The organism is Ligilactobacillus pabuli (genome assembly GCF_022836475.1).
GTDB lineage: Bacteria > Bacillota > Bacilli > Lactobacillales > Lactobacillaceae > Ligilactobacillus > Ligilactobacillus pabuli.
Genome location: NZ_BQXH01000007.1, coordinates 59561 through 109846 on the forward strand (window position 1 = coordinate 59561; position 50286 = coordinate 109846).

At 39.8% G+C, this 50286-nt stretch carries 45 protein-coding genes, 2 pseudogenes and 1 riboswitch; of the genes and pseudogenes, 10 read left to right on the forward strand and 37 right to left on the reverse strand.

Annotated features, from left to right (window positions below):
- Positions 1 to 380: 380 nt before the first annotated feature.
- Both LPAF129_RS04865 and LPAF129_RS04870 read right to left on the reverse strand, forming a co-directional pair.
- On the reverse strand, positions 381 to 2333 hold the full coding sequence (locus LPAF129_RS04865) for an elongation factor G (protein WP_244055038.1): 1953 nt from the start codon (positions 2331 to 2333) through the stop codon (positions 381 to 383).
- A gap of 87 nt (positions 2334 to 2420) precedes the next feature.
- The gene (locus tag LPAF129_RS04870) at positions 2421 to 2912 is read right to left on the reverse strand and encodes a QueT transporter family protein (protein ID WP_244055039.1); all 492 of its coding nucleotides are present in this window, start codon (positions 2910 to 2912) and stop codon (positions 2421 to 2423) included.
- Between the two features lie 8 nt (positions 2913 to 2920).
- A riboswitch (PreQ1 riboswitch) is annotated at positions 2921 to 2965 on the reverse strand.
- Between the two features lie 158 nt (positions 2966 to 3123).
- Here LPAF129_RS04870 and LPAF129_RS04875 point away from each other — a divergent pair.
- Positions 3124 to 3972 carry a DegV family protein gene (locus LPAF129_RS04875; protein WP_244055040.1) on the forward strand — a complete coding sequence of 283 codons (849 nt, stop codon included), beginning with the start codon at positions 3124 to 3126 and terminating at the stop codon, positions 3970 to 3972.
- 397 nt (positions 3973 to 4369) lie between these two features.
- Here LPAF129_RS04875 and LPAF129_RS04880 read toward each other — a convergent pair whose 3' ends face one another.
- Positions 4370 to 4627 carry a hypothetical protein gene (locus LPAF129_RS04880; RefSeq protein ID WP_244055041.1) on the reverse strand — a complete coding sequence of 86 codons (258 nt, stop codon included), beginning with the start codon at positions 4625 to 4627 and terminating at the stop codon, positions 4370 to 4372.
- 207 nt (positions 4628 to 4834) lie between these two features.
- Here LPAF129_RS04880 and LPAF129_RS04885 point away from each other — a divergent pair, with 207 nt between their 5' ends.
- On the forward strand, positions 4835 to 5824 hold the full coding sequence (locus LPAF129_RS04885) for an aldo/keto reductase (protein WP_244055042.1): 990 nt from the start codon (positions 4835 to 4837) through the stop codon (positions 5822 to 5824).
- Positions 5825 to 5944: 120 nt separating this feature from the next.
- On the opposite strand, the gene LPAF129_RS04890 is transcribed toward LPAF129_RS04885, so the two are convergent.
- The 3 genes from LPAF129_RS04890 to LPAF129_RS04900 all read right to left on the reverse strand — a co-directional run bounded on the left by LPAF129_RS04890 (position 5945) and on the right by LPAF129_RS04900 (position 8941).
- Positions 5945 to 6463: a DUF805 domain-containing protein gene (locus tag LPAF129_RS04890; protein WP_244055043.1), complete on the reverse strand. Its 519-nt coding sequence runs from the start codon at positions 6461 to 6463 to the stop codon at positions 5945 to 5947.
- Between the two features lie 185 nt (positions 6464 to 6648).
- Positions 6649 to 8583 carry an acyltransferase family protein gene (locus LPAF129_RS04895; protein WP_244055044.1) on the reverse strand — a complete coding sequence of 645 codons (1935 nt, stop codon included), beginning with the start codon at positions 8581 to 8583 and terminating at the stop codon, positions 6649 to 6651.
- On the reverse strand, positions 8558 to 8941 hold the full coding sequence (locus LPAF129_RS04900; protein ID WP_244055045.1) for an MORN repeat-containing protein: 384 nt from the start codon (positions 8939 to 8941) through the stop codon (positions 8558 to 8560). Before LPAF129_RS04900 ends, LPAF129_RS04895 begins: the two co-directional genes overlap by 26 nt.
- A gap of 646 nt (positions 8942 to 9587) precedes the next feature.
- Here LPAF129_RS04900 and LPAF129_RS04905 point away from each other — a divergent pair.
- Entirely contained in the window at positions 9588 to 11639 is a 2052-nt protein-coding gene (locus LPAF129_RS04905; protein WP_244055046.1) for a glycosyltransferase family protein, read from the forward strand.
- A gap of 215 nt (positions 11640 to 11854) precedes the next feature.
- On the opposite strand, the gene LPAF129_RS04910 is transcribed toward LPAF129_RS04905, so the two are convergent.
- The 12 genes and pseudogenes from LPAF129_RS04910 to LPAF129_RS04960 all read right to left on the reverse strand — a co-directional run bounded on the left by LPAF129_RS04910 (position 11855) and on the right by LPAF129_RS04960 (position 20363).
- Complete coding sequence (locus LPAF129_RS04910; RefSeq protein WP_244055047.1) at positions 11855 to 12118, reverse strand: hypothetical protein; 264 nt, start codon at positions 12116 to 12118, stop codon at positions 11855 to 11857.
- A gap of 120 nt (positions 12119 to 12238) precedes the next feature.
- Entirely contained in the window at positions 12239 to 12451 is a 213-nt protein-coding gene (locus tag LPAF129_RS04915; RefSeq protein WP_244055048.1) for an integrase core domain-containing protein, read from the reverse strand.
- Positions 12443 to 12550 (reverse strand): annotated as a pseudogene (locus LPAF129_RS11275) (IS3 family transposase); the annotation flags it as partial. The gene LPAF129_RS04915 and the pseudogene LPAF129_RS11275, both read right to left, overlap by 9 nt.
- Positions 12551 to 12565: 15 nt before the next feature.
- On the reverse strand, positions 12566 to 12904 hold the full coding sequence (locus LPAF129_RS04920; protein ID WP_244055049.1) for a hypothetical protein: 339 nt from the start codon (positions 12902 to 12904) through the stop codon (positions 12566 to 12568).
- A gap of 314 nt (positions 12905 to 13218) precedes the next feature.
- Positions 13219 to 14280, reverse strand: a complete 1062-nt coding sequence (locus LPAF129_RS04925; protein ID WP_244055050.1) for an acyltransferase family protein — start codon at positions 14278 to 14280, stop codon at positions 13219 to 13221.
- Between the two features lie 204 nt (positions 14281 to 14484).
- Positions 14485 to 15579 (reverse strand): PrsW family glutamic-type intramembrane protease, encoded by a 1095-nt coding sequence (locus LPAF129_RS04930; protein ID WP_244055051.1) that lies wholly within the window; start codon positions 15577 to 15579, stop codon positions 14485 to 14487.
- Positions 15580 to 15948: 369 nt separating this feature from the next.
- Complete coding sequence (gene trxA, locus LPAF129_RS04935) at positions 15949 to 16272, reverse strand: thioredoxin (protein ID WP_244055052.1); 324 nt, start codon at positions 16270 to 16272, stop codon at positions 15949 to 15951.
- A gap of 8 nt (positions 16273 to 16280) precedes the next feature.
- Positions 16281 to 17105 carry a Cof-type HAD-IIB family hydrolase gene (locus LPAF129_RS04940; protein ID WP_244055053.1) on the reverse strand — a complete coding sequence of 275 codons (825 nt, stop codon included), beginning with the start codon at positions 17103 to 17105 and terminating at the stop codon, positions 16281 to 16283.
- Positions 17106 to 17390: 285 nt separating this feature from the next.
- A complete protein-coding gene (locus LPAF129_RS04945; protein WP_244055054.1) occupies positions 17391 to 18137 on the reverse strand; it encodes a TerC family protein in 747 nt (248 codons plus the stop codon).
- Between the two features lie 241 nt (positions 18138 to 18378).
- Complete coding sequence (locus LPAF129_RS04950) at positions 18379 to 18789, reverse strand: helix-turn-helix domain-containing protein (protein WP_244055055.1); 411 nt, start codon at positions 18787 to 18789, stop codon at positions 18379 to 18381.
- 44 nt (positions 18790 to 18833) lie between these two features.
- A complete protein-coding gene (locus tag LPAF129_RS04955; RefSeq protein WP_244055056.1) occupies positions 18834 to 19562 on the reverse strand; it encodes a L,D-transpeptidase in 729 nt (242 codons plus the stop codon).
- A gap of 24 nt (positions 19563 to 19586) precedes the next feature.
- Entirely contained in the window at positions 19587 to 20363 is a 777-nt protein-coding gene (locus LPAF129_RS04960) for a tyrosine-protein phosphatase (RefSeq protein ID WP_244055057.1), read from the reverse strand.
- Between the two features lie 175 nt (positions 20364 to 20538).
- Between LPAF129_RS04960 and LPAF129_RS04965 the strand changes: the two genes are divergently transcribed.
- Together LPAF129_RS04965 and LPAF129_RS04970 are read left to right on the forward strand one after the other, a co-directional pair.
- Positions 20539 to 21555 (forward strand): nuclease-related domain-containing protein, encoded by a 1017-nt coding sequence (locus LPAF129_RS04965; RefSeq protein ID WP_244055058.1) that lies wholly within the window; start codon positions 20539 to 20541, stop codon positions 21553 to 21555.
- A 338-nt stretch (positions 21556 to 21893) separates the two neighbouring features.
- Positions 21894 to 22724 carry a hypothetical protein gene (locus LPAF129_RS04970; RefSeq protein ID WP_244055059.1) on the forward strand — a complete coding sequence of 277 codons (831 nt, stop codon included), beginning with the start codon at positions 21894 to 21896 and terminating at the stop codon, positions 22722 to 22724.
- 23 nt (positions 22725 to 22747) lie between these two features.
- Here the strand turns inward: LPAF129_RS04970 and LPAF129_RS04975 are convergent, their stop codons facing one another.
- The 3 genes from LPAF129_RS04975 to LPAF129_RS04985 form a co-directional block, all read right to left on the reverse strand.
- Complete coding sequence (locus tag LPAF129_RS04975; protein WP_244055060.1) at positions 22748 to 23917, reverse strand: MFS transporter; 1170 nt, start codon at positions 23915 to 23917, stop codon at positions 22748 to 22750.
- A 106-nt stretch (positions 23918 to 24023) separates the two neighbouring features.
- On the reverse strand, positions 24024 to 25787 hold the full coding sequence (locus tag LPAF129_RS04980; RefSeq protein ID WP_244055061.1) for a putative glycosyltransferase family protein: 1764 nt from the start codon (positions 25785 to 25787) through the stop codon (positions 24024 to 24026).
- A 556-nt stretch (positions 25788 to 26343) separates the two neighbouring features.
- Positions 26344 to 26817 (reverse strand): hypothetical protein, encoded by a 474-nt coding sequence (locus tag LPAF129_RS04985; protein ID WP_244055062.1) that lies wholly within the window; start codon positions 26815 to 26817, stop codon positions 26344 to 26346.
- Positions 26818 to 27165: 348 nt separating this feature from the next.
- On the opposite strand from LPAF129_RS04985, the gene asnB reads away from it, so the two are divergent.
- On the forward strand, positions 27166 to 29124 hold the full coding sequence (gene asnB / locus LPAF129_RS04990; protein WP_244055063.1) for an asparagine synthase (glutamine-hydrolyzing): 1959 nt from the start codon (positions 27166 to 27168) through the stop codon (positions 29122 to 29124).
- 329 nt (positions 29125 to 29453) lie between these two features.
- Here the strand turns inward: asnB and LPAF129_RS04995 are convergent, their stop codons facing one another.
- From LPAF129_RS04995 to LPAF129_RS05020, 6 genes are read right to left on the reverse strand one after another with little or no spacing between them, the layout of a single operon-like run.
- On the reverse strand, positions 29454 to 31103 hold the full coding sequence (locus LPAF129_RS04995; RefSeq protein WP_244055064.1) for a gamma-glutamyltransferase: 1650 nt from the start codon (positions 31101 to 31103) through the stop codon (positions 29454 to 29456).
- Positions 31104 to 31113: 10 nt separating this feature from the next.
- A complete protein-coding gene (locus tag LPAF129_RS05000; RefSeq protein WP_244055065.1) occupies positions 31114 to 32367 on the reverse strand; it encodes a CapA family protein in 1254 nt (417 codons plus the stop codon).
- 28 nt (positions 32368 to 32395) lie between these two features.
- Positions 32396 to 32848 (reverse strand): poly-gamma-glutamate biosynthesis protein PgsC, encoded by a 453-nt coding sequence (gene pgsC / locus LPAF129_RS05005; protein WP_244055066.1) that lies wholly within the window; start codon positions 32846 to 32848, stop codon positions 32396 to 32398.
- 10 nt (positions 32849 to 32858) lie between these two features.
- Positions 32859 to 34043 (reverse strand): poly-gamma-glutamate synthase PgsB, encoded by a 1185-nt coding sequence (gene pgsB, locus LPAF129_RS05010; protein WP_244055067.1) that lies wholly within the window; start codon positions 34041 to 34043, stop codon positions 32859 to 32861.
- A gap of 14 nt (positions 34044 to 34057) precedes the next feature.
- On the reverse strand, positions 34058 to 35236 hold the full coding sequence (locus LPAF129_RS05015; RefSeq protein WP_244055068.1) for a hypothetical protein: 1179 nt from the start codon (positions 35234 to 35236) through the stop codon (positions 34058 to 34060).
- Positions 35237 to 35252: 16 nt separating this feature from the next.
- On the reverse strand, positions 35253 to 35834 hold the full coding sequence (locus tag LPAF129_RS05020) for a hypothetical protein (protein ID WP_244055069.1): 582 nt from the start codon (positions 35832 to 35834) through the stop codon (positions 35253 to 35255).
- Between the two features lie 456 nt (positions 35835 to 36290).
- Here LPAF129_RS05020 and LPAF129_RS05025 point away from each other — a divergent pair, with 456 nt between their 5' ends.
- Entirely contained in the window at positions 36291 to 37820 is a 1530-nt protein-coding gene (locus LPAF129_RS05025; protein WP_244055070.1) for a gluconokinase, read from the forward strand.
- A gap of 239 nt (positions 37821 to 38059) precedes the next feature.
- Here LPAF129_RS05025 and LPAF129_RS05030 read toward each other — a convergent pair whose 3' ends face one another.
- The 4 genes from LPAF129_RS05030 to galU all read right to left on the reverse strand — a co-directional run bounded on the left by LPAF129_RS05030 (position 38060) and on the right by galU (position 40574).
- Positions 38060 to 38473: a protein-export chaperone SecB gene (locus LPAF129_RS05030; protein WP_244055071.1), complete on the reverse strand. Its 414-nt coding sequence runs from the start codon at positions 38471 to 38473 to the stop codon at positions 38060 to 38062.
- On the reverse strand, positions 38473 to 39030 hold the full coding sequence (locus LPAF129_RS05035) for a helix-turn-helix domain-containing protein (RefSeq protein WP_244055072.1): 558 nt from the start codon (positions 39028 to 39030) through the stop codon (positions 38473 to 38475). The genes LPAF129_RS05030 and LPAF129_RS05035 overlap by 1 nt, the downstream gene beginning before the upstream one ends.
- A gap of 19 nt (positions 39031 to 39049) precedes the next feature.
- Positions 39050 to 39394, reverse strand: a complete 345-nt coding sequence (locus LPAF129_RS05040) for a hypothetical protein (RefSeq protein ID WP_244055073.1) — start codon at positions 39392 to 39394, stop codon at positions 39050 to 39052.
- Positions 39395 to 39698: 304 nt separating this feature from the next.
- A complete protein-coding gene (galU, locus tag LPAF129_RS05045) occupies positions 39699 to 40574 on the reverse strand; it encodes a UTP--glucose-1-phosphate uridylyltransferase GalU (RefSeq protein ID WP_244055074.1) in 876 nt (291 codons plus the stop codon).
- A 177-nt stretch (positions 40575 to 40751) separates the two neighbouring features.
- Between galU and LPAF129_RS05050 the strand changes: the two genes are divergently transcribed.
- The gene (locus LPAF129_RS05050) at positions 40752 to 41693 is read left to right on the forward strand and encodes an LCP family glycopolymer transferase (RefSeq protein WP_244055075.1); all 942 of its coding nucleotides are present in this window, start codon (positions 40752 to 40754) and stop codon (positions 41691 to 41693) included.
- A gap of 172 nt (positions 41694 to 41865) precedes the next feature.
- On the opposite strand, the gene gnd is transcribed toward LPAF129_RS05050, so the two are convergent.
- Both gnd and LPAF129_RS05060 read right to left on the reverse strand, forming a co-directional pair.
- Positions 41866 to 42786, reverse strand: a complete 921-nt coding sequence (gnd, locus tag LPAF129_RS05055) for a phosphogluconate dehydrogenase (NAD(+)-dependent, decarboxylating) (RefSeq protein WP_373875033.1) — start codon at positions 42784 to 42786, stop codon at positions 41866 to 41868.
- A gap of 54 nt (positions 42787 to 42840) precedes the next feature.
- Positions 42841 to 44385, reverse strand: coding sequence for a gluconokinase (locus tag LPAF129_RS05060; RefSeq protein ID WP_244055077.1), 1545 nt, complete (start codon positions 44383 to 44385; stop codon positions 42841 to 42843).
- Between the two features lie 307 nt (positions 44386 to 44692).
- On the opposite strand from LPAF129_RS05060, the pseudogene LPAF129_RS05065 reads away from it, so the two are divergent.
- Positions 44693 to 45782 (forward strand): annotated as a pseudogene (locus LPAF129_RS05065) (IS30 family transposase).
- Positions 45783 to 46008: 226 nt separating this feature from the next.
- Here LPAF129_RS05065 and nagA read toward each other — a convergent pair.
- From nagA to LPAF129_RS05085, 4 genes are read right to left on the reverse strand one after another with little or no spacing between them, the layout of a single operon-like run.
- Positions 46009 to 47136, reverse strand: coding sequence for an N-acetylglucosamine-6-phosphate deacetylase (gene nagA, locus LPAF129_RS05070; RefSeq protein ID WP_244055078.1), 1128 nt, complete (start codon positions 47134 to 47136; stop codon positions 46009 to 46011).
- A gap of 20 nt (positions 47137 to 47156) precedes the next feature.
- Positions 47157 to 48659, reverse strand: coding sequence for a PTS transporter subunit EIIC (locus LPAF129_RS05075; RefSeq protein ID WP_244055079.1), 1503 nt, complete (start codon positions 48657 to 48659; stop codon positions 47157 to 47159).
- Positions 48619 to 49464 (reverse strand): PRD domain-containing protein, encoded by an 846-nt coding sequence (locus LPAF129_RS05080; RefSeq protein ID WP_244055080.1) that lies wholly within the window; start codon positions 49462 to 49464, stop codon positions 48619 to 48621. Before LPAF129_RS05080 ends, LPAF129_RS05075 begins: the two co-directional genes overlap by 41 nt.
- A 26-nt stretch (positions 49465 to 49490) precedes the next feature.
- The gene (locus tag LPAF129_RS05085) at positions 49491 to 49997 is read right to left on the reverse strand and encodes a PTS sugar transporter subunit IIA (RefSeq protein WP_309296500.1); all 507 of its coding nucleotides are present in this window, start codon (positions 49995 to 49997) and stop codon (positions 49491 to 49493) included.
- A gap of 92 nt (positions 49998 to 50089) precedes the next feature.
- Here LPAF129_RS05085 and LPAF129_RS05090 point away from each other — a divergent pair.
- Positions 50090 to 50286, forward strand: a 197-nt coding sequence (locus tag LPAF129_RS05090) for a helix-turn-helix domain-containing protein (RefSeq protein WP_244055081.1), incomplete at its 3' end; no start/stop codon positions are given.

A 50286-nucleotide genomic window follows, 5' to 3' on the forward strand; every position in this document is an offset into this window, starting at 1 on the left:
CTAATTCCGTTTGGCCCCTTCTTTCCATATAATAAAAAAAGGAAACTTCACCTAAACTGCATGAAAGTTTCCTTTGTTCATTTCTCTCTGCTCTTTTTAGTCGAATTCCTCAAAGCAACCCCCACTACTTTGATCCGCTCTGTATTCTTAGTCGAGCTCCGTGAGGTAAGAGATTCCGCTTATCCAACTAAACCAGCACATCACTGAGAAACGTGATTTTCTGGTTTAGTCCGATAATGCTCGTCTCTTAAGCGCCTCACTCCACTCTGTTTTTTTTAGTCGAGCTCCGTGAAACAGAAAGTTCCGGCCATCCAAACCCAGGAACCAATGCCTAAAACGCATTAGTCTCTAGGTTCCGATGGCGCTCGCTTTCTCCCGTTTTACTCCGCTCTGTATTCGACATGCGCCATCGCCGGGACCTCATCCCACGCCACCGGATAACCGGCACCATGCGCACAAAAGACCGAATCCGGCGTATTTTCTAAATCACCTACCGGATCATACGCTCCAGCCTCGACCACTGCTGCTTGATCCTGACACGGTCGGTATCCGGCGAAGATGCATTCCAATTGTCCTTTGCCATGCGTATAAGCTCGTACTTCTTCCGTATAATCGCGCATTTTTGCCACCGGTGCCTGGCCCGTGATCGTGACTAGTTCCTGAACATCCTGCCCCATTTCAGGCGCGGTAAAAGTACCATGCATGCGTTCGATATCAGTCAACGCCCGACCGACTTGATCTGCTTGCACCTGCAAATTAAACTCATACCAGGGCTCTAGCACTTGACACTGATCTTGTTGTCGTAACTCCATCAAGCCCTGGCGTAATGCCCGCCACGTTGCCTGCCGAAAGTCACCGCCAACCGTGTGCACGTTGCTAGCCTTCCCACTGATCAACGTCACCTTGACATCCGTCAGCGGCATCCCCAACAAAACGCCTAGTTGTGGTTTAGCTGCCAAATTAGCCAAAACTTGGTGCTGCCAGTTACTGCTCAAAACTTCTAAGGAACAATCACTAGTGAAACTCAAGCCACTGCCCCGTGGTGCTGGTTCTAACAATAAATGAACTTCGGCATAATGACGCAACGGTTCAAAGTGCCCGACCCCTTCGACTGGTGCCGTAATAGTTTCTTGGTACAAAATCCGTCCTTGCGTCAAGGAAATCGTCAGTCCAAACCGGTCCGCCATAATTTTGGTCAAGACCTCTAATTGAATTTGTCCCATCAGCTGAACCTGAATTTCTTGCAGCCGTTCTGACCAAGTGACGTGAAGCTGAGGATCTTCATCTTCCAATTCGCGCAGTGCACCTAAACACGTTTGTAAGTCTTGTCCCTGCAAATCGACGGCATAGTTTAGCACGGGCGTCAGTTGGGGGCGAGCTGCATCTGCTTGTTCTCCTAAGCCTTGCCCCGGAAATGTGCCTGTCAAATTCGGGATCGCACAAACTTGCCCACTCAAAACTTCGGGCACTGTCGTAAATTTGATGCCATTATAGACGCGCAATTGATTGACCTTTTGCTCGTCAACCAGCAATTCCTTCGGCTGCAAACTACCGCTTGTAACCCGCAACCAAGTTAGACGCTCATTTTTTTCGGTATGTGAAATTTTAAAAACTTGGGCGCCAAACTCAGTCGTCTGGCTCGTCCGTTCTTGACTCCAGGTTGTAATTCCGGCCAGCAACTCCGCAGTTCCTGCCATTTTCAACGCTGACCCAAAGTAGCACGGAAAGACTTGGCGGTTCGCAATCAACTGTTGAATTTGCCCAACTGACAGCTGGTCATTTGCCATGTAGTCATCCAAAGCAGCTTCATCATTGAGTGCGACTGCTTCATAAAAATCAGCGGTTAACTGCCCGGCAGCTGTGCCCGTAAAATCAACACAGCCTTCTCCCAGCGTCTGCTGTAATTGAGCCAAGACGTCTGCCTGGGTGAGTTCGGTTGTATCCATTTTATTGATAAAAATAAAGACCGGAACGTGGTAACGCGCCAGTAAGCGCCAGAGCGTCAAGGTATAACCCTGAATGCCTGAACTGGCGGAAATCACCAAAATCGCATAATCTAAAACGCTTAAGACTTGTTCCGTTTGCGCGGCAAAATCGACGTGTCCTGGAGTATCCAACAAAGTCATCTTCAACTCATCCGTTTGCAGCTGCGCCTGGTGAGAGAAAATGGTAATTCCCCGCTGTTTCTCTAATTCTTCCGGATCAAGAAACGTATCTTGCTTGTCAACCCTTCCCAGGTGACGCACACTGCCTGTTTGGTATAACAAGGCCTCAGACAAGGTTGTTTTGCCAACATCCACATGGGCGACAATGCCTGTCACAATTTCCTTCATTCCACGTTTCCTCCTTTAATTCTGAAAAAAGCGCGATCCTCTGTTTGGGCAGAAAATCACGCTTCAGTTTCTGGTACGAAATTGGTTTTATAAACTTAAGTCAATTTTTTTGTTTAACAACCAGGTTACCACGGCACCTAATGTCACGGTCGTAAATTCACCGATACCAACTGTTAGATAGGTTAGCCAAAATGGTGCATCACCGACTAAGTTGAGCTCTAAGGCTACAGCCCATGACATTAGGGTACAAACCACGATCACGACTCCTAATTTGGCAGGCAGCGACTTTAAACGTTGACTGATCAGCCAGCTCAACCAAGTCATCACTAAAGTTTGAGCAGTCCCAAAAATCATGTCGATTGGGCCCATTGATGACCATAAATTAGCAATCAAACAACCAATGGTCACGCCCCAGATGTAACGTTTGTTAAAAATTGCCATATTATTGAGCATTTCCGAAAAGCGAAATTGAATCGGGCCATAACTTAAGGGGATAAAAGCCACAGTCAACACCACGTATAGTGCAGCGACTAGGGCCGTCTTCGTCAGTTCGGCAACCCGATGATTAGCGTGTGTCATTATTAAAAAACCTCCTAGTTTTTTTAGGTGGGATGGTTACGAACCACCGAATCTATCAGTTTTGATAACTGCACTCTCCAGTATAGAAAAAAGCGAATTTTTTATCAAGGTCCAAAGCATGGTATAATTTAACCATTCGAGCTTTTTAGCTAAATCTCTCGAGTCAGGTTCCTTTAAACTCGTGAAATACTGAATGAAATGGATATTATCAATGAAAACTACAATTTTAACTGACAGTGCTGCGCTCTTACCAACAAGGCTCAGTACTGCGACCAATCTGAAAATTTTACAAATTCCGTTCACTTTGGCGGACCAAACGTACTACCCAGACCAAGACGCTAGTGTGGCACAACTCGCTAATTTGCAAGAACAAGCTGCCGACTCTTTAACAGAGGCGCCAATTTCCTTGCCAAAAATTACTGCCTTATTGACTGACCTCCAAGCTGAGGGCTACACGGACGTTATTTGTATCCACTTAGCTGAAGCACTGAGCGGTTTAGGAGCAAATCTGCGTCAAGCTGTCAAAAAAGCGAGTGTTCCGCTCAACTTACATCTACTAGATAGCTATAGCCTCGGGGCTGCAGAAGGTAACTTAGTAGTTGCTGCAGCGCAACTAATTGATCAAGGCCAAGAACCAGCCGACATTGTCGCCCACTTAAAGAAACTGCGTCACCGCCAACATACTCTTTTGATCATGGACGATTTAAAGAATTTGCGCAAAACCGGCTCCATCGCCCGGACTTCCCGGCACCTTGAAAATACGCTGTTACACCGGAAAAGTCTGTTGCATTTTACCAAAAACGGCGACTTGGAGGTGCTCTTAACTAGTTCACGAACTAAGAAGATCTTGCAAAATGTTCAACAGCGTCTAAGTGACTTAACAGCTTATGCCCGTCCACAACACTTGAGCCTTGTTACCGAAGACCCAGAAGCACTAGCCGATTATACAGCTGAGCTGCAAGCAGTCTTGCCTAGCGCTCAGCTCAACAGTCAGCTTAGTTCTCCCACTATTTTTGCATTTATGGGGCCACAGACACTGTTGTTGTCGTGGAGTGAATAACACAGAAGACTGTTACTAGTGCTATAAAAGCCTAATTTTCTGCACGAGATTAGGAAAAAATCATTAAAAAAAGATAGCGACCAAATAGCAACTGGAAATTGCCCTTTGGTCGCTATCTTTATCTTTATGATAGGTAACAAAACTATTTTGCTCAGAAAAAAATTCGATTATATTCAGCTCAGCACGAAACACAACCAAAATTAGTTCATTTTCATTGTACGTTCTAACTCCCCCTCTTTGAACCTAAAAAATAGGCTAGTCCACAAATAAATCTTTGCTAACTAGTCTACTCTAAGTCCTGTTCAATTTTAACTTGCCAAACTGCCTGAAGCACAACCGACTGCTGACAGTTAATGATCTCATTTATCATTATTTTATCCTACAAATTTAGTTATTTTTAATTAACCAGTTCTGGTGTAATAGTCACAAAACTAGTAAATTGTCCTTCTCTGGCAAAAGGTAAGACCTGACTTGGTTCTGGTAAATCGCCTGCTAAAAGCTGCTCTTGCAAAAATTCTTTAGCTACTGTAAACGAATCAGAAAAACTCTCGGCCTCAATTGATTCATCCAAGTCTGGAAAATAAACCAGAAACGGTTCATCCAAATCTCTTGGTTTAGTAATTTTAATCGGAAACTTTAACGGTCCATCATTCATTCAACCAACTCCTTATTTTTTATTTTCACTATTTAGTTTACATAATTTTGTGAGATTTGTACAATGAAACGACTTATCATTTTCCTCAAGTCTCTTAAGTTCAGTTTTTAGGTAATAAACGGTATACTAGACTTATCAGGAATCATATACCGAGTCACTGTCAGTTAACTGGCACAGGCTCAAACCATCAGAGAGGGGTATTATTTTATGTACGTAGCAGATGACGATAGATATAACAAATTACCACACCGCCGAGTGGGTGCCACTGGGTTACGCTTACCATTGATTTCCTTAGGTTTATGGCATAGTTTTAGTAGTGCAGATCCTTTATATGATCGCAAAAAGGTCTTGTTAAAAGCTTTCGATACTGGTGTCTTTAGTTTCGATTGTGCCGACCACTATGGTTCACCTGAAATTGGGACAGCGGAAGCACTTTTAGGCCAAGTTTTGTCGCAAGAATTAAAACCTTACCGCGATGAACTGATCATTACTTCCAAAGTTGGCTACCGTACCATTCCTGGACCATATGGTCATTTCTTATCTCGCAAAACGATTTTACAATCGATCGACCGGACATTGGAACGCCTGCAAACAGACTACGTTGATGTTTATTATGCTCACCGGTTTGATCCAAACACGGACCTCTGGGAATCAGTCCAAGCTTTAGACGATGTTGTCCGTTCTGGTAAAGCAATGTACATCGGAATCTCTAATTTTGATACCGAACAAGCAAAAACTGCCGCCAAAATGTTTGACGACTTGGGAACTCCATACACAGTCAACCAGATTTCTTACAACATGTTAAACCGTCGTCCAGAACGAATTGGTTTAGTTGACGAAATGAAACGTCAAAACCGCGGGATCGTGGCTTATGGTCCTCTAGCTGAAGGATTGTTAAGTGACCGTTACTTAGACGGTGTGCCGCAAGACTTCGCCATTCATCCAACCAGCAAGTACGTCATGCAAGCTGGTGCCGAAAAAGTGACTGAAGACTTGAACCAGTTAAATGAAATCGCTAAGAAACGTGGTCAATCTCTCTCTCAAATGGCCTTAGCTTGGTTGCTGCGTGATCCAGTAGTTTCCTCTGTGATTATTGGTACTACTAGTCTTGATCATCTACAAGACAACCTGCAAGCAGCTAAAAACATCAAATTCGACCAAGAAGAACTTGATGCCATCGACGCTATCACTAAATAAATGATTTTACCAAAATAAACAGCCCTGTGACTTTCAAATTTAGTCACAGGGCTGTTTATTTTGGCACAACTATGGTAGCTTATTGTCTCCTTGATGAGCAGATCTAGATCATTCCTTAAATCAATGATGTTCTTTTTCTGATTTGCTTCTAAACATAAACCGCAAGAAGACATTCGGACTGTTAGAAAGCAAGCTATCTGAAGGAAGTGAAAATGACATTCCCCACAAGGCAAGTAAAGCAATCAAGTAATAACTTGGATAAAACAAAAAGTCTGGGTCATACATTTCAGAAAGCAATATTTGAGCCAAAAATATGGTAATCAATAAGACGAAAAAACCTCGTCCGTGAAGCCCAATGTCTCTAAATCTTCGGGTGACCAGACTTATTAGTGGAAGAAAAAAGATCAAAAAAATTCCCACAAAAATTAGTATAATTGACTCACTATTTCCACCTCTAGTCTCTTTCGAGGCGATTAACAGTGAGATTAACGTCACGAAAGATAGAAAGAGAATAGCAATGAGCATGAACAAGACATAGAGAGAGGTGCGTCTGAACTCATCTCGATTAGTTTTTCCCAGAAAGTTAAACGAATTTTTATAAAAAGTAGCAACGAGCGGTGATTTTTTTTCGTTAGTCATCGTCATACTCCTTTATTGAAAATGAATTTAGCGACAATATCAAACTGTTTTTTCTTCCCTTTTAGCCACCAAATAACCTTGCTCCTCTACCCTACGATCAAAATCAAAAGTCAAAAGAAAAAATCTAAAAGACTAGGCTCCGATAGTGCTCAGAAACTAATTACTTTACTTTGCTCCGCTCTGTTTTACTTAGCTGGCTTTCCTGGCTTCTTAGCTGCCACAATCAATCCATCGTTGACTGTTTCAGCGTATAACTTATCACCACTGGCCCGACCCGCAAAGTGCACGCCATCGGTGCCATCAAAGACCTCTGGATGCGCTGCAGCGTTTTTGCCCCAATCAGCAATTGTGATCCACTCATATTTGGCAGGCAGCTTCCGTTCTAACACACCCAATTTGGTCGAGTTCCACGATGCCGTTGCCGACCGATCATAAGGTGTCATAATCACCAACTTGTGCCCCGGCTTCAAATCTTTAATGATTTTTTCCAGTTGTTCCTGATAATCGTTCAAAGAGTTTGTTCCCACAGCAATCACTACAAACTCACGTAAAGTCTTATTTTTCTGCTGGTTCATCATAGTGGTATATGCTTCATTTAACTTTCGGTTACCTTCCGCATCAACCTGCGAATCCGCCACATGCGGCTCCAGATACCGCCGAGTTCCCAACGTCACACTGTCCCCTATAATTGAAACACCCGCTGGAATCTGATACTTGCTAGCGGTACTTTGTTTGTTAAACGCCCGGTAGTCATTAGTATCAGTCTTTTGTTTAACCAGTGCCTTTTTCTTAGGTGGTGCAACCTGGGCTAAGACTGTGTCCTTAGCTTCCGCCACCCCATCGAAATCCTGGTAAATTCCACCAATCCACAGGTGCCGTTCCAAGGCTGACATCACTGGTGCCTTGTGCGCGGTGAAGCCTGTCACGACAAACAAACCTGCAATAATCACCGTCAATGGTATGGTCAAAGCACGACCACCCACTCGTTGGCCAAAGAAGTGCCCTTTTCTCCCCGCTACTAATGGTTCCACCAAATAATACGAAAGTGCTGCAAAAATAAAACTCAAGACGGTTGTCAAAACAGCGGCCCAACCATTGGACATTTTGTGAGAAAAAATCACGTACAACGGCCAGTGATACAGATAAACACTGTACGAACAGTCCGCAATAAAGCCGAAGATCCATGGTTCCTTCACTCCCGGCGTTTCTTCATGTAAGATTCGTGCCCCTAGAATCATCATTGCTCCCAATAAAACCGCAATTACCATGCCATAAGGGTAAGTAAACGCCGCACTAAAATCTAGGGTAAAGGTGATAATCAAGATTCCGGCCAAACCAACTACCATTAACAACATCCCCAATGGCACCGAACCCCATTTTCTCAGCCAGCGCGTAAAGGAAACAGTCAAAGTCGAAATTCCCGTCAAACTTCCTAAAATCGCTCCCAAGAAGAAAGGAAAACTATGCGTCACACTAGAAAAATAAACCGGAGAGAAGTCTTTGAGACCCGCGCCACCAGTTTTCATCGCCATAATGCTAGCAACTGCAAGAACAGTCGACATCAGCACGATTCCACCACGGAAAAAACCATTTTGTGAGCGTGAATGTCCGAAAAATAAGTGCACTAATTTGGAAAAGAGGTAGACGATCAGGCCCCACACAATATAAAAGTGCATTTCAACCGCTAACGACCAAGTATGCAAGAATAAATGCGGGATAAAGTTATTTTCGTAACTTCCACCCGTAGCAATTTCAAAATAGTTAGTCACAAAACCGAAAGCCGCTGCGACTTGTTTGCCCAGACCAGTGATAAAATCCGGTCCCACCAAATAAGTCAACGGCACGACCAACAATACTGACAAAACTAATGGCGGTACGATCCGGTAAAACCGGCGCTGATAAAAGCTTCCCAGTTTAAAGCGACCGCTGTTGTGAAATTCATCGATCATTAGTGACGTGATCAAAAAGCCGGAAAACACGAAGAAGACGTCGACCCCAACAAAACCGCCCGGATATGTATTCTGGAAAAAATGATAGCCTAACACTAAAAATAAGCCCGTGATACGGACTAGGCTAAACCATTTGATTTTAGTTTTACTTGGTTTGTTTGAAATTTCCATCTATAAACTCTCCTTGATAAACCTTGTTTTTTTGCGTGGTTAACTTGCCGTGACCACTAACATCGCCCTTCACAAAATGACCGCTAAACTGCCAGCCTTCATGGGACTTCAAGGTGCCTTTGCCATTAAAACGTCCGTCTTTAAACTGCCCCTGGTAGACGTCCCCATTTTTTAAGCTGAGCTTTCCTTGCCCGTCAAATTTATTTTTAAAGACTTGACCATCATAAATGATTCGCCCGTGATCCAGGGTATAGTGGCCTGTGGAGCGCTGTGCCGGCTTTAAAGCGATCACTGCAAAAACCACAATTAAAATCACGGTCAAGATTTCCCCTGCTACTCGAATTGGTTGTTTTTGCATCTTAATTTTTCCTCTCTTTGGTCCCGGAATCGTTTTAATTGATTACACTATCATGGTACCAAACTAATAATATTTTGCCTAACAAAACGACGCGCAGTTTTTCTTTTTACTTTACCCGTAAATACTCTGCGCTAACTCATCATCTTTAGTAATCATGTTTGTAAAATAGATTGACTAATTATATAATGAATTTGCCCTATTTAATGATAGCAATTTGATGCAGACAGACGTTATCAACAAAAAAGTTAATCTTGCTTTTAAAGCTTTAAATAAAAATACCACACCATATTTTAAAAAGTAGTTGGCTTATCTGTTATACGAATGACATAATTATTTATTCGAAAATTGAAATTCAATTTTCGAATAAACTAGGAATAGCTTTTAGCAAGGCAACAGCAACAATTAATAATGTACACTAACCAAATCAAAAACGTATCGAATAAGTCAAACAACATAGAGAAGACTAAAACAATACTTATACTAATTACTAATTCAGTTAATGAACCAAAAAAGAATAGTAATAAGCAATCAAAAGGGAGCATTTAAATACATTTTTTCAGTTAAAGCAGGGGTATTAATGAGTAATAATCCCTCGAGTATCAACAATAGAATTTATAGCTAGCTACAACTTTTTGGAGGGAACAATTTGAAAATAAAAAATCTATTTTGGAAATCTTCTTGGTTTTTAGGCTTCTTATTTAGTATTTTCACTCTACTAAATGCAATTTTTTACCCGGGACTTATACACAATAAATCTAACCTGTTACTTAATAATGTTTACATATTTGCTATAGCGGGTATTATCTTAGTTTTCTTGTATTCACTATTTTCTTTTAATCAAAAAATTCAACGCATTATTTGCGCCGTACTAATAATTTTTCAGGTTTTTATTCAATTATATTTGGCCTTTACTTTTGGAGGTGCTCAAGGTGTTGATGACTTTGATATAAGAACACAAGCTGAAGCTTTGTCACAAGGATCTCACCAATGGCCTTCTTATTTTTCTTTTGCCCCCAATAACGTTGGATCAACAATTATTTTTTCTTGGATAATTAAATTATGTTCTATTTTAAAATTTAAAAGCACAACAACTGCGTTAAACCTTTTTTCTTTTTTGATTATTGATATTGCAGCAGTCTGTGGGTATTTTATACTGAAAAATAAACAAAGCAAAATATTGTATATTCTTTTATGTTGTTCTTTTGCTCCACTCTTTTTACCAGCATTAATACTATATACAGATCCACTTGCTATGTCGCTTACCTTTATATCTATTTTTCTAGTTACTAAAGCAGAACGCTCAAAAAATAAAGGTAGCACTGCTGTCTTGTTAATATGTTCCATAATTACAATGTGTCTAGCTACTTTCTGTAAAACAAATGCAATTATTATCCTAATTGCTTTTGCTATATATACAACATTTAAAAACCATTCTTTAAAAAAGACTTTTTGTGTTCTTTTACTAACACTAGTTGTATTTAGTTGCTGTAATTATTTTTATCAACAAACTAAGGAAAATTATAATTTTGAAATTAATAGTAGTTCTAATTTTCCTTATGTATACTGGATGGCTATGGGACTAGACTCCAGAACTGATGGTACAAATTCAAAAAATAATATTAATTTGTGGGCAGAAACTGCTAAATACAAAACCTTATCCTCCCGTGCTTCATACAATAGTAAAAAAATACATCGTGAAATTCAAAGTGCAGGTCTTTTGGGATTGGCTAGCCTATGGGCTCGCAAAGAAAATATTCAATGGTCTATGGGTTCCATGGGGATTGAAAGTAGAAAATATAACATATATAGCTCATCATCTAAACTGTATAAATATATTTTTGGACAGCAAAACATTCTTCTTCTGTCCATTTCTCAAGCTATTTACTTAATACTTTGGTTAGGATTTTTTATTTATTGCATAAAAAAAATTAGACAACATAAAAACGACATCACTATAGACAACCTGATGTTACTTTTTATTATTGGTATTTTTTTATTTCATTTACTTATGTGGGAAACTATGGAGCGTTATGCTTACATAGTTGTTCTACCTTTTCTACTCCTCAGTAGTTTAGGGATTAAAGATCTTTTTACCTTTATCCAAGACTCGAAGTTTTTCAAAGACTCTCGGAATATAAATGTTAGTTTTATAGTTTTAATAGGGATTTTATGTTGTGGTTTCACATTAGATATTTCTAAAGTAAAGAACAAGGTTGTATCAGATGTACCAGTTTTAGGACAACATTTCTATAGAAATGAAACTTTAACAATAAATCCCCAACAAACGTTGAGTGAACATCTTCATGTTCCTTCTACGTTTAATAAAATAACACTAGTTATGCCAAGCACTAATCCAAGATCACTAAAGACAACACTTAAAAATGATAGTAACAATAAAAATTTAATTGAAGGGGAAAATTTTTGGAAAGAATCCGCAGGAGATTATATTCTTAAAATAAAAAATAAGTCCTCTGAAGTCATACAAATACAAACTGGAAAGTCTCCAAAAATGGATTTACTACAACAGCCAATTAAAAAATCCAAAAATTATTTTTTTGATATAACTTTTAGCAATTCAAGCTTATCACCTTTATTGCCAGTAAAAAGATACATTCAACTTTTTACAATATGCTTGTTAATAACAATCTTTAGCTATCTCAGATTGTTAAAAATTACAAAATTAAAGGGTAGAGATTAATTTTGGATTTCCGAAACTATAATGATAAATTATCTGCTTAAGGTCGTTAAATGTTGAAAGATGAATTGTCTGTCGTCCTTTTTCTACGGAAAGTCAATAGTTAAGCCCAACTTTATAGCACTAAGACTTGTCAAGCTGACAAATGAAATAATATAAAATTAAATCTGTTTCCAAGCGGCTTCATTCCAGTATTCACCCGGAGTGAGGCTGTTTCTTTATGCTAAGCGATTGTAGTGATTAACCTTCTTCAACAGCTTCACGGTCTCTTCAAAGGTTGTAGGCATTGTTTGATACTCCATCCAGTGTGATTTGAACTCATTCCACCAATATTCCATTGGCGCATTATCATATGGTGTACCTGGACGAGACCCATGCTGTATATCACATCGTAACGTCCCAGAAAGTTGTTGAAAGCGCCAGATGTATAAGTTGATCCACAAGTGAACATCACCAACGCTACCAAATACGCGTTGGAACACTTCTATTTCCACAGATGCGGTTTCAGTAATAATGAAATGGTGTGATGCGAAGACGCACATAAAGACTGCACTACGCCCTGTCAAGTTGACAAATGAAATAATATAAAGTTGAATCTATCTCTAAGCGGCTTCATTCCAGTATTCATCTGGAGTAAGGCCGTTTCTTTGTGCTGAACGATTGTGGTGATTGAAGTACTCAATCCCTGCTTCAACCAGCTTCACGAGCTCTTCAAAGGTTTTAGGCATCGGATGACTATCCATCCAGCGCAATTTTAACTCATTCCACCAACGTTCCATTGGCGCATTATCATATGGTGTACCTGGACGGGACATACTGCGAGTTACATCGTAACGCCCAAGAAAGCTGTTGAAAGCGCCAGATGTATAAGCTGACCCACGATCTGTGTGAATCAGTGGATGAACAGCACCAACCCTATCAAATGCACGTTAAAACACCTTTATTTCCACAGCTGAGGTTTCGGTAATACTGAGATGGTGTGACAAAAGACGACGTCCATAAAGATCGAGCACACCACTGAGACGAATCTTATGTTCACCATTGGGACCAAATCTCAATTCGGTTGAATCTGACAACCAAACCTTATTAGGTGCGTCTGTCTCGAAGTCCTGGTTCAAGACATTATCTTGAATATATTGCTCACTTGCTTCTTGGCGACTATGTTTCTCCACCCTAATTTGACATCTCAAGCCAAGTTCACGCATCACGCGTCGGACCATTTTGTACGTCACTCGGAAAGTAATCAACTCATCGTGTTCAAGACTCACTAAAAGATTTCCAGCACCGATGCCTTGATGGTGGAAATTAAACCAGTATTGTGTTCGTTCCTTGAGTTGACAATTGCGAGCTTCCCAAGTAGTTTCTTCTCACTTTAAGACTTTGAAGTAAGCCTAAAGGTATTCAAGAACTTCGACGAGAGGCTTGGATACCTCTAAGCTTGATAGTTTTTTTGTAGAAAAATAGTGCTGATAATCATCTTATCAACACTAAAAGATTTAGGTGTTTCAATTACCATCTTCCTACATTTTATAATTGCCCTTTGCATACAATTTACATTAAATAGGTTTTATTTAATAAACAATTATTTTTGGGGCTTGGAAAATGGATATTTTCTTGGAAAAAAAAAGGACCGCAAAAATGGAATAAATGGAACTATAATTGATGCGAGCCAGATAATAATTAGGCGGTAAATGATAATTGCAAAGACGGCAAATTCTACCCTGTTAGTCATGGCCAGTATCCTGCCAAAAATTTTTGAACCAACTAAAAGGGCATTTAAATCAATTAGATGAAAACATAACATCACTAAAGAATCTTTCCCATATTTTTGCAACACTGGCCACTGATACTTAGCTTTTAATCCCCAACGACATAATCTAACTATAAAATAAGTACCACCAAACGCTCCTATAACTGCTAGAAAAGGAGAATCAGCGTGGCTAATATTCATATAAAAGAATCCCGATTTTGCAGATAACAACCACAATAACAAACTAACTACATCGAAAAAATAATTCCCTTTTTCTACCCAGTTATACGCACGTAAAATATAACCAGAACAATAAAAAATCTGGCTGATTAAGACTGCATCAAAAGACCAGGGTAATTGAATTCTTTGACCAAGTAAAAAGCCACATACAGCCAATACTACACTTAACAAAAATATCCAATAATTACTGTAAGAAAATTTATGACTTACTTTAACAACAAAATTAAACAATAAATTTCCTAAAAACATTGCTGGTAAGAACCAAATAGCGCCAACAGCTGTTATTGTTAACTTTAAGCCAGGAATAAACGAACTAGTACCTAACCCATATAAACCACTCGCTATGTATTGAAGAAAGTTAATTGGGTGTATCCAATTTGGAAAAATGTTATGCCCAAAAAATTCAATTATTCCTATCAAAAACACTGTTGAAAAATATGGTAATAATAAATTTCTAAAACCACTTCTAACAATTTGTGAAAAACTTTTTTCTTTAAATAGATATCCCGACAAAATGAAAAAAATTGGCACATTTACTGCAAACAATAACGCCGAAAAAAACGATCGTGAATATAAACTTAAAGAATGGGTAATCACAATCATGATTATCGCTATTCCACGTGCCATATCTATCCATTCAATTCTTTTATTCATGACTTCTCACTATTTTTTTCAAAAAATCCCTCCAATAATATTTATCCATGTAATAACTTTATTTGGCTAAAACATTTTGTCTCTTCGCTTCTTACTTACCCATAATTAATATAATACACCATTAGACTGTTTTAAAATACAAAATCGTTTATAAAACCTTACACACCAATAAATGGGTATAAACTGTATACTCAAAAAACTAAATTATTCAATTTTTAAATTAGCCTTTAATTTTTTTAGTTCTTTGACCTCTCGTAAGCCTGCATGGATCAAGACAAAAATGGCGACCCAACCAATAATGATCAATGCAATCAACTTCAAATCCGCAAACGGCGTCTGCATATCCCAAAAAGCATGCAACAAGACTGCTAGAACATAAAAATTGATAAAGTGGCGGTCCGTAAAGTGTTCTTTGCGCAAAGGACTGTTCCTTTTGACCAAAACTAAAGCTGCCCCTAAAATGGCGGTCCAAATCGTGTGACTACCCAACGAGCCAAAGGACCGGACTAACAACACTCCAATCCCATAATTTTGCGCGTAACCAGCGTTTTCAAAGACGGCGAAACCAGCACCAATCGCCGCACCAATCAACATTCCGTTAAAAATATGCGTGATTTTCTTGCGATGAACAAAGTAAGCGACAATAATCAGCTTCCCAGTCTCTTCCACTAAGCCAATCAAAATCGAACCCAGCAGGGAAAAATTACCACTACCGGTCAGAGAGTAAATGAAAACCGTCATTAACAGCGAAAATGCCCCACCAACAAAGAAAATCTTGATGACTTGGTAAATACTGATATTTTTAAAGACATTGATTTCAAAAAAGAAGATCAAGAGGGAAAATGGCACAGCCAACGCCCCCATAAATAATAGGCCAGGATAGGCGTTAGAATTACGAAAAACCAAGAGCACAGCCAATAAAATCAGCAACAAACCTGACAAGGATAAGAAGACCCGGGAAAACAACCAGGGTTGAACTTCTTTGTCAGCTACCTCGCTTAATGTCGGGGTCGTCTCTTTAGTTCCTGCGATAAAGATCCGGTCAGTTTCATCTGCGGTATGTTTTTTAAAAACCTGTTTAAAAAATGCTTTGAGATTAATTTCGACACTAGTATCTTCACCAGTCCAAGAATTAATTTCCTTAGTTGCATTATTTAAAATCTTTTCGGTCCTCGAACTGCGGTCCGCCTGTTGCTGATGGTGCAAGGCTGCTCCACATTCTACGCAAAACTTATTGGCTGCTTGATTTTTTGTCCCGCACCTTGGACAGCTGACCCACTTAGTTTCATTTTCTGCCATCGCCACGTCCTCCTGCTTAATCATAAGTTAATCATTATTATAAGCTCCGACTTGAAGTCAGCCAAACTTTCTGCTTAGTAACAAACACAGAGCGGAGCAAACCGGGAGAACTCGAGCACCATCAGAACCGAGTGACTAATGCGGGTTAGGCATTGGTCGCTGGGTTTGGATGGGCGGAAAGTCCTGGGTTGAGCAGCTCGACTACAAACCCACAGAGTGGATTAAAACGGTTAGCTCCCGAGCATTTCGAAGCCTGCCTTAAAGGTGGGCTTGGATAGGCGGACGGAACTGCTTTGAGTAGTTCGACTAAAAAACAAGCAGACTACAGTAACTAATTCTGCAATCTGCTTGTTTCACATAATCGACTGACTAATTATTTTCAGTCACTTTTTTCGTTAAATACTGTTGTAGCGCTTGTTTAGGCTTATAGCCAGTAATTTTTTCTTTAGCTTCCCCGTCTTTGAACAAAATTAACGTTGGGAGACTCATGACTTGAAACTGTTCAGCAAGCCCCTGATTTTCTTCGACATCAATCGCCGCAAAATTCACCTGACCATCAAAATCTTCCGCTAATTCTTCTAAAACCGGTTCTAACATGTGGCACGGTCCGCACCAGTCCGCCCAAAAGTCGACCAAAGTTAAACCTTTAGCCGTCGCTTGAGTCAGATTTTCACTTGTAATTTCTGTTAACATTTTCTATCCTACTCTTCTTCGAAAATAAACTTGTTGATAATTTCTGCCAGTGGATCATGATTATTGTCCGCTTGCGTCACGTAATTAGCCTCTGCTTGAACAAAATCACGTCCGTTAGCGACACTTACTCCTAAACCAGCTGCCTTGATCATTGGTAAGTCATTACTGTTATCACCGACTGCGATCACTTCGCTCGGCTTGATCCCCAACTTAGCAGCCAGCGCCAAAACAGCCTGTCCTTTGTCGGCACTCGGGTCATTAAACTCAATATACCGATCCGAAGAAAAACTGATGTTTAAGGCAAAATCCACGTTTTTTTCAACGTAATCTTGCATCGACAAACGTTGCGCTTCTGCCTCAATGTTAAAAATAATTTTGGTGATGGGGGTCTGTTGGAGGAACTTCAAACTATCTTCATGCATCAGTTTCCATCCAGTGACGCGCCCATTTAAATAGTCAGTTTCCTTGTCATTCATATTCCAAATGTACAATTCATCGACAGTATAAACATGGACACAGAGGTGTTCGCGCATCCCAATCTTAAACAACTGTTCCACAATTTCGTATGGTAAAGCGTTAACCTGCAAAACCCGATTTTGCTGATTTTCAATAATTGCGGCCCCGTTGTATGAAATCACATACTGGTCAGGCTTTTGGCTCAACCCAAGTTGAATCAAGTTATCCTGAATACTGTTGAAGCTCCGGCCCGTATTTGGGACAAAGTAAACTCCTGTGGCACTGGCCCGCTTAATGGCAGCCACTGTGGCCGGTGTGATCACTTTTTTGTCACTCAATAAAGTTTCATCCATATCACTAGTAATTAACTTATACATTGAATTTCCAACTTTCTTTGCTAAATTAGCACAACCAACTACTTCTGACTGGCTCTCTTTCACCAATCTTCAATAATAAATCTATCGTACTTTCCCAGACAATTCAAGTTGTCAAAAACAAAGTAAAATGAAACTTGAGAAAACGTGCGCCGCGCGGTCTAAGAATTAATTACCGGAGATGATTAGGACATAATTCGAAAAAATATGAGTTTTGTTAAAACATTCAAACAAATAACCCCAGCCTCCAGCTAATCTGCTGGCGTGACTGGGGTTATTTTTATCGGTCTATTTTTTAGCGGAACGATTACTTTTCAACCGGTTGGCAATGATGGCACCGGCAATTGCTAAAATAACTACCGCACCAAATAAAGCAGCGGGAATTTCAATATCAATTGCTGGAATGGTTAAGAAGAGTTTGATTGCAATCAAAGCAATCAAACCGTAAGCAACGACTTCTAGTTCTGGCACGATTTCTAGTAAACGCATAATGACTTCCGCCACCCCACGCATTGCTAAGATTCCAATCAACCCACCAATCAAAACAATGACTGGGTTAGGTGAAATTGCCAGCGAAGCCAGAATTGAATCGATTGAGAAGACGATGTCCATCGCTTCAATCGACAATACAACTGACCAAAACAACGAAATTCGGGGTTTCTTTTTCTTCTTAGTCGCCTGCTTAATTTGATGTGGATGAGCTCTAACCCAAAAATGTTTAACTGCTAGGTACATCAGGTAAGCCGCACCAATGACTTTGATTTCCCAAAAATGAATCAGGTAACTTCCGACACCAATTAATAGAAAACGGAAAAGGTAAGCTCCCCAAATTCCATAGAACAAGGATTTCTCCTGTTCTTTTTTGGTCGGTAATTTTTGCGTCTGTGCCGCTAAAACGATGGCATTATCAACTGACAACAAGCATTCGATCAAAATCAAAGACAAGATGATCATCCAATCTTTGCCGGAAGTGATCACTGTTTCCCAGTTATGCAAATCAAAAAATGGTCCATATAAATTTTCAATAAGTGACAAGCAAGGTTTCCTCTCTTTTGTCGGGTACAATTAAAGCCTGAGCTCCATGGTGCTTGGGAGCTAAACGCTTTGTTTCACCCTATGTTTATTAGTCGAGCTCCGCGAAACAGAAAGTTCCGTTTATCACACCCCGACCTTCAATGCCTAAAACGCATTAAAGGCCGGGTCACGATAATGCTCGCTTTCTCCCGTTTCACTCCGCTCTGTGTTTATTAAGCTAAATTTTACCATACTTTTGCAATTATTCGAGTGGTAATGTGACCTGATCCGATGATAATTTTTGTTCGTCATCTTCCGGTGGATATTTTGCGCGTAAATAGCCCTTGATCATGCCATACACCGCATTACGATCAGCGGTGTTCAAGGTTTTACCGTTAAACCTGACCCGCGAATTCGATGCGAACAAATCTTCAATTTCAAAGTCGTCGTAGTCGCGGCCAATCAAAAAGTCCAAGGAAACGTTAAAGAAATCAGCTAACTTTAAAACTTCCAGATACGATGGCGTATTCACGCCCCGCTCCCAGCTGCCAATTTGGTGGCCGGTATTTGGTCGTTCATCCGCGTGACTAGCAACCTGATTTAATTCTTTTGCCAAGCCTGACAAGGATAAGCCGCGTCCCTGCCTTAAAGCTCTTAACCTAATTGGAAACATTTTGTTCACCTACCCCTTTTTAAATTCCGAAAGTAACCTCTTTTTTAGTACAAAAACTCCAAATCATTCTTTTCTGATTTTCTATTATGAATCACTACACGTGTTTTTGCTGGAATATTTTCCTGCAGCCAACGTGCATCTGCAACCGCTAACCTAATCGACCCATAATTCTTAATATTATTTTTCTTGGTCACTTTTTTGCCTAAACGCTTAGCTTGCTTATTAATTACATGTCCGTCTTGATTAAAAGGTACTGATTCAAATCTATAGGCGCCATGTCCATGGAAGGATGTCCAATATTTTGCACCCATATTTTTAGTGGCATCAAAATAATTAGTTCCATGTTGCTTTTGAATTTTAAATGTGCCTATTGGCGTACGCTGAAATTCCTGTGTATTTTCATAATTTTTTCCGACAGATGCGTACATAGTATATAGACGGTATTGTCCCTGCATAATATAGACACGTTGTTTTTTTAGTGAAACTTCTATCCAGAGCTGTTTTTTTCCCTTTAGATGGTGAAGATATTTAGTTAAATCTGGATATGCACCTGTTAAGGAAGAACGATTCCAATCAATAGGCTTGCGTTGTCTGGCTCGTTGATCCTTTTTTAAACTCGAAATTTTAGCATCTCGGACAGAAGCTGAGGACATTTCTTTAGCGACCTTCACCGAGTTTGTTTTTTCGGCCGATCGAACATGGATAAAGCTATAGCCAGCAGCACATACTAATAAAACTGCTACTACCCAATAAAGCCATTTTTGTTTTTTCATTAATATACTTACCTTCTTATTTTTTTAAAAGAAGAAGAACTTCTTTTTCTTCTTGATTGGCGAATAGTCATGTGCAGCGACGTACTCACCGTTGATCAAATTTTCAGCATTCTCTTCAAACTCGCGTGCTTTTCCTTCTCCAAAATCTGCGGCAATTTGTTCTAGTGCTTCACTCAAAACAAATTTTCGTCCTGGTAACGCATGCGCATCCGAGGCCACGATTTGCACCAAGTTATGTTCGACTAATTGGTGGGAAATTTCTTTAACATGGTCCCCAAAACCACCCATATAACTCGTTGCCGTTACTTGCGCCAACGCACCATTTTGGATAAAGCCATACAACAAACCTAAATCATTTTGAATTCCTTTATTTCGTTCTGGATGGACGATCACTGGGGTTGTACCTTGTTTTTTCAAATCAAAAATCAACCGGTCGGCATACTGTGGTACCTCGCCATGAGGAAATTCTAGCAGCATATATTTTTTATCTTCATCAATTCCTAACAAATCATCATAGTGTTCTACCAAGTCCCCATTAATATGGACTTCTTGACTAGGAAAAACTGTCAACGGAATTTTACGACTATCTAATTCAGCCTGAAATGCCGCAGCATCCCGAATCACATCTTGCGCATGATTAACGTAATCATTATCTAAATGGTGTGGTGTCGCTAAGATATGTGTGACACCATCACGCACCGCTTCGTTGGCCAGTTGCAAGGAACTTTCCAAGCTTTTTGAACCATCATCAATTCCTGGCAAAATATGACAATGTAAATCAACTATTTTTTCAAATTGCAAAACCAACCCTCACTTTCCAGCAGGAATAGCCTGCCTAACCTTCTTTATTTGTAAAACTTATCATCTCTTAGTATACACTATTTCAATTATTATTTGCTTCTCAGAAATTTTTACGCATAAATTTCGTATCTATTAAGTAGAGAGAGTAAATCTTAACAGACAAGGAGTCAATAAAATGCGTTATAAAACCTGCGAACTACAATACTTAGAAACCCTATCCAGACGAACAAAGCTGACTGCAACAGAATCAGCCAAACTTTTTGCGCTGGAAAATGGATTTAAGGGTGAACTTCAATTAGACTTAGCACTCCAACAAGCTCAACTACCCCCGCAACTAATTTTGACTGATCTGACTCTTCAATACCACCAACAAGTCACGCAATTAGACCAGCTATTTTGTTTGGGTAACACCATTTATCTTAGTGATGCCAAAAACTACCAAGGACACTATCTTTTTAGTGAACACAGCTGGTCGCATAACGGTAAAAAGCTTCCACACAACATCTTTGGTCAAATTGATCGTGCTCAGGATATTCTCGGCTGCATTTTGCAAGAAAACCATCTCGACCTGTCAGTTCAAACCAACATCATCTTCACTAATCCAGCGGTTCAACTAGAAATTGTTGATCCACTAGCACATTCTTGCCAGCGAATTGGTGCCTATCGTGACTACGTGGCAGACTTGGTGCAACAAAAGCTCCCTCTCCCTCAGCAGTCGGACATGCGCTGGAAAAAAGTGCTGCAAGCCTATCAAATTCCACCATATCATTTGCAACATGACTTTTCTCGCGAATTGTCTCACCGGCAACTCCGACCGGGGATTTGTTGCTCACGCTGTCAACATTTTGATTGGCAAGAAAGCTTCTATTCTCTAACTTGTCAAAACTGCGGTACCGTTGAAGCCAAGGAAGAAGCCTATGTACGTACGATTTGCGACTACGGGGTGCTCTTTTTTCAGCATGATCTGAAGCTGCATGATTTGATGCACTTTTTTGGTAAGCAAGCTAAAGAAAATTATCTTCTCAGAATGCTCAGAAAACATTTTACTCACAGAACTTCACCTGGAAAAAAACGCAGTTACCAAAACAAAGGAGCCATTTTCCAATACTTGTTTGCTAACCAATCCCAATACTTCCACCATATTCAACAGCGAGTTAATTGGACACAGCGTACACAGTACAAAAATGAATAGCCTCTCCAAAACAATCATAGTTTTCTCGACTATGATTGTTTTGTTCTTGCTTCTGTGCATACTTTATCCGACTATGCACGTTTTCTCTTGTTTCCGTGCATACTTCCTTCAACTATGCACGTTTTCCCTTATTTCCGTGCATACTCCCTCCAACTAAGCACGTTTTTCCTTGTTTCTGTGCATGCTCCCTTCGACTATGCCCATTTCTTTCACATCCCTACCATCTGTTCCCCACTAAATTCATTCATTTGAATTAAACTCCCAGCATTTCAGCCGATATCTTAGCTGAAGTGGTGTGTTTTCTAGCAAACAACCACAATTTTTCCTGGAGGTTTACTATGGCTCATTTAGCTCTATTAATTCCTTGCTTGCACGAAGAACCCGCCATCGGTCACTTAGTTCGCGACTGTTGGTCGGTCACATCAGGCATTAAACAGACAGAAATTTACTTTTACACAATCAATAACGCCCACCAAACACTAACTGCCGCTAAAGCCGCTGGTGCGATCACCAAAATAACGGCGACTTCCACCACCCCAGATCAGCTCGTGGGCCAAATGCTGACCGAGATCGACGCAGACTGCTACATTATTTTAAGTCCAGCTGTCGCGCCGGCACAAATAGCTTTGATTCCAGCGCTCTTGACTCTAGTCACACGTCATCAACTAGCTTGCGCCTATCCTGCTATTGCTTTGGGGAAACTAACTCACCAATTCTGGCCTCAGATTTCACAAGGAACGTGGGCTCTCAGTCGCTCCCTTGTCAAACTATGGACTAACCAAGCTGCAACCCGCGACCTTGGCCTCGAGTTACGTTTTTTAGCGCGCGAAAATCAGCTAGAACTCGCTAGTCTGCCGGCCGGACTTCCAAGTCAAATGCACGTCCGACCGCCAGCACGTCGACAAATTTTACGCCAACTATGGTCCCTGCACCGACGCTATCATCCTTACCGTTTCTTTCGTTTATTAGCGCTACTGTGCTTAGTCATGGCTGCCAGCGTCTTTTTCCCGACAGTTCTGTGCAAACAAGCATTCAACGGCCCATTGCCACTACTAAATTGCAGTTCCTTACTTTCACTAGCTGCACTCAGCCTAGCTTATGGAGTCTGGCAAGAAATTCACCAGCGTCATCGATGGGGGCAAAATAACTTAATTGCAAATAAAAAGTAGACTTCAATCACGGAGTCTACTTTTTATTTGGGCTCAGGCTGTCCGGTCTTTTGCAAAGCTAACACTAACAAGACCATCACCATTTGTAAGGCAAATAAGGCTACAAAAGCATGCTGGTAACCGGTTAAGGTGATCAAATATCCACCCACCACTGGTCCTAAAGCGATGCCCAAGGTATTTGACAAACTGCCAAGCGATTGGGTAAAGCCCCGGTGCTGCCGGTCAGAATACTTACTCAACAATAATGGAATCGTGGGTGTCACCAAGATTTCTCCCGTTGTCAAAACAACGATGCCCACGACAAAGCGCCAGTATTCATGCGCCCCGATCACCAATAAAAATGATAGGCCATATAAAAACAGGCCAAACATCAAGCGGAATCGTTCCACCCACGGATGATGGGGAAAAATCTTGTTCAATAACGGTTGGAAAATAATGACCTGCCCGGTCGCAACGGTAAATAACAAGCTGTATTTTTGCACGGGGATTCCTTGAGCAGTCATCATGACTGACAAATTGCTTTCCCACTGCTCATAACTGATACAGGTCAAAAACATGAACGCGCATAAAATCGCAATGCTGCGCGGTTGCATCCGACTTGGCAGTCGTTTGCCGGGCAAATCAACGTCAATCCCGCTCACCTCAGTCGACGGACGCGGAACCTTAAAGTAGCGCGCGAAAATCACAAGTCCGCCGACAAACAAGACGGCTGTGGTTGCAAAGACTAAGTGAACGCTGACTGAATAAAGGTAGCCCGCTAGCAAAGTCGCGACTCCCATTCCAATATTACTGGTCCAGTAGTTATTGTTAAAAATATCTTGGTCCCCATCTTGAATCACCGCCATGTAGCCGCTAAAGGCTGAGCGCCACAGTCCTTGTCCCGCACCGTACAGCGCTAAGAAGAATACTAGTAGCGGCCATTTAGGCAATAGAGCTAGTAACAGTAAAAACAAAACGGCCACGCTGCCGCCAATATAGACCAAGGGAGCCTGTTTCCAGGTATCAAACAATCGCCCGCCGACCAAATATCCCACCGCGATCATCCCTGAATAAAGTAACAAAACATAGCCTGCTGTCACCAAGCTTTTATGTAGGTCATTATGAATATAGAGCGTCATGATTGGCGTGATCAAGCCACTCCCCATGCTGAGTAAAGTGTTGATCGCCAAAAAGGTTTTATTCTTGAGATGCAACGCTGATTCTCCTTCATAAAAAAGATTACACAAAACCTCTTTATAATCTCCAGTAGGTTATTTTAATGCATAAAGCAAAATGGGTCTCGAATTTTTTTCAAAACGGTTATAGAGAATGTACCTTATTTACTAAGTATGTTTTTCTATGACTTCGATATTTTATTATAAAATATATTACCAATAATATAATTATTCCGCCTAGAGATACATATCTTGCGACAATATAAATTACTGGTGTTTGATATTTTACAGTTGCCGTTAGTTTATTATTCGTTTTGAACTGGAACGTTAATAAACTACCTTTATTAACTTTGAAATTCGTTTTTTTACCATCTACATACAATATATAGTGATCTACATCATAAATATAAAACGGTAGTACAGCAATCCCTGATTTTCCCCTATGTTTAGGTATCTTAAACGTTTCTGATTGATATCCAGGAATAATTTGATTTTTATTTAAAAACAAGATTTGGTTGCCAAGCTTTGTTTTATGATTAAATGCATCACTGCTACTAATTTTAGCATTATTTGGCAAATAGTCTAAATATCGAACATCTGAAGCGGAATTATTATTTAATGTTAAAACCTTTTCGTAACTTTTATTATCTAAAGTATATGGTCTTGGATAATTTTGTGATGAAATTGATTCAACAGGTCCATTATTCTGTATATATTTAATTGAATCTATACTAGTAAGACCACAATATAGTGCAACTAAGATCACAGAAATAGAACTTATATTTTTTTTACTTACTTTACTAGCGGTAAAATATGCTAAAAAAACAATGGAAATCGTAAACAGCCTCCAAGGAAATTGAACAATTTGAATTAATTGTTTCGAATTAAACATCCATGGTAACAAAGTTGTACCTAATAATAAAGAAGAGGTTCCTATTAAATATATTGTCTTTTCTAAGTTTGTACTTTGGTTAAACACAACAATTCCTAAAAATACTGTTACAAGTAAAACCAGTCCAATATTTGGTTCAAGTCCCGATATATGGTTATTTAGTGATAAATTAACAACTTGAGAAAGACTTTTTGATTTAGCTAAATAACCATTAAAACTTTCATCAAGCCCTATTACAGGTGCTATTACCTTATTTTGAAACATGGAAAAAATAAGCGGAATTATAAACCCACTCGTTAATACTAAAAAAATTATTACACTACATATTAAAGAAAACAGAATTTTTACTTTGTGGCTCTGAAAAAGGAATGAAATAACATATAAAACTATAAGTGTAACCACTGTTATCAAAGATGTTAAAATATGGCAATATAGCTCAGCGGTTAAACCTAAAGCCATACATCCTGATCCGATTAAATAACTATTTTTAATAACTAAATTATAAAAACCAGCTAAAGTTAGAGGAATAAAAATTAAGGCCCACGCTTCGCCAACGTCAAATCTTGGAAAATCATTAAAAAGAACATATGCAGAAAAACGTAATACAATTGCAAAAACAAATGCTAATTTTCTACTTTTACTTATTTTATTAGCTGAAAAGTATGCTATCAGTAACCCCAAAAACTGTTCTAAACCAATATAAAAATAATATGCAGTAACTGGTTTATTAACTATACTTCTAATTATTCCATAGGGAATAAGATTTCCCCATGGATAATATACGTTTATTGCTTGACCTACTTTTGAAAAACTAAAAGTAGAAATCATCGAAACTAAATGACCGCTTTGAAATATTTTAAATTCCTCTTCAAATCTTTCGATATGAAAAAGTCTATCAGCCGCAGGAAAAATTTTACCACTTTTAAATAAAATAACTATGTACATATAAGCCAATAAGGCAAAAAAAGCAATGACAATAACGTCCTTCAACCTATTACTTTTTATTTTGTATTTCAAATACCTTACCTCATTTCATTTTATTAGTTAAGGTTATGTAAAAAAACAACACAATTATATATTAGCATAATTTTTGGACTTCATATGATACTTTTCTGTACTTTTTTAAACCTTGAATTGTTAAATTAAATGCTGCATTGTACTTAAACATTCTAAGTTCAAGATGATTAATGGCTTTAGAAATTCGGATAATGGACAATTATATTTGCAAATCAAAAAATAAAATGTTGAATCCACATTTCGAATCCAAATAATTGGATGAAGTCTATCACTCACACCAGAAATAAGTTAGAGTCTATTGATTTCGTCATACTCATACTATTTTACTGTTTAAAGCAGACGCCAGTACTAAGAAAGTCCAGAAAAATGGATTACATAGTTCAACCACTCTAAATATATACAGTTTCAAGTACTAACCAAAACTAGCAACAAGTTTGCTGAATACTTGAAACTGTAATTTTTTCGGCCAAATTTTGAATCAAACATTTTGGACAACGTTTTCAATTTAAACTTCAAATAAAAAGTTCTAAAGCTGGTGTGAGCCTTAGAACTTCAGTTATGATTCGATTTCTGTTTCATCTGGCAGACGTTTTTTCAACCACCCCAGCAAGTCGTTCAGTGACATTTCGAACACCAATGCATGCGGACGAGCCGATTGCTTCTCGAAGAAGGTCGCTAAAAATAAATTCTGGTCGGTGGCAGCAGTGACCGGCGTGACGCTGACCTTGCCAATTTGCTGGAAATCAAGGAGTTTCGTCACTAAGTTTGGCAACAAGATTCCCTTGGTCGTTAAACCGTTGCGGCCAGAAATAAAGGTTAAAATCACCAACGAAGTTAACAACATTTCGAAAACAAGCGATTGTCCAAAAGTTTTGAGCAGCGGACTTAAGAAACCCAAAATCAAGGCTCCGCCTAAGACGGGTGCGAAATTAAACTTGGCCTTCTTTTCAAGCAGTGATTGGAAATAGACCCGCCGGGCTAAAGAAATCACCAGTACAACGGTCGCAACCAGCATAATAATTAAAAACATGTTAGCCCTCCTTTCTTCCATTAATACTGTACAAAAAATTTTCACTTTTGTACACGCTAACCGCTTAAATTTTTTTGTTAAACAAGCAGTCAGTTCGCAACGCCAAGTCTTGCTCGTCTCTCTTGGAAGTAACTCTGAACGGATTAACGGTTCATCTATTAGTTCAAAACCGATTTGATGATAATTAAACTCGCTAGCTTCTTAGCTAAAACTAATGAACGTTATGATGTAAATTCAGCCAAGATTGGCGTATAATCAAAATATCGTTAGCGTTGTGAGTTAGCGAACTAGACTAAAAATCACAGAGCGAATTCTAAACCGCTCGACGAATTAGGGGGAATACGTACCTTGTGTGGAATTATTGCTTTTAGTGATCCGCAAGTGGAACACAAAGAAGAAACGATTGACTCAATGATGAAATTGATTCAACACCGTGGGCCGAATATCAAAGGCTGCGGACATTTTACAGATGATCAAGTCGCGATGGGGTTTGTGCGTCTCAGTGTCATTGACCTTAAAAGCGGGGCACAGCCCTTATACAATGAAGATAGTTCAATTTTAGTGACCTTTAACGGTGAAATTTATAATTATCAGTCCCTGCGCGAAGAATTACTCGCTGCTGGACATGAATTCAAAACAGCAACCGATACCGAAGTTTTACTCCACGGTTACGAAGAATGGGGCATGGCTGGCACATTAGACCGCGTCCGCGGAATGTTTGCCTACCTGATTTATGATACCAAGAAACACACCATGTATGGTGCCCGTGATTTCTTTGGGATCAAACCGCTCTATTACTACCAACAAGGTGAAACTTTCATCGTCGGTTCAGAAATCAAATCTTTTATGCGCCATCCGAACTTTAAGATGGAACTCAACAAGGAGGCTGTTAAGCCATACTTGATGAACCAGTATAATGATTTATCTGAAACTTTATTTAAGAACGTCTACCGTTTTCCAGCTGGTCACTGGTTCGAATATGCCAATGGTGAATTAACGACTCACGAATACTGGGACGCTCACTATGACATTGATTCTGACCGGACTGAAGAAGAAGTGATCGAAGAAATCGACCAAGTTGTGACAGACTCAGTTGCCATGCACAATATCGCCGACGTTAAAGTCGGTAGTTTCTTGTCTGAAGGGGTCGATTCTTCTTACGTCACTTCTGTCTTGAAGCCCCAAGAAGTCTTCAGCGTGAACTTCGCCAATGGTCCATTTGATGAAGCCAGTGTCGCCAAAGAACTCGCCGACGAAAAAGGCTTGAACTTCAACGTCGAAACTGTTGACGCTAAAGAAGCTTTCAGCGACTTCCCAGAAATGCAGTACCATTTGGACGAACCAGACGCTAACCCGTCAGTCGTGCCGCTCTGGTATCTCTGCCGGTTAGCCCGTCGGAAAGTCACCGTCGCCCTGTCAGGTGAAGGTGCTGACGAACTATTCGCTGGGTATGTGAATTACGGGATGCATTCAACTAACAATACGGTCAAATCAGTGGCACAAAAGATCCACCATTTGTCACCTAAACACCGGGCCTCAGTGGCGAAACTACTCAAGAAATTACCAAACTTCCCTGGTAAAACCCAAATGTACACTTGGGCAGCTCAGCCAAAGGACTTCTATACGGGTGAATCCTGGATTTATGATCCAGAACAACCCACGATTTTCACGGCAGACCAAGCCAACCATGTCTTGCAAGGCAACTTCCAGAATAATTTGACAGTTTCCAGTCTCTACCAAGACGACTTCGAAAAAGTCAAAGATGTCGACCAAGTTAAGCAAATGCAATACATTGACTTGCACCACTTTATGTTTAGTGACATTTTGCAAAAAGCGGACAAGATCTCGATGGCCCATTCCTTGGAATTGCGGGTCCCATTCTTGGACCGGAAAGTTGCCGAAATGGCCAACAATATTCCAACAGAAATGTTGTTAAACAAAGATGGTTCCAAACAAGCCTTCCGGAAGGCAGCCTTAAAGCACCTCCCAGAAGATTTTGCCAAACGACCTAAGCTGGGCTTCCCAGTGCCGGTCAAAGCTTGGTTGGAAGAACCAGAATACTGCGACCAAGTTCGTGCCTTATTTGAAGAAAGCTGGGTCAATGAGATTTTCATCCAGCGCCAAATCCTCAAACTTTTGCAGGATAACTTCGACGGTAAGGTCAACGGCCGCCGCCAAGTGTGGACAATCTATACTTTCCTAGTTTGGTACAAGCTCTACTTTATCGACTTCGAAAATACCGTCCAAAAATACGCCCATGTCCAACCAGAAGTACAAGCTTTGATGGATAGTGGCAAATTAGTTTAATCATTATAATAGCGTTCAGCCCTGCTCTAACTGTGAGCCGGTGCTGAACGCTATTTTTGTGCTTCGGAGTATTAATTCGAATTTTTTTCAGTGGAGGATAAGTCTGGCCCCTCTTTTGCCGTTCTTGGGGCCAAACGTATTTAGTCTGGCCCCTCTTCTACCATTCTTGGGGCCAAACAAACTCACCTCACTCCGCCCTGTGATTTTAGTCGAGCTACTCAAAGCAACTCCCTCCGCTTATCACGCCCCAACCTTCAATGCCTAATACGCATTAAAGGTCATGTCACGATCATGCTCAGGAGTTAACCGCTTTGTTCCGCCCTGTGATTTTAGTCGCTCTTCGCTGCGCCATTTCTCCGGGTATCGTAATAAGCACGGGTCTTGCCCGTCTGATTATTACGTTCCACAACCTGCATGGAACCAAAATACTCGTCACTGCGTTTCATCGTGAATGGAACTTCCTTAACCTCATCAAATGGCAGATAGTCCTTGCGCCGGTCATTATCTTCAAAGACAAACTGGTTCTCACGTGTCAAATACAGCCGATTTCTTTCAATCGCCGTTTTAAAGTCTGTCTTGTATTTCAAATGGTCCGTTAGCGTCTGGAACATAAATTCTGGGATCATGTTTCCCCCAGGTGTTCCGAGGCCAATCGTTTCATGCCGGCTCGTTTGAACAATGGTCGGCGCCGTAAAGTTCCGCGGCTTTTTACCCGCTTCATACTTGTTCAATCCTTCATTGCTGGGTGAAAAAAGCTTGTTAGCGGCGTTCAAGTAAAAGCCGCCCGCCTCAATTTCAGACCCGTAGAAATTTCCCAACGTATTCGTCGCTGAGACTGTCATCCCATCTTTGTCGACAATCGAAAAATGCGTCGTATTATTACTGTCGTCCTCCTGTTGCCCAGCTGGGGTCCGCAACACGTTGTTGGAACGTAAAGTTGCCACGTACTCATCCGTGACCATCGCCTGCGAGTCAACCTGGTTGAACTTTGGATCACTCATATGTTTGACCCGGTCGGCATAGGCTAAGCGCTTTAAGTGTTTGTACTTTTTCAAATAAGCATCCGGCTCCGTCCGCGGGTTTGGCAGTTCACTTTCATTCGCCAGCTTCAACATCTGCAGCATTGTCACCCCAGAAAATGGTGCGGGTAAAGTCGCATACTCATTGCCATTAATTTTGGTAACAACTGGCTGAGCATTTTCGACCCGTGCACCTTTTAAGTCACTTTTAGCCAGGGTCGTTTTGGCGGCGATCTCATCCGCTAGTTTGCCGGAGTAATACGCCTGCGTGCCCTTTTTTTGCACAGCCTTCAGCGTTGCCAGCATCTTTTTCGGGTGCATGGTTTCGCCCCGCTCTAATAAATCGCCAGCCTGATTTTGATAGTCTGGGTTATCCGCCAACAAATACTGGTAGACCTCAATGTAAGTCGAAAAAACTGGTGAAACTTGGAAGCCATCCTGAGCTAACTTGATCGTCGGTTCCATCATTTTACTCATTGATTGAGTCCCGTAATGACGGGTCAAGTAATCCATGCCTTTCACAAAGGTTGGCACCGCCGTTGGTGACACCATTTGTTCCGCCGACTGTGGTGCACTATCACGGTAATCAACCCCATGGTATTCCTTAGTTTTTGGGTCGTAAATGATCATTCCGCCCCCACCGCCTAACCCAGATGCATAGGGTTCCGTTAAGGCTAGCGCATAGGAGACCGCTACAGCGGCATCGACTGCATTCCCGCCGTCTTTTAAAACCTGTTCACCGACCTTGGTCGCATACGTGCTCGAGGTCGAAACCGCATAGCGCTGACTATGAGTCGTCGTTTTCTTTTTCTTCCATGGTAGTTTGTCGGTCAATTTTGTCGTGGGGTGACTGCCATGATCGCCAGAATTCATGGAAGAAATAAAGCCTGGTAATAGTAACAATAATAAAATTCCAACTGCGATCAAGACAAAACTACCGATCATTTTCACATATTTCATCGAGATCTCCTCATTTCTTAAATTGATAGTGATAGCCAAAGTTCCGGACGACTAAGCTGTCCGGTCGCTTGGAGTAATCTTTGGCCGGCAGCTGTTTGGTGAGCTGATGATAGATGCGCTGCTTGAAAAATGGATTTCTGGTAATTGTCGGAACCCCATCTTTGATCCGCATTGGGACTACTTCCAGGGTCAACTTGCCCTGTTGGTCTAAGCGCAGGTTAGCAACGACCGTATCTTTTTGCCGCGAATATTGCTGTTCAAAGACAAAGTTGCCCAAACTGTACAGAATTAGTCCGTTCTTATATTTTTCAATAGGTTGCACCACGTGACTGTGCATTCCCACCACCAGGTCCGCGCCGGCATCGGTCATTTGATGGCCCAGTTTTTGCTGGCGGTCGTTCACCTTAAACCCATTTTCATTCCCCCAATGGGCATAAACGACGGTGTAGTCTGATTGAGCCGCTGCTTCTTGGATCAAGTTTAAGTATTCATCATTAGTTGTCGTTAACATTCCTGCCCGTTGCTCCTTGGCCCGCGTTCCAGGCGGGATCACGTCTGTCACTGCCAGAAAGCTGACCTTGATGCCATCAATATCGTAGAGCTGGTATTTTAAAGCGTCGGCTGTGTTTTCACCGAGCCCTGCAAAGTCCAACTGCCGCTGATTCAAGGCTGCCATGGTATCGCGGACCCCTTTTTCGCCATAGTCGCCGACATGATTATTAGCCACTCCAACCGTCGTGAAGCCCGCCTTTTGGAGTGCAGTCAATCCTGCCGGATCCATTTTGAAATGAATATTTTTTCCTTCGATTTCGCTCAGCTGTGTCGCCTGATCAGTCACCACGTTTTCCAGGTTGGCAAAAGTCAGGTCAGATTGCCGCCAAACCTGCTTCGCATGCGTAAAAAATTGGTCATAACCACCGTGGCGTCCCTTGCGCGCGTTGCCGCGATCCAGCATCACATCACCAACAAAGGACAGCTGCAGGCGATCAGATGGGCGGCTAGTCAGTGAGATATTGTGTTTCACGATCAAGACCTGATTGTGCAGGTAGTCAGTGACCCAGGCGCTGAAAAACAAGCAGAGTGCGACAATTAACAAAGTTACCACACGTAGCGGACGACGGTAACGGGTCTGTTGAATAATCTTCTGCTTAAAAGTTAGTTTTTCGGTGCTCGGCGGTAAGAGCCTGGTCGCAGGGGCTTGTGGACCGTGTTTATTTTTGTGTGCAGCATTGTGCTTCTGCTTGGTTCGACTGTATTTAGCCACGTTACCTACTCCTTGTCATCACTATTTTTTACATTAAGAGGTGGATCCCAGCCAACAGCAAGAAATCCGCCAGGGCCACAGCTAAAGTTGCAAAAGTTGTCAACTTAATGCCTTGCTTGGAAAATGAATTCGCAATTAGAGCGGGAACAATGATCCCGATTCCCCGGAACAAAAAAGTCGCAAACGGCATCACCGGATAAACCAGTTCCAACAGTAATTTTAACAAGACCGCTGTAACCATTAAGGCCACAAAACGCCGCCGACCAAATAAAATCATGTAACGTGGTAAGACGTACTGGACGATCAGGTAGGTTAAAATCGCAACCAGAAAAATAGACAAAACGACTTCCGGTGTGTCTAAGGTCAACGACAGGTAACACGGCGCAATGATCCCGCCAGTATTGATCCCTGTCAGTTCTGAAAACAAGAGGCCGAGAAAAAGCCCAAAAATCAATGCTAAATAAAAGTCTGTAATTACCATATTTACTCTCCTACATCAGCTTCTTGATAATATCCAGCAGTTCTTCGGCATCTCCGTGAATATTACCCACCGTTAATAAGACTCGCCCGTTTAAGAGCGGCAAAAACTCCCGCATGAGATCGACGGGCTTGGCATTTTCCCGGTCATAATATTTCTTGGTGTCAGGATAAAAACCTTTCCCGTAATAATAGCCCAAGCGCCGGATCGCCTGACCCATCCCAATAATTGTCGCATTCGGGATCTCCGGGAAAAACTCCCGGGCAAATAATTCGGTCCGGTCCCCCCGATCAAGCCGCCCGTTAAATAAGATCACGGGATCGTCACTTGGAATGTCTGGAGAATCAACAATATATTGCCAAATATCTAAACTAGAAGCCGGCTCATTGGCCGCAAAAGCATTCACGAACGTAAAATCAACCTGTGAATTTTGAATATGTTTGACTTTTAATGCTCCCGGATCAGGCTCGCCCTTTAACATCCCCCGGTACGCAACTTCAGCGGGAATCCCCAGTGCCTGGGCGGTCGTTAAAGCAAGACTGACATTATCGGGAAACAGCACATAATCAAACTGGTCTAAGTAGTCGGGCTTAAGCTGGCTGTTATCCGCTAACAAAAGTTTGGTGTGGCGCTCATCCGCAATTTTTTGAAAGTAAGCAGTAAATGGACTGGGCACCGTGATCACGTAGCCGTCATAGGGAATCGACTGCGCAAAAGCATAGGCGATTTCACGCGTCGTTGGTCCCATCTCGTCTAAGTGATCTTCCAAGACGTTCACGATCACATAGATGTTCGCACGAAACATTTCATGCTGGTAAATTTTTTGGTATTCCGGCTTGACCGCCATGCACTCACAGACCAGGGCATCCATTTTTTTAGCAGAGGCTTCTTTGATCGTGGTCAACTGCTCTTTAATATTGGCTCCTTGCGGTTGGCGTTTAATTTCAACTTCTCGCCCTTGTGCGGGATAAATTTTCCGTGCAGCTGTCCCCGTAGTCTTACCCATCGTCTGATAACCGGCCTCATTCAAAATCGAGGTGATCAACCGGGTCGCAGTCGACTTCCCCCGAATCCCATTCACATTGATCCGCAACGGGATGCTGTTGACATAGCGATTATTCTGTTGTTTTTCGTTGACGCCTAAGATCACTAGAATCACCGCCACTAGCCCGAGCGGAATAAATAATAGCGTTGTCATTTTCACCTTCACTCCTATTTTCTAAGCAGCTTCGTATTTAACAAGTACACATATTGTCCCCGTTTCAATTCGAAACTTGAGGAATCTAAAACCTGTCCTTCATTGAGCCGACTAGTGATCGGTTGCTTGTAAATCTTGGCGACAGCATAATCTGCGGTGGCTTTTAGTTCGTAACGACCCGCTGCCAAATCATTACCGACCTTCAACATCCCATTACTAATTTCATTGGAACTAAAGCTGGCATTGTGGACGGCTGGGATCAAGGTCGCATTATAAATGGTAATTAGGTCATCCTTGGCTAATTTCACGTACAAACTCTGATCAAAAGACCGGCTATTTTGTTCACCGTTCGACCAGCTGATTTGACCGCTGCCATCCGACAACAAGAAATACTCGCCTGCTTTCACGTCTGAACCCACGTGATAAAAACCATCAGAAATAGTTTTTTCTTGCGCAACTTTCTGCAAATTCAAATTTTCGTCTGCCACGGCATGTTGTTCTTTATTGACCGTGTCATCATTTAAAATAGAAATTCCGTTCACATAAATTTTCAAGTTGGCGACATTTTTTAACTTTGCTTGTGGAATGATGGCGGTAAATTTTCCCATATTATTGGCTTTCACTAAAAAAACCTGCGAATCATCTGTCGCATTTTCAGCATAAACATAGATCCCAGGAGTCGTGGTCCCACCAACCAAAACAAAGTTAGCATACTTTTTAGTGACTTCCGTCAACAATGCCAGTTGGTTATTGATTTGTTGCCGGACCCGTAGATTTTGATTTGCCGTCGTCTTCACATAATTCTCACGTTTCGCCCGTTTTTGCGTCCGTTTCTCCTGTGAACTTGTAACCGCCTGAAACTGACTAGTTGCGTAAACTGAACTAAACAACGGAAAAATCAGCAAGATCCCCAGCAAAAACTTGTTGACTTTGATGGGCTCACGCAGAATTTCAACAATAATTTGTAAAATGATCAGTAACGAGACTAAAATCATAACTAGCCCTAATTGTTGCTGGCCTACTTTTAAATACTGGCAGGCAATCAAGGTCCCAGAGATAATGGATAAAGTATCAAAGATGATCTTAATGACATGATTTAAAATCGTTGGTGCTTTTTGGCGCACTTGATTTACAAAATAAGAAACTCCTAAACTAAAGACCAGAATTCCTAACAAAAGCAACCGATACCACACTTCAAGCACTCCTCACTTATTTTTTGACGGCGACGATCTTGCCGTTATCTGAATAAACCTGGAACAGCCGTACTTTTTTCTGCCGACGTTGTTGCACTTTGACGCGATAATACAACCTGCCATCGTCATCCATCGCGCGAATATTTGTCCCACTCACAATTAATCCTGGTTGATTCCCCACACGTTGACGAACTAGCGCTAGCGCCAACTGAATATTTAAAACTTCTGCGCCATTATCCACCCGATGAAAAGTATTATTGTTGTAGACCACTTCATGATTTTTAGCGTCATACATTAACGACACCGTGGAATCCTGGGGATTAACATACACGCGCATCTGCTGATCACGGAGACTAACTTTTTTGTCTTTAACCAAGGTTGACTGTTTTTGACTATCAAAATCACGTAACAAAAAATGACCGTGCAAAAACTCGATCGTAGTGGAAGTTTGCTTGCTTTGATATAAAGTCCCATCATCATCACTGGAACCCACCGTGATCGTTTTAACCGGCAAAGTGGTGGTGGCAGTCACTGGCAGCGCAGGTAAAGCAACCGTCAGCAGCAGTAGCGTCACTATCACTAGAATTATTTTTCGCATTCTCTTACTTAAAATAACTTAACCCCCTTCCAGTTTTATCAAGAAAAATTTCTGGGTAAACAAGTATTACGGTTATTTCATCTACGGAAATAAATAGAAACACTTAAATACTACTTCAATTCTATCATATGTAAAATAAAACTGTTACATTTTGCTGTTGACCAAATTTTTAGTACTTTTTTTCGTCAATTATGCCCATGGAAAAGCCTAATATTATCGGTTTAGCCTGTGTTCTAGTACAAAGATTAAGAAAGTCTAAAGAATTTAATTGGAATGACTTGCGAGTTATTTTGTTAACAACATCAGAAATAATCCATGAGCCTAGTCAAATTAAACTTTGTGGTTACATTAACATCAACCTACATTTTGTAGTATAATCCCCATGAAACCAACCAATAAAAAAACAGCAAATTTTATTTCTACTTAAATTAGTCACCAACGAAAGGATGATTCCTAGTGCAATATATCATTGGCTTAGACATTGGCACCAGCAGTACTAAAGCGGTCCTTTACGGACTGGACGGTCAAGTATACGCCCACGCTAACCGTACATACACCTTATTTCGCGATGCGAGCGGGCTGGCAGAAGAAGATCCTGCAGCAATTTTAACAGCTGTTTTATCCGTGTTAACTGAAGTCAATCAATCCATAGATTTTACCCAAGATCAATTGGCAGGCGTCAGCTTCTCAAGTGCTAACCAGAGTTTGCTTGCCTTGGACCAGAACTACCGCCCCCTCACCCGCCTGTTGACTTGGGCTGATACCCGGGCGACCGCTGTTGCTGAACAGCTCAAGGAATCCACACGCGGCCAAGCGATTTATGAAAAAACAGGCACGCCGCTCCACCCAATGTCCTTATTGTGCAAACTCAGGTGGTTACATAAAAGTCAGCCGGAATTATGTGCGCACGCTACCTACTATTGCGGTATTAAAGAGTATGTCATTTACCAACTCTGCGGTGTCTGGCAAATGGATATTTCAAATGCCAGTTGTACGGGCTTGTTTAATATTTTCGACCAGCAATGGGATCAAGACGCGCTAGCATTAGCGGGGATCACCAAAGAGCAATTACCGCCAGTCGTAGATGCTTATGCTAAATTTCAGGGCTTAAAGACCCAATATGTCACACAAACAGGTTGTCCCACCCAGACTACTTTTGTTCAGGGTGCTTTTGATGGTGCTCTGTCCAACTTAGGAGTTGGCGCTCTCGACCCAGAACGCATTGCCGTCACGATTGGTACCTCAGGCGCAGTTCGTGTCACGCTAAACCACCCCGTCACCGACCCACAAGGACGCTTATTTTGTTATGCTCTAGACCGCCAACACTACGTGGTCGGGGGACCGGTTAACAACGGCGGCGCCGTCTTGGGCTTGGCCAAAGACAAACTCTTTGCGCCCGCAGAAACCGCGGAGCACCAATTATCATATGAGCGCCTTAATGAGATTGCCGCCCAAGTTCCGGCTGGGGCTAATGGACTGTTGTTCCACCCCTTTTTAGGCGGAGAACGGGCGCCACTCTGGGATGCCAACGCCCGCGGCTCATTTTTTGGCTTAACCTATCTCCACACTAAAGCCGACATGTTACGGGCCGTGTTGGAAGGAATCACCTTTAACCTCAACACCGTGCTCCAAGAAGTCATTGAACTGACTGGGCAGCCTACCGAAATTTTAGCCACGGGCGGTTTTGCCCGCTCCAAGACGTGGTGCCAAATTCTGGCAGATATTTTTGCCTGTCCGATTACCATTCCCCAAGACTTTGAATCTTCGTGTCTAGGAGCGGCAGTCGTGGGGCTAAAAGCGCTAGGGCTAGTCTCTGACCTTAGTGTTGTCAAGCAGTGGCTAGGGACAACTACGACCTACAAACCACTTGCCGCAAATTCTGCTGTTTACCACGAATTATGGTCCATTTACACTCGCCTAACTGCTCACTTGGGAGCTGAATATGCAAACTTGGCCCACTTTCAGGCCCGGCACCCGCGACCCTAATTAGGTCGTGGCAGTCTAATTTACAAAAACTTTTTGCTGAAGCATTTTTGATTATGACAGAACAGACAGCATTATCTGTTAATCTGACTGCTACAGACTGGTACAATTACCAACAAAATTTGCCCTTACAAAACACGCTTTTAAAAAATAAAGACGTTTTCATCGCAAAATTACTTTTTTTGCAATGAAAACGTCTTTATTTAAGCTATTCGAATATAGTATTTTTTCATTTCTCAATGCTAGTCATCTTTATTATCCGACAAAACCTGACTAACATTAATCGTTGGCATATTATAACCAGGAAATTCATTAGACGTTGTTGTCAACGTTGCAACAATTGCACGAACATATGGATACAAAATTGCCACTGCATTATTGCGAATTAAGGTATCTACTTCAGCTTTGGTTTCATTCTCGTCAGGATGATATACAAACGTTCCTGTAACCGAACATTTAACATAAAATGGTATTTCTGTGTTTTCAAGCGAACCTACAGTAACCGATAATCTAACATCAATTTTGTTTCCCTCTACACTAACATCTTTAGAAAATTTAGGATCCATTAGAATTGTTTTTTGTGCAGCCTTATATGAACTATTCCTTTGATAATTCATTTCTTCAACATGATAACCTTCAAAACTTAAAACACTCATTATACTGCATCTCCTAATTTATTAGATTGGTCAAACATTCGACTATCTTTATAGTTATTCTCAGTTTCATATTCATAGTGATCAACTTGATAGGGTGAATCACTAAGAATACCCGTTAACTTATTTTCTTCGGTTTTGTTTTTATTTTGTCGTAACTTCTCCCCATTTTCATATCGATTTTTTACAAATCTAAATAAATTTTCTTGATACTTAACTTGTAATCTTTTATTATTTTCAATTTGCGTTAATGTCGAGGATCCGATTCCAATGAAATCCGCAAACTCTCGTACAGTCATTCCTAAATCATGCCGGATTTTTTTGATTTCAACTGGCTTCAAATAGTCCTGACGTTCACGATAAGCATCAAAAGCTTCTCTAACGTTTTCCATTGGGTCAGTAAAATCCCCCCATAATTCGCCATCACTATCCTGCCAATAATGGTTAATAACTAATAAGTCTGTTACATCTTTAACTGTTACTAGTTCTGGTCTCCAAACTTCAGTATATAATTCTGTAGTTTCCAATTCCGGATTATAAAATTTTCTCTTTTTCACCATCATGATTCCCCCTCTTCTTTTATTTATAAGGAAAAGACAGTGGACGAATTGCCTTATGAATAGAAATCCACATTACAATTCCACTAGGCTTATCTTGAAACTTTAAATAACATTCCTCATCACTGATTACGAGACCAAAAATCCAAATATCTCCTGGTATCGGTTTAGGATGGTTATCTGGTTCAGGACCACGCACATAGTCATAATAACGTAATTGATTATATATTGAATCAAAAGCAACCTCATCCGTAATCCCTAAATATCTAAGTGTAGCAATATTTTTCGAACGATTACTCATTCTCCATTTATTTCGTCTTTTCCGAATACTTTTAAGAATGCTTTTTATTTCTTCAATATCTGCCAAAATTCTTCCACATCCAAACCACTTCATTCATCTTTATAGTAACACCTTTTGTATCTCAGAGAAAACAAAAGGCTAAAATACTTACATAAAAGTGTCAAAATCCCCCTTAGTCAGCACTCTACTGATTCTATTGTTGCTAATAAGCGTAAATTTCCCAACTTTGCACCTAATATAAGATACGCAAAAAAAGCAAAATTTGATCTAACTTAGGAAAATTTTTAAAAAAAGTTCACTAATTTTAACTGCCAACTAAAAAGACAGGCCCAAAAGTATCTTTCACCTTTTGAGTCCTGTCTAAAATTGCTTATTTAAGTGTCTTGCCTAGTTCTTTAATATACTTCTTCAAGTCATCCTTAACTTCTGGGTGACGTAAGCCAAATTCAATAGAAGTCTTTAAGTAACCAAACTTGTAACCAACATCAAAACGGTCACCCTTAAATTCATGGGCAAAAACTCGTTGGATCTGGTTCAAACGGTCAATTGCGTCTGTTAGCTGAATTTCATTACCAGCACCTGGCTTTTGAGTTTCTAACATGTCAAAAATTTCAGGTGTTAATAAGTAACGCCCAATAATTGCCAAGTCAGATGGTGCCTTATCAACGTCTGGCTTTTCAACAAACTGTTTGACGTCATACAGACCTTTGACTGATTGTTCACCTGGGTCGATCACGCCGTACTTATTAACTTCATCATGTGGCACTTTCATAACTGCCAAAGTTGAGGCATGAGTTTCTTCGTAACGATTCATCAACTGCTTAGTCAATGGAACCTTGTCTTCCATAATGTCATCACCTAACATGACAACAAATGGTTCACCACCCACAAAGTCTTTGGCGGTCAAAATGGCATCACCTAAGCCGCGTGGATGTGACTGGCGGATAAAGTAGATGTTAATATCAGTTGTTTGTTCAACTAACTTCAACAAATCAGTTTTACCCTTTTCCTTCAAATTTTGTTCCAATTCAGGCACGGAATCAAAGTGATCTTCGATTGGTCGCTTACCCTTACCTGTCACGATCAAAATGTCTTCAATACCAGATTTTCTGGCTTCTTCAACTATGTATTGAATCGTTGGCTTGTCAATGATTGGCAGCATTTCCTTCGCTAACGCCTTAGTTGCAGGCAAAAAACGCGTTCCTAAACCAGCTGCCGGGATGACAGCTTTTCTAACTTTTTTCATTAGATAATTCCCCCCTAAAAATTTAATACGTAATTAAACGTACGAATATAAGTTTACCACCTCTTCAAACTAAATAAAAATAATTATCACTAATTTCAAGAATAAAACATTTATGAGTTTATTTTTGCTATAATGTAAACGTTAGTATTAAAAACTTAAAAAGGTAGGTGTGTTTTAATGGCTACTAGTCAGCATAAACATCATCATTCAAAGCATAAAAATCACCGCATCTGGAAATGGTTTATTGGAATCATCCTAACCCTATTAATTATTAGTGGTGCCGTTGTTACTAAGTTTTATTTTGACGCTAAAAAATCGGTTGAATCTACATATACACCAGTTAAACATAACACTGGTCGTGACCAATCGGTTGATTTAACGAAATCAAAACCGTTCTCAGTCCTTTTACTGGGTGTTGATACTGGAGAACTTGGACGAACCGAACGCGGTCGATCGGATACTATTATGGTGGCAACAGTTACTCCTAAGAAAACTACCCTTTTAAGTATTCCACGTGATACTTTGGTCACCATTGCTAATCACCCTGGGAACAGTAAAATTAATGCAGCTTATGCCTATGGTGGCTTAACTGGAGCATTAAACACGCTACAAAGCTATTTAGATATTCCATTAGATCATTACATCGAAGTAAACATGAAAGGGTTAGAGCAACTTTCAGCAGCAATTGGTCCTGTCGAAGTTGATAATGACCTAGATTTTACTCAGGATGGTAACCATTTTCCAGAAGGAAAAATTTCAATCAATCAACACAACATTTTATCCTTCACTAGAATGCGTCACGAAGATCCTAGAGGCGACTATGGTCGGCAATTACGTCAACGAGAAGTTGTAACTGCTATGATAAAACAAATCGCTTCAGTTGGTAGTATTACTAAATATCAATCAATTTTAAATGCACTTTCTTCAAATATGAAGACTGATATTTCATTCAAACAAATGAAACAAATTTACGCTAATTATAAAGGTGCCACAGACATTTCACAGATTCAGCTTAAAGGCCAAGGCCAAATGATTGACGGAGTTTCTTACGAAGTTGTCTCGGGTAATAATCTTAATGCTGTTCAGCAAAAACTAAAGAATCAATTGGAAATTAAATAAATAGTATAAGAATGATACTTTGTAAAGCACAAAGGGGCCGTAACATCATGTTAAAGGTTGAAACATGATGATACGACCCTTTTGTTTATGCCATTTCTCTACACGTTTTTATAAACTTAACCTACTAAGTTTTTATCAATCCATTTTAATAGACTCATCTAATATTTTTAAATTATGCCTTGTTTATTGGATGACCTCCAAACTCATTTCTTAAAGCGGCTACTACTTTACCAGCCATAGAATCGTTCTCTTCTGACTTGTACCGAGTCATTAACGCACTGCTAATTACTGGAGTAGGTACATGTAATCTAATCGCTTCTTCTATAGTCCATGCACCTTCACCAGAGGAATGCATAATTCCTTTAATTTGCTTCAAATTTTTATCTTCACTAAAAGCTTTCTGGGCAAGTTCAATTAACCAACTACGAATAACTGAACCGCTATTCCAAACCTGAGCAACAGCTTCATTATTATAATTAAATTGTGATTTATCTAATATTTCAAAACCTTCACCTATTGCTTGCATCATTCCATACTCAATACCGTTATGAACCATTTTCAAAAAATGCCCTGATCCAGCTTCACCAGTATACATATACCCATCTTTCGCTGAAATCTTTTTAAATAAGGGATCAATTTGTGAAAAAAGCTCTTTTGGACCACCAATCATAAAGTTTCCACCATTACGTGCCCCAGAGATCCCGCCTGAAGTTCCAACATCAAAAAAATGAATTTTCTCGATACTTAAACTTTGAAAATGTTTAATAGAGTCCTTATAATATGAATTTCCTCCATCAATTAAAATATCATCACTATTAAGCAACTTACACAACTGATCAATGCAATCTTGTGTAGCCTCTCCGGCAGGTACCATTAACCAAACAATTCTTGGTCGTGACAATGAATTAACTAATTCTTTTAAGGTTCCAGCACTTCTAGCAGTAGTAGTCATAAGTTTTTCTCTGATATCATCATTACTATCAAATGCTGTTACATCAATACCTTTACTCAACATATTTTCTAATAAATTCCAGCCCATTTTCCCTAATCCAACCAAACCAACTTGCATGTTTTTCCTCCTTTTGTATCTTATAACATCTTTTTAGAAATGTTTTAATAATTACTAATTTATAAAAAGATTAAATTTTTAGTCGTTTATAGAATTATTCTTTCTTTGAAAGTCAGCAATATCTTGATATTCAGTTTCTAGTTCCTCTGTCAATCTCATATAAATTAGCAATAATTCATGATAAACTTTACTATTCCTAGAATTTGTTACATACTTCTTAGGGTTATCACCCAAATCACTGATATCTTTTAAGCTATCAGTCTTTCTCACAGACCTCATTCCAATTATTGAAGCACCTAAGCAAGAAGACTCAAAGTCTTTAGGAACTTTTATTGTTTTTCCAAAAATATCTGCAATCATTTGACAACAAAACTCGGATTGTGCGAATCCTCCTGTCACCCTAATTTCCTTTGATTTACCTATAATTTCTTCTAACGTCAATAATACTGTATATAAATTATAGACTATTCCTTCAAGCACAGCACGAAGCATGTGAGCCCTAGTATGCATCTGATTTAAGCCAAAAAAAGAACCTCGCGCATTTGCATCCCAGAGTGGCGCCCGTTCTCCTCCCAAAAATGGATGAAATAATAAACCTGCGGAACCCGCGGGAATCTTACTTGCAATACTCGTGAGTAGCTCATATGAATTAACTTTCAAAAACTTAGCGGTGTGTTTTTCGCTATCAAATAAATTGTCACGTGCCCAACGAAAGACCACACCACCATTATTAACAGAACCACCGATAACAAAATGTTGTTTATCTATCGCATAGCAAAACGTTCTTTCTTTAGTATCGATTATAGGGTGATTAGTAACAACACGTACTGCACCAGATGTTCCAATAGTAACAGCAACTATCCCGTCATCAACCGCACCTACTCCAAGGTTTGACAAAGCACCATCAAATGCTCCTTGAACAAAAACGACTCCAGCTGGACAATTAATCATCTGCGCATATTCAGTTTTCATACCTCTAAATTGTTCATATGCATCCACAACAGGCGGCAACTGTTTTTCAGTAATACCCACGATATTTAGTGCATCAGGGTCCCACTGTAATTTAAAAATATTATATAATCCCGTACCGCTAGCAATTGAAACATCCATTTGCCAAATACCAAAAAGGCGGTATAATACATATTCTTTAATTCCGCAAAAATAAGCTGCTTTGTTATAGATGTTCGGTCGTTCATTTTTGAGCCATAGAATTTTACACAAAAGATTCATCGGGTGAATTGGTGTTCCTGTATTTTCATATATCTTATGCCCGAGCTTTGTTCCTTTAAGCTTTTGAGCATATTTATTAGAACGAGTATCTCCCCAAGTTTGTGTACGCGTTAATGAATGAAAATCTTTATCCAATGCAATTAAACTTTGATTGGCACTAGAAAAAGAAACAACTTTTACGTCATTATATGTCAGATCAACATTTTCCATCAATTGCTTGAATACTGAAATAACAGCGTCCAGAATTTCTTCTTGATCTTCCTCTACCATTCCAGTTGTATCTTGGTACATTGAATATCCTTTATTAGCATATGCCGCCACCTTCATATCTCTATCATATAATACTGCTTTAGTACTAGTTGTACCAATATCTATTCCAATGGTATAGTCCATAAATATACATTCACCCGACCCTTTCTCAGTAAGAAATTTACTCATTAGTATGTTAGTGTTGATTTAATTTATCTATAATTTTATTTTTAGTACAATGTTTACTTTACAAAAATTTCTGTTTAGCGTTAATCCGCAGCCACTAACTATTTAGTATTAAAAGCTTCAGATATTTTCCATATCAAAAATAGCGGGAAATTTTAAAATGAAGTTAGCCAGTTAAAAAATCAACACAAAAAACGCCATAGTAGCGAAATATCGTTTATCATATTAGTTACCACACCAAACATGAGAGGACGATATCCACACTATGACGCAAATTGCGAATACCACAAATCACATTCGAGGGAAACACCTAACTAAAGAAAATCGCGTATCAATTGTAGATTGGACCCGTTTTAACTCTAAAGGGCCGAATGATTTAGTTCATGTGCTTTCGAATTGACAAATCGTGAAGCTCTTAAATACCTCGCCTCAAACTATTAATAATGAACTGAAAAGAGGTACTATTAGGCAGATTCGTCGACAAAAACAAGGTGATAAAACGTACGAGTACGAATAGTTCGAATATTCAGCACAGGCTGGTGAAGCCGTCTACCAACGTAATCACCAATACTCTGGTCGTCACTCATTATCTGATCAGGAATCATGCCAAGCTTTTATCAGTTTTGCTGGTCAACACTTGTTAGCCCGCTATCCTTGGTCACCTGATCAGGTTGTCATGGCTGCTCACCAGGATACCAAACTTAGTCAGGCTACAATTCCATGTACTACAACACTCTACAACTGGATTGACCAACAAAAATTGAAAACCATAAACATTGATTTGGCCGAAAAAGTCAGTCGTAAGGCGAAAAAAGTCCAGTCTAAAACTAATGAGAAGGTTTTAGGTCGTCCAATTGAAGTTGATGATCGTCAAGAATTCGGACATTGGGAAATCGATAGTGTTGTTGGCCAACGTGAGGCTGGCGATTTAAATCTGCTGACATTAACGGAACGAAAAACCAGATATGAAGAAGTTATTCTAGTTCAAGGTAAAGAAAGCTGTTACGTTAATCAAGCTCTGGAATCGTTTAAACAAGAGCTAGGCTCAAAGTTTGAGAAGATTTTTAAGACGATTACTGCTGATAATGGGTCTGAGTTTAGTAAGTTAACTCAGGTCGTTCCCGACCGTGAAAATGGAGGTATCTATTATGCTCATCCATATGCTTCATACGAACGTGGTAGTAATGAACGCAACAATAAAATCATCCGCAGAATATATCCCAAAGGAAAACCAATCGTGGAACAACCGGCTAAAACAGCCCGTGAAACAAGTGACTGGATGAATATCACTGAGAACTCAGACGCCACGGATGGCACTAGAAGCTGAGCTTCAAAAGATTTTTCAGGTCGGTTAAGCGCGAAAAATGGGCGCGAACGGTGGGGAGGGAGGAAGGTCTTTGCCTCCCGGCTCAAGCCTTTCTCCCTCCCCACCGAGCTGTACTAAGCTTCTAATGTGATAAATGATATGTGAGAGTGGCTAACTTAAACTTGAATTTTCCGTATCAAAAATATCTTTGTTCCCGTCTCAAATAAAGATAAACTCTAGACCCAACTCAAAAACATGGTTATGGCACAGCGTCTTCAGATCTGAGGATAGCCTTCACAATAAGTTTGAATAACATTATAATTATCGTCAACAATAACTAAATCTGCAATTTTACCAGGTTCGATCAGACCACGATCACCCAAACCCATAAAGTTAGAAGGATTTTTAGTAGCAGCATTAATTGCAGTTATTTCGTCTATTCCCATCCGAATTGCATTTCCAACTAATTGGTTCATGGACGCTGAACTACCAGCCAATGTTCCGTCAGGCTTTCTAATAGTTCCATCCTCAGCAACAACATGTAAGTCTTCGCCTTTACCGTATTCACCGGGTTTTAGTCCTTTAGAATCTACTGCGTCTGTAACAAAGATTAATTTATCTTTCCCTTTAATTTTGGCTAAAGCTCTACATGCAGCTGGTTTAACGTGAATACCATCTGTTATCAATTCACTATAAGCTTCAACCGAATCCATAGCCGCTCCAACTACTCCAGGTTTCCTATGCAACAATTCTGTCATTGCATTATAAGTGTGTGTAAAGTCATTAGCTCCATCTTGTACAGCAGACATTGCTTCTTCGTAACTAGCATTAGTATGTCCAACTGCTACTTTTATTCCTTTTTCCACACAATGTTTAATCATCTCATGATTTACATCCATTTCAGGCGCGATACAATACAATAATATGTGATTATTAGCTACTTCTTCCCACTGATCGACTTCAGTAGCTGATGGCTTTCTAAGTTCATATTTATTGTGTGCCCCACATTTTTCAAAGCTAATATAAGGACCTTCAACATGAATTCCAAGTATCCGCGAACCATTCGGCTGACCTTCAATTTTCTCACGTATCATACTAATAGACTTAAGCACCTCACTTACTGTGGTCGTGGATGTCGTTGCTAAAAATGAAGTGCATCCCTCATATGGTAAATGCTTTGTCCATCTATCAAGCCCTTCAGCGTCTGCAACATTTGTAGAATAGCCTTGGTACCCGTGACAATGTATATCAATAAAGCCAGGAAGTATTTTTTTATACCCAAAATCAATGTCGAAAGTTGCATTTTTATCATAATTAATGTTTTCAATTGTCCCCTTTCTTAAAGTAATTACTGCTGGTTCAAATCGTTCATTGATATAAATGTTTTGGCTTTTTATTTTCATAAATTTTTACCTCCGTTAGACTATTTCAATTCTTTCATTTCGCTAACTAAAGGATCAGCTATTGTTCCTACGACAACTTGATAGTTGTTTTTTCCAAGTTTTACAATCCCTGTAGCACCATTTTCTTTCAACTTACTTTCATCTACTTTTTCGCTATCCACAACACTGACCCTAATTCTAGTGATACAAGCATCCAAATCTGTGATATTATTATTCCCGCCTAGTGCCTGAAGAATATTCCTTGCCTTATTATTAAAATCTTCAGCATCTTGCTTTGTATTTTCATCTATTTTTTCTTTTCTACTTTTAGTCAAATCATCAGATGTGTCTACATCTGTTAGTAAATCATCTGCATCATCTGTTCTTCCCGGAGTTGGTACATTAAACTTAACAATCACATAGTAAAAAATAAAATAGTATAAAAGCCCAGCAACAATACCGACTGGAATAACTAACAATTGTTTTGTGCCAGCACCATAAGTCAATAAATAGTCCATTAGTCCATTGGAAAAACTAACACCTAGTCTCACTCCTAATCCTGCTACAATAACATTGGCAAGGCCCATGATTACAGCATGTACTACTAATAAAATCGGAGAAACAAACATAAAGCTAAACTCAATAGGTTCCGTAACACCTGTTAAAAATGCAGTTAAAGCCGCACTAATCAATAATCCAGAAACTGCTTTTCTCTTCTCTGGTTTAGCTGCTTTATACATAGCCAAACAAACAAACGGTAACGCAATCATCGTTACGGCATAGCCACCCGCGGTAAACATTCCACCATTAGGATCTCCTGCGTAATACCGAAGTAAATCACCATGAACTACATGTCCTGCTACATTTGTAAAAGTACCTATCTGAAAATTAACTATTGTATTAAGAATTTGGTGCAAACCAGTCGGCACTAATATCCTGTTCAAAAAACCATAAAAGAATAAACCTATGCTTCCAGCATGTACCAGAGCATTTCCAAGATTATCTATTCCAGTTTGAATAACCGGCCAGATATATCCAGCTAAAACCCCAATAACCATCGAATAAAGTGAAGTGATTATCGGAACAAATCTTTTACCTCCAAAAAAACCTAAGAAATCAGGAACTCTGATTTTATGGTACTTGTTATATAAATAACCCGCTAATAATCCAGAAACTATCCCAGCCAAGACGCCCATATCTATATCTTTATTGAATGTTTTAGCGACACTAGTTAGCACCAGATACCCAACTGCCGCAGCAATCCCTGCTACTCCGTTGTTATCTTTTGCCAAACCAATTGCAACACCAATTGCAAAAATTAAAGCAATATTTTCAAAAACAGCATTGCCGCCAGCTTCCATCCACGAAATATTCAATAAATCTTTTGAACCAATCCTAAGCAATAATGCAGCTGCTGGTAAGACTGCAACTGGCGTCATTAATGATTTTGCAAATTTTTGTAAATTACCACTAAAATTTCCTTTTCCCATTTTTTCCACCTCATTATTCTTTTGAACTATTTCTTTCTCTAATTCTTTCCACATGAATCGTTAAATAGCCAAGCTCTTCGATAGGAAGAGCTACTTTAAATTTCAATTTTACTTTAGCAAACACTATTTTTGCACATTCATATGCAAGAGGATATCTTTTACAAATAAGCGAGTTCATTTCTTCATCTAAAACTTGTCTATCGTCGTTATTATTTCTTAATAATAAAAAGTTCAAATGTGCAACTAACCTTTCAAAAGAAATAGAATCTTTTTCTACATAAATATTTAAATATTCTCCAATAGTATCTACCATTGTTTTAATAATTTCAGTCTGCCTAATAGTATGATGATAATTTCCGCCTTTTTCTTTCATTGTATGCACTTGTAAAGCAATAAAACCAGCTTCGTCTATGGGCATTCCTATTCCAAATTCATTATTTATAAGGTTGATGCCCCAGATCCCTATCTCAAATTCTTGAGCATACAAAATTTCTATTTCATGAAGCAATTTATTCTTAATAAATATTCCATTTTTTATTCTTTCGACGGCAAAAGAAATGTGGTCAGAAAGAGTTAACAAAATTCTTTCATCTAAGGTAACATTTAACTGTTTTTCCGCATATTCAATTATTTTTTCGGCTACTTTAAAATATTCCTCTGGTATTTTTTGAATGGTTTCTAAAATTTTTTCATTTCCTTCAGCAATAAACACCTTGTCAAACTGATTGCGAAAAATTACGTCATTTCTTTTCTTACGAAATCCAATACCCTGGCCAATAGCGACCAACTCTCTTTTAGAATTATCCGTAACAAGTAAAGCATTATTATTGAGGATTTTTTTTACTTTCATTTTCTCCATCACAACACTCCTATTAACTGAAAAACTCAAAATATTGAAAATATTTTGGTTTTTCCAGCATTCACTTCGTGTATATCCTCTTTCTTGATTTCATAACCATGCTTGTTACTATCTGGAATTAAAACTGGAGTTATAGTTCCTTCAGCATGTTCTTGAACAAAGGACAAATCCATTACCATTAACGGGTCTCCAACTTTTACAGTGTCTCCCTCAACAACTTTAGACGTAAAACCATGACCATTTAAAGAAACTGTTTCTAGCCCAATATGAATCAATATTTCTATTCCGTTTTTATCCTTTAACCCTATAGCATGTTTAGAGTCCGGAATTTGTACGATCTCTCCGTCAATTGGCGATACGATTTCACCATTAGCAGGTTCAATGGCAACTCCATCTCCAACCATTTTTTGATTAAATACTGGATCTGGAACCTCTGTTATGTCCTTTAATTTTCCTGAAATCGGAGCATAAACATCTAACTTAGGCTTCTTAAATAAATTTTTAAAGGGAAATTTTAAAATGAAGTTAGCCAGTTAAAAAAATTAACACAAAAAACGCCATAGTGGCGAAATATCGTTTATCATATTAGTTACCACACAAAACATGAGAGGACGATATCCACACTATGACGCAAATTGAGAATACCACAAATCACATTCGAGGGAAACACCTAACTAAAGAAAATCGCATATCAATTGAAGATTGGACTCGTTTTAACTCTAAAGGACCGAATGATTTAGTTCATGTGCTTTCGAATCGACAAATCGCGAAGCTCTTAAATACCTCGCCTCAAACTATTAATAATGAACTGAAAAGAGGTAC

Bases quoted from the DNA above. Each gene is read 5' to 3' on its own strand.
- LPAF129_RS04865 (WP_244055038.1), bottom strand. From the start codon at position 2,333: ATGAAGGAAATTGTGACAGGCATTGTCGCCCATGTGGATGTTGGCAAA.
- LPAF129_RS04870 (WP_244055039.1), bottom strand. From the start codon at position 2,912: ATGACACACGCTAATCATCGGGTTGCCGAACTGACGAAGACGGCCCTA.
- LPAF129_RS04875 (WP_244055040.1), top strand. From the start codon at position 3,124: ATGAAAACTACAATTTTAACTGACAGTGCTGCGCTCTTACCAACAAGG.
- LPAF129_RS04880 (WP_244055041.1), bottom strand. From the start codon at position 4,627: ATGAATGATGGACCGTTAAAGTTTCCGATTAAAATTACTAAACCAAGA.
- LPAF129_RS04885 (WP_244055042.1), top strand. From the start codon at position 4,835: ATGTACGTAGCAGATGACGATAGATATAACAAATTACCACACCGCCGA.
- LPAF129_RS04890 (WP_244055043.1), bottom strand. From the start codon at position 6,463: ATGACTAACGAAAAAAAATCACCGCTCGTTGCTACTTTTTATAAAAAT.
- LPAF129_RS04895 (WP_244055044.1), bottom strand. From the start codon at position 8,583: ATGGAAATTTCAAACAAACCAAGTAAAACTAAAATCAAATGGTTTAGC.
- LPAF129_RS04900 (WP_244055045.1), bottom strand. From the start codon at position 8,941: ATGCAAAAACAACCAATTCGAGTAGCAGGGGAAATCTTGACCGTGATT.
- LPAF129_RS04915 (WP_244055048.1), bottom strand. From the start codon at position 12,451: ATGTCCCGTCCAGGTACACCATATGATAATGCGCCAATGGAACGTTGG.
- LPAF129_RS04925 (WP_244055050.1), bottom strand. From the start codon at position 14,280: ATGAATAAAAGAATTGAATGGATAGATATGGCACGTGGAATAGCGATA.
- LPAF129_RS04930 (WP_244055051.1), bottom strand. From the start codon at position 15,579: ATGGCAGAAAATGAAACTAAGTGGGTCAGCTGTCCAAGGTGCGGGACA.
- trxA (WP_244055052.1), bottom strand. From the start codon at position 16,272: ATGTTAACAGAAATTACAAGTGAAAATCTGACTCAAGCGACGGCTAAA.
- LPAF129_RS04940 (WP_244055053.1), bottom strand. From the start codon at position 17,105: ATGTATAAGTTAATTACTAGTGATATGGATGAAACTTTATTGAGTGAC.
- LPAF129_RS04950 (WP_244055055.1), bottom strand. From the start codon at position 18,789: ATGTTTCCAATTAGGTTAAGAGCTTTAAGGCAGGGACGCGGCTTATCC.
- LPAF129_RS04955 (WP_244055056.1), bottom strand. From the start codon at position 19,562: ATGAAAAAACAAAAATGGCTTTATTGGGTAGTAGCAGTTTTATTAGTA.
- LPAF129_RS04965 (WP_244055058.1), top strand. From the start codon at position 20,539: ATGCGTTATAAAACCTGCGAACTACAATACTTAGAAACCCTATCCAGA.
- LPAF129_RS04970 (WP_244055059.1), top strand. From the start codon at position 21,894: ATGGCTCATTTAGCTCTATTAATTCCTTGCTTGCACGAAGAACCCGCC.
- LPAF129_RS04985 (WP_244055062.1), bottom strand. From the start codon at position 26,817: ATGTTTTTAATTATTATGCTGGTTGCGACCGTTGTACTGGTGATTTCT.
- LPAF129_RS04995 (WP_244055064.1), bottom strand. From the start codon at position 31,103: ATGAAATATGTGAAAATGATCGGTAGTTTTGTCTTGATCGCAGTTGGA.
- pgsC (WP_244055066.1), bottom strand. From the start codon at position 32,848: ATGGTAATTACAGACTTTTATTTAGCATTGATTTTTGGGCTTTTTCTC.
- pgsB (WP_244055067.1), bottom strand. From the start codon at position 34,043: ATGACAACGCTATTATTTATTCCGCTCGGGCTAGTGGCGGTGATTCTA.
- LPAF129_RS05020 (WP_244055069.1), bottom strand. From the start codon at position 35,834: ATGCGAAAAATAATTCTAGTGATAGTGACGCTACTGCTGCTGACGGTT.
- LPAF129_RS05030 (WP_244055071.1), bottom strand. From the start codon at position 38,473: ATGAGTGTTTTAAGTTTTGAAGGTTATCATGTTGAAGAAATGAATTAT.
- LPAF129_RS05035 (WP_244055072.1), bottom strand. From the start codon at position 39,030: ATGGTGAAAAAGAGAAAATTTTATAATCCGGAATTGGAAACTACAGAA.
- galU (WP_244055074.1), bottom strand. From the start codon at position 40,574: ATGAAAAAAGTTAGAAAAGCTGTCATCCCGGCAGCTGGTTTAGGAACG.
- LPAF129_RS05050 (WP_244055075.1), top strand. From the start codon at position 40,752: ATGGCTACTAGTCAGCATAAACATCATCATTCAAAGCATAAAAATCAC.
- LPAF129_RS05060 (WP_244055077.1), bottom strand. From the start codon at position 44,385: ATGGACTATACCATTGGAATAGATATTGGTACAACTAGTACTAAAGCA.
- nagA (WP_244055078.1), bottom strand. From the start codon at position 47,136: ATGAAAATAAAAAGCCAAAACATTTATATCAATGAACGATTTGAACCA.
- LPAF129_RS05075 (WP_244055079.1), bottom strand. From the start codon at position 48,659: ATGTGGAAAGAATTAGAGAAAGAAATAGTTCAAAAGAATAATGAGGTG.
- LPAF129_RS05080 (WP_244055080.1), bottom strand. From the start codon at position 49,464: ATGGAGAAAATGAAAGTAAAAAAAATCCTCAATAATAATGCTTTACTT.